The following is a 49,372-nucleotide window of genomic DNA, read 5'->3' on the forward strand; positions in this document are numbered from 1 at the left end:
GAGTTTTAAGATGTAAGAGCAAGAACATTTTATTCTAAAAACTATTAAAAGGGGTGAGAAGTATGAAAAAGTTTTTAGGTATGTTTCTTTTGGTATTATTTGTAGTTTCTTCGTTTGCAGAAGTGGGTGTAACAGATGACAAGATTTTAGTTGGAACATTTCAAGCTATGTCAGGTCCAGTAGCAGGGATTGGTAGACCTATGGCACAAGGTATGCAGGCATATTTTAATTACATCAATGAAAACGGTGGAATCTATGGTAGAGAAATTGAATTAATAGTGGCAGACGATCAATTTAATCCAGCTAAAACCGTAGTTGAAGTTAGAAGAATGGTTGAACAAGATGGTGTTTTCGCAATAGTTGGTGGACTTGGAACACCAGGTATTTTAGCTGTACAGGATTATTTAAATAACAACAAAGTCCCATTTGTTTATCAAGGTGGAGGATCCATTGAGTTTAGCTTGCCTCCGAAAAAATATATTTTCCCAGTACAACCAAACTATATAGTTGAAGGAAATATTGTTATAAATTACTTGGTTGAACAGGGTCACGAGAGAATAGCAATAGTTTATAGAAATGCTGAGGATGGCCAAGAATTTAGTGAATCTGCTGTAGGGACATTAAAATCTTTAGGGATGGAACCAGTTGCAAACATAGCAGTTGATCCTTTTAAAAGCGATTTTACACCTGAAGTTACGAGATTGTTGTCTGCTAAGCCCGATGCTGTAGCTGTTATGCTTTTCTTGCCACAATCCGTAGGTTTTGTAAGACAAGCTAAACAGTATGGCATGACTGATCAAAGATACCTTTTAACTTATTCAAATGCTGATGAAACTTATTTACAATTAGCTGGTGAAGCAGGAGATGGCGTAGAAGTTATGGCATGGGTAGCTGTTGATTTTACAAATCCACAAGAACCAGCTATTCAAATTTATCAAAAATACTATAACCAAATTCCAAATGCATATGCAATTGCAGGTATGATAGCTGCTGAGGTTTTTGTAGAAGGAGTTAAAAGAGCCGGTCCAGATTTAACAAGAGAGAAATTAGTAGAAGCTTTAGAAACCTTGGACAACTGGAAAGGAAATTATATAACTCTTGGTGACGAAAATCACGGTCTAACTTACAAGCCTGTATCTCAAGGGTTCGATTCAAGAATGGGAATGACTTCTATGTACGTTTTAAAATCTGTACTAACAGAATATGGTTTAGTTTGGGATTTTGCAAGTAATTGGATGAATTATTCTGTTGAAACTTTGCTTGATGTTCTATGAAAATTTCAAAGTCGGGGAGGTAAACCTCCCCCATTTTTTAAAAGATGTTGAAACTATTGTGAGGTGAATTTATGCTCGAGATAAATGATGTTACTGTTTCTTTTGGTGGATTAAAGGCCGTTAATAATTTTTCAATGAGTGTGAAACCAGGGGAAATTCATTCCTTAATAGGCCCTAATGGGGCTGGAAAAACTACTTTATTTAATACAGTAACAAGGATTATTGAACCACAGAATGGGAAGATTGAATTCAAAGGAGAAAATCTTTTGAGTTTGAATGCAAACGATGTTATTTATAAAGGAATATCTAGAACTTTTCAGAATTTACAGTTGTTTCAAGCAATGAACGTTTTTGATAATATTTATTCTGGGATAATTTATTTATATAATAAATCTATATTTTCTATACTTTCAAAGTCTCGAAAGAATTATGAAGAGGAAGCAAGAGAGAGGGTCTTAGAAATAGCAGAAATTTTTGAAATTAAAAACAGATTAGCTTCCTTTCCCGCCCAACTTCCTTACGGGATACTTAAAAGAGTTGAATTAGCCCGTGCAATAGCCTCTGATCCAGAGTTACTATTATTAGACGAACCGGCAGCAGGATTGAACAATTATGAAACTGAAGAAATTATAGATATTATAAAAATGGTCAATGAAAAAGGCAAAACAATATTACTGGTCGAACACGATATGAACGTAGTGATGAACGTTTCAAATATTATTACAGTCATGAATTTTGGTCAAAAGATCGCAGAAGGTGTCCCTGAAGAAATCTCAAAAAACGAAGAAGTTATAAAAGTATATTTGGGGGAAGAAGAAAATGCTTGAAGTCGAAAATCTAGAAGTTAATTATGGACATGTAAAAGCAGTTAAAGGAATTTCTTTTAAGGTGAATAAAGGTGAAATAGTTTCGATTTTAGGTTCGAATGGTGCGGGCAAAACATCGACTTTATTTGGGGTATTAAATATTGTTAAATCAAAAGGAAAAGTTTTTTTTAAAGGGGAAGATATCAGTAACAAAAGCACAGTTTATAAAGTTAAAAAAGGTATGATTCTTTGTCCTGAAAACAGGCGTATTTTTTCAGGGCTTACAGTTGAAGAAAATTTGAAGATGGGAAATTATATGAGAGGAAATTATAATAAGAATTCTGAATTTGTGTTTGAACTTTTTCCAATTCTAAATGAAAGAAAGAAGCAAAAAGCAGGTTCTCTTTCGGGTGGCGAACAACAAATGTTAGCTGTAGGAAGAGCCTTGATGGCTGATCCAGAAATACTTATGTTAGACGAACCTTCTTTAGGATTAGCACCAATTATAATAGATCAGATTTATAAAGTATTATTGACACTAAAAGAAAACGGTATTCCGATATTGCTTGTAGAACAAAATGCTGTAAAATCCTTAAAAATAAGTAATAAAGCTTATATACTTGAAAATGGAAGAATTGTACACGAAGGAAACGCTCAAGAGATGTTAAAAGATGAAAAAGTTAAAAAAGCCTACTTAGGCATGTGAAAAGGAGGATCAAGTTGCAAATACTACAAAGTATAATTTCAGGTATTCCTCAGGGAGCTCTCTATGGTCTAACAGCGTTTGGTATAGTATTGATTTTTAGAACCGTGGGTGTTTTAAACTTTGCTCACGGTAATTCTGGTATGTTGGGAACCTATATGGGATTGACTTTTTATTTAATGACTAATAATTTGATTTTATCGTTATTAATTGGTGTAATATTTGGTTTTTTTGTAGGTTTAGTCATAGAAAGATTCTTGATGAGACCTATAAAACAATTATCTCACGGAGCTATGTTAATGGTTACTCTGGGACTTTTAATGGTAATTGAAGGTTTAGTAATGCTCATTTGGGGAACAGATTATTTCACCTTTCCAGAAATTGCATCGGGAACACCGTTTATTTTCTTTTTAGAAAATGGCGTTATTGTTCTTCCAAAAAACGACATATTTATTACTATCATTTCAGTTTCGATAATGCTTTTTTTGGCCATTTTTTTGAAATTTACAAAACTAGGCATAGCTATAAGGGCTCGATCACAAGATGAGGTGGGGGCTTTAACTACAGGTGTTGATATAAACAAAGTAGATGCAATTGTTTGGGGGATAGGAATTGCAACCGTTAGTTTGGTAGGTATGTTAGCAGCTCCTAAAACCTATATTCATCCAAATATGATGATAAATTTACAATTATACGGAGTAACTGCGGGTGTTCTTGGAGGTTTCTCAAGTTTATTTGGAGCTATTGTTGGAGGGCTTTTATTGGGAATAATTGAAAAACTTGTAGGTGTCTACATTTCCCCAGATTATCAATTATCTATCATTCTTATTCTGATAATTATTGTTTTGATAGTAAAACCATCAGGATTATTTGGTAATGAAGACAAGGGGAGAGTGTAAGAATGAAGACTGCTATTTATACATTAATAATAGGTGTAATTTTAGGATTGATTTTTATTCCCCAATCTTTTATGCTATTAGTATTTTCCAATATTATAATTATGGCTATCGCAGCCTTGGGTTTGAATGTAATCTTCGGATATACAGGACAAATATCTATAGGCCACGCTGCTTTTATGGCTATTGGCGCTTATACTTCAGCTTTTTTAACCTCAGCTTTCAATGTACCGATATTATTAAACTTTATCTTAGCCATGGTTTTTTCCGCTTTTTTTGGAATTGTTATTGCTTTACCTGCTTTAAGATTGAAGGGGTTTTATTTAGCTATTGCAACTATGGCATTTGGGATTGCTATTCAAGAAATCATTGCCTCATTATCAATTCTTGGTGGAAGAACTGGTATGAGAAATATTCCTCCAATAGTTGAATCTGAATTTGGAAAATTTATCATTAATTTGGTTATTTATTGTTTGCTTGTATATATTACTAGTGTAATAACAAAATCCCCTGTTGGTAAAAAATACAATATGGTAAGAGATAGCGAAACCGCTGCAACTGCTTTTGGAGTTAATATTCCTAGAGTAAAATTACAAGCTTTCATTATTAGTGCCATATATGGAGGAATAGCTGGCTTTCTTTATGCCCATACGATTGGATATATTGCTCCTGCAGATTTCGGCTTAAATGTTTCTTTAAATTTGTTAGCTATGGTCGTTATTGGAGGTTTTGCGTCACTTAATGGAGGTTTAATCGGTTCGATCTTAATTACTGGCATGCCATTTTTATTTTCTAGAATAAATTTCCCAATGACAATAATTGTAGGAGGATTACTGATTGTTTTTGTTTTATTCTTTCCTAGAGGCTTATCTTATGGTTTAAATATTTTATACTTAAATTATTTCGAAGTACCGTTAGTTTGGTTAATTAAAAAAATTCATAAAAACAAAAGAAAAGGCGGAAGTTATATTGATATTAATGGAAAAAAGATATACTACGAGGTATATGGAGAAGGTAAACCGATTTTAATGATACATGGAAATTATGCCTCACACAATTGGTTTGATAAAATTAAAAAGATAAATGGATATAGAATTTTTACACCAGATCTTCCGAACTTTTGCTATTCTGAAAAGATAGATAATATTAATATTGATGAATACGCAAATTTTATGAAAGAATTTATGGATAAAATAGGTATAGAAAAAACCATAGTAGTTGGACATTCTCTAGGTGGAGCAGTTGCAATGTCATTAGCTTTTAGATACCCAGAAAAAGTTGAAAAATTGATATTGGTGGATGCACCTTCATTGAAAGGATTAAAAACACCGGAAGAAAATTATTATGTTTTGAATCTTTTGAAAAGAAACAGAACACTTTTAAAAAATTCCTTAAGGGCTATGATGCCGTCTTTAAAAGACAAAAAGATATTAAACAAATTAACTAACGATGCTATTTTAATGAACCCAAAATGCTTTACAGAAAACGCTAGAGCTTTGGAAAATTATAACTATGAAGAAATTGCAAAAAACTTTAAAGGCGATACATTATTCATTTTGGGTAAAAAAGATACTCTTATTACAAAAAATATGGCAAATGAAGTAATTAAACATGTTAATGGAGAATTAAAAATAGTTCCTAATGTTGGGCATTCAATAATTTTGGAGGATCCTGAAGCTTTTATAAAAATATTTCAGGAGTATGTTCAAAGAAAATAAAAGCTTTAAAAGGAGAAGCTCATGGAAAAAACAAAAAACAAATCCTACATAAAATTATTAGAGGCAGCGAGAGATTTATTTTCTCAAAAATGGTATGAAACAGTATCAGTTGTTGAAATCTGTAGAAAAGCAAATTTATCAAATGGTGTTTTTTATAGATATTTTAAGAATAAAGAAGAAATATTTCTAAAGATATTAAACGAAATAGTTGTATATTATGAAAATGGTTTTTCAACGATTTACGGGAAAAATATTGATGAAAGGATGGATAAGTTCTTAGAAACAATCGTCAAATCCGGGGTTGGAGATTATAAAAAGGATGTTGTAATATATAGAGAAGGTCAATATAGATACCGCCAATACGAAGAGCACTTGAGGAATTTGTACGCAAAGGGAATATCAAATGTTTTTTTAAGGGAAACCACTCCTGCTGAGGAGTTGTATATTTCAGGTATCTCAAGATTTGTTGTTATAAGGTATATTTTTAATAACCTCAAGTATAATAAAGAAGACCTCAAAAAAATTATTTTTAAAGGTATTTTTGATCAAGAAATCAAGAATTTTTCACAGATATTTGATACCTCTGAATTAAAATATCCAGAATATCCCAATGGTGATTCAACAAAGACAAAATTAATTTATTCTGGTATTAAATTGTTTGGCAATCAAGGTTTTTATAAAACCGATGTTCATGATATTGCAAAAAACGCAGGCTATTCTGCAGGTACCTTTTATTTATATTTTGAGAGCAAGGAATCTTTTTTATCTGAAATAGTAGATATAATAGGTAAAATCACAAGAAGATTTTTAACAATCAATATGAAAAAAGAACTCAATAGAGCAGAAAACGAATTAAGAGGAATCTTTCTATTTTTAAAATATTTTGAAGAAAATTCCGAGTTCTATGAAATAGTTAGAGAATCAGAGTTTGTATTAAAAGATACTTCTGATAAATATTATGAACGTTTTGAAAAAGGATATATTGAAAACTTGGAACATATTAAATTAAAAGATAAAAAATTAATAGCTAACAGTTTAATGGGGATAAGCCATTACACAGGTATTGACAAAATATTTTTAAAAAGAATAGATGACATTGAATCTTTTTTAATCGAATTGTCCAATTACATTACCAACGGAGTAACTTATTAGAAGGAGTGAGAGAAAAGTGTATTTAGAAAACCCGGGTATATACTACGAAATTCATGGGAAAGGAATCCCTGTAATAATATTAAACGGTATCATGATGAGTACAGCAAGTTGGAGTGCGCATATTCAAAGGTGGGAAAAGAAATTTCAAGTTATTACCTACGACACACGAGATCAAGGGAAATCGGCAAGAATTACCGATAAACCTTACACCATAGAAATACATGTAGAGGACCTAAAAAAGCTTATCGATCATCTGAATTTAGAAAAAGTGAATTTGATGGGGGTTTCTTATGGGGCACAGATAGCTGAGCTTTTTGCTTTAAAATATCCAGAATCAGTAGATAAACTCATTCTCTCAAATGCTACAGATTATATAGATAATTACTTAAAATCAATTGGAGAAGCTTGGAAAGTAGCTGCAAAACTCTATGATGGAGAAAGGTTTTTCGATATTTCCCTTCCATATATCTATTCCAGACAATTTTACAACAGTAACTATGAATGGCTTATGAACAGAAGGAAAATGTTCAAAGAAACTTTAACCAAGGATTGGTTCGATGGATTTGTAAGACTAGCTTCTTCTAATGAACATTTTGACATAAGAGATAAGATAAAAAATATCAAGGCAAAAACTCTTTTTATTTCAGGTGAAGAAGATATTATTACTCCGAAAGATCATATAATAGAAATGAGCGAAAAAGTTGAAAATTCATTGCTCGTAAACATTGAAAACACCGGACACGCTTTATTTTTTGAAAAATTTGAAGAGTTTTGTTTATTAATCGAAGGATTTTTTAGCTAGTATTGTTGCTTTCATTATCTCACCATTAAATATACCTCCAATAGTGTACGAAGATCTATTTTTTGATAATACTTGCATTAATCAGAAAATTATGGTATAATTTAATTACGATAAAAATTGTCGGATTAGAATTATACAAAAATGGAGGTGTATTTATGGCTTTTGAATTACCGAAATTACCGTATTCATACGATGCTTTAGAACCTTATATAGATTCACTTACTATGGAAATACATTATAATAAACATCATGGAGGTTACGTTAGTAAATTGAATGCGGCATTAGAAAAACACCCTGAATTGAAAAACAAAGATATAGAAGATCTTTTAAAAGATTTAGATAATTTACCACAAGACATAAGGTTAGCGATAAGAAACAATGGAGGAGGACATTATAATCATTCTATTTTTTGGTCCATAATGGGGCCGAATGGAGGAGGTTCTCCGTCCGGAAAATTATCTGAAAATATTGTTAAAACGTTCGGAGGATTTGATAAATTTAAAGAAGAATTTTCTAGTGAAGCAGCATCAAGATTTGGAAGTGGGTGGGCTTGGCTAGTCATGGATAAAAATGGTCATTTATCAATAATATCCACACCAAACCAAGATAACCCGATAACTTTTGGATTAAAACCAATTTTAGGTATAGATGTATGGGAACACGCTTACTATCTTAAATATCAAAACATGAGGGCTGATTACATTCAAGCATGGTGGAATGTTGTTAATTGGGAAGAAGTTGAAAATCGCTACGAAAAGATGATATGATAATCTCAAAAGGAAAACTTGGTTGCTTAAGCAACCGAGTTTTTTTACTTTTCGTAAGAATTTTCAAAAACTTTTGTGTTTTTTAGTCCAAGTAAAACTAAAAAAGCTACTACAATACCTATTGAAAATTGTAAAATGTTCCAAGGAACTTCAAAAATAGGTATTACCCAATTTCCTAGAATAATTCTTCCAGATAAAAAGTATCCTATAACCATCCACAAGCCTGCTACCAAGCTTCCCATGAGATTCCCAATGTTGAATAATTTGAATTCTTTTTTCCTAAAAAGAATTGATACTAAAATCAAAACTATAGGAATAATTATAAGTGTTATATTAATAAGGTTTCTTGAGTTGATCAAGAAATTTCTGAGTTCTTCAATACTTTCATAACCTAATTCATTCATCAAACTACCAGTTAAAGAAGAGGTAGCTAAGTTTTCAATAAGGTTTCCTAAAAACAAAGATATACCAAGAGTAAAAACTATCCATATCCCGATACTTGATATGAAAGTCACTATTTCTTTTTTTGGTGAATATTTGCCCCTATAACTATCTGAAACTAGTCCAACCATAGCTCCCATAACAGACTTAATAATAAGTGTTGGAATAATCCAATAAGCATAACCTCCTACTAAATCGGCCAATGCTGCACCTAAACCCCCAGCTAAAGCACCAACTTTCCAGCCGAACAAAATAGCTGCTATGAAAATGATACTATCTCCAAGATGCACATATCCTCTTGTGAACGGAACAGGAACTTTTAACGCAAAAGTCAACACAAAAACTAAAGCAACCATTATTCCAGTAACAACAACATCCTTTGTTTTCAAGTTTAAATTCCCCCTTTTAAAAGCTATGCTTACTTTCTGTGGGTTTATAATTGCCAAAATATATTCAAATTATACCAAAATGGATAATTAAATATAAAATTAGTATAATGAAATTATTTTCAATGAAATTTTCTTCAAAGAGTAATTAATCACTTATAATCGGCAATAATCACCTCTAATTAATGATATTTACCTTTGACTTAATTTGTTATTTGAAGTATAATTAATCTACAAAAATAATATATCAAATTTCTTCTAAAACTAGAAAGGGGGAAAGCGATGCTTCTTTCTCAAAGGGTTTTAAATACTCAATTTTCACCGATTAGAAAGCTTACACCTTATGCTGAAAAAGCAAGAAAAGAAGGGAAAAAAATATATTACCTAAACATAGGGCAACCTGACGTTGAAACCCCAAAAGAGTTCTTCGAGGGGATAAAAAAATACTCTTCTAACATTGTATATTACAGTCACTCAGCTGGATTATATGAGTTAAGAGAGGCTTTTTCTGATTATTATAAATCATGGAATATAGACTTTAATCCAGAAGAACTAATCGTCACTACGGGAGGAAGTGAGGCAGTTATTTTTTCTTTAGCAACAGTTGCCGATCCGGGTGATGAAGTAATTGTTATAGAGCCGTTCTACGCAAATTATAAAGGATTTGCTGAAATGCTAGATGTTAAACTGCGCCCTGTAAAAGCTGATCCCGAAACTGGTTATGCAGTACCTTCAAGAGAAGAGTTTGAAAAAGCTTATAACAACAAAGTTAAAGCGATTATTTTTTCAAACCCTTCAAACCCCACAGGCGCTGTGTATGACTTTGAAGAAGTTAAAAGAATAGTGGATTTCGCAAAGGAAAAAGATATATTTGTAATCTCTGATGAGGTATATAAAGAGTTTACCTTTGATGGGAAAGAGCATATTTCACTTATGGATTTTGAAGATAAAGATAGATTTATTTTGGTAGATAGTGTCTCAAAACGATACAGCTTATGTGGAGCAAGAATAGGAGTTCTAGCAAGCAAAAACAAAAAAGTTATGGAACAGGTTATGAAATTTGCTCAATCTAGGTTAAGCCCCCCTTTAATGGCACAGTTTGGGCTTTTAGGATTATTAAAAAATTTAGAAAGCGATTATTTAATCAGAATGCAAAAAGAGTATCAAGACAGAAGGGATGCGGTTTACGAAGAAATATCAATGATAGAAGGAGCTGTTTTCAAAAAGCCACATGGAGCTTTCTATTTTTCAGTAAAACTTCCTGTCGATGATTCAGAAGAGTTCATAAAATGGATGCTCACTGATTTTAATATAAATGGAGAAACGGTAATGGTTTCACCTTTATCTGGATTCTATGCTACCCCTGATGCTGGGAAGCAAGAAATTAGAATCGCCTATGTTTTAAATAGTGATGAATTGAGAAAGGCTTGTAGAATTTTAAGAGAAGCAATAACTACATATAATAAAAGATAATTACAAAAGTAGAATTAGCTTTAATTCCCCTCTTGAGAGGGGTGGATGCGACGTTCTTTGTCGCAGCCGGGGTGTGGTACATATAATTTGCTAAAAGCAAATTAAAGAGTGACTACCCCATCTGCAGCATAAAACGNTGCATCCACCCCTTCGAGGAAGGGGAATAGAAGCGACTACCCCGTCTGCAGCATAAAACGCTGCATCCACCCCTTCACAGAAGGGGAATAGAACCGACTACCCCGTCTGTGACAAAAAGCGTCACAGCCACCCCTTCAAAAAGGGGAATTAAACCTCCAAAGCAGTTTGGTAATTTTTATTAATTACGTGTCTACTTTGGAGGTATCATATCATCAAGAGGGGAATTTCTGTTACATTTACCCTTTCGAGGAAGCGGAATAGAACCGAACACACACCCGAATATTGGATTGGGAGATTTTTATGGTTTGGATAATTTCAGATATTCATGGTATGTACGATTGTTTAATTTCTCTTTTAGAGAATTTTCATATTAAAGATGAAGATAAGTTAATATTTTTAGGAGATTATGTTGATAGAGGTCCAAATTCAAAGAAAGTATTGGACTTTTTAATAACTTTGAGTAAGGGTAATAAGCATATTTTTATTAAAGGTAATCACGACGATATGATGGTAGATTATTTTAGTAAATATGGTGATTACGAGCATGGGCTTTGGTTTTATAACGGAGCAAAGTCAACTATTAATAGTTTTAATGGTAGTGTGGATAGAGAATATCTAAATTTTTTGGAAGATTTACCTCTTTATTACGAGGAAAAAATTGGCAACGAGAATTATCTTTTTGTTCATGCTGGAATAAATCCTCATAAATCAGTTGATGAACAAGATAAATTCGATCTATTATGGATCAGAGAAGAGTTTTTAGAAATAAACGAAAGGTATTCGAACTATATTATAATTCATGGGCATACTCCAACGCTTTATTTAACAGGAAAAGATGATGTGTTTATTAAAAAAGATGATGATAATAGAATTATAAGCATTGATATAGATACAGGTTGTGTTTATGGTGGGAAATTGACTGCCTTAGGTATAACGAATGAAAACAAATATATAATAGTGCAAGTTTCTTGTTAGAGGCTTTCTATTTTTAATTTCAGGGGTGCATGTAGGCTTGATAATTAGGAAAACAAGAGAAAATTGATTAACAAAAAAGGATGCCTTAAGCATCCTTTAAGTTTTTGATTTTTTTCTTCCGTTTATCAATATAATGGTTCTACATCCATGTGTTCCCAATAATCTTTTGAGAGTTTTTGATACAAGGTGTAAATTCTATCTCTGTGCTCTTTTTCCCATTCTGCAAGGTGCTTTAGTATTTTTTTAATATCTTCATCTTCTACACTTTCAGCGGCCTTATTATAATAATTCATGAAGTCTTCTTCAATTAAATAAGCCATTCTTAATACAGGTATATCAGATTTTACAGCTGAAAAGTCACCACCATACACTATTTCTTGAGAAGCTCTTTTGGTAAAAGACTGCCCAACATCACTTGGTTGTGAAAAATGAACATAATCGTGACTTTTTATATCTTTTATGAGTCCGCTTATATAATCCACATGGCTTTTTTCCATTCCGCTTAAACTTTCAAAAGTTTCTTTCACATCTTTTATTTTTACTGTTTTAGCTTTTGATTCGTAAAATTGCATTCCTTCCATTTCTTTAGATAAAGCATATTCTAATATCCCTAAAACCTTTTTCGTATTCAAAATACCACCTCCAAATTTTTTTAATCACTGTTGAGAATATACCACATAAATGTATGGTAAAAGTATGTATTGCAACAATATAGAAATATATATACCTACTACTGGTATTAATCCTAGAAGAAATATAATAGTTAAAACGATCAGTATTTGTACAAAATGATTGCTGTTAAAAACAAAAGAAAAGCTTTTTTTGATTGCCTCTGTGACTGACAGCTTATCAACTACCAAAGCAGATGGAGAAAATATTAGAAAAAGAGCTAATATAATCCCTGGAACAACGAAAGCCATAAAACCAATAGCAATTAAGAAACCAACAACGATGGAAAGAACTAATATTTCAAGGGACATGCTTTTAAGTTCTGAGTAACTTTCTTTTAGATTAACTTCTGATCCTGATAAAACCTGTTTAAAATGCAAAGTAACCCATGGATAAAAAAACATAGAGATAATACCCACTATTATGCTTGAAACAACTAGAGCAACAGGACCGATTAGTCCAATTATTCCAAATAACAAAGATACAATTATACCAATGAAAACAGGTATTAGAATAGCTGGATTTTTACCTATTATTTTGAATGGTTCTGTGAATACCTTAACCAAGTCTATATTCAATTTAATTCTCTCCTTTTTTAAAGTATCTTATGAAGCAGGGTAATTTTCAGATTCATACACATAAATGCCTTTTTCATATTTAGAATGTTTCCATTTAGGGAATGTCCATTGATTAGATATGACCTTTGCGCCTGGTTTTAGTTCTTTGGATATTTTTTTTTCAAGTTTGTTCATAGCAAAATCAACCTGAAAAACGGTGATTATATCATACCTAGATAAGTCTGCTTTCCAAAAACTTTTCCAATGAATGAAAGCTTTTCCTTTTAAGCCTTCCCTTCTTATATTTATTTTTGAAAGCAAAACTAATAACGGGTTGATTTCAAATCCATGTGCTTGGATACCTTTTTTTGCAAAAGCTATGACCACTCTTCCGTCTCCAGAACCTAAATCAGCTGATACTTCATTTCCTTTTATTTCGGCAACTTCTACCATTTTTTCAACATCTTTTTTTCTACTTGGATCATATATTGCTCCATTTAGTGAAAATGGAATTATCCAAAACAAAATTAAATAAGTTAGTAGTAAGAGTAATAATATAATTAGTACCCACATTTTTTCTCCTTGTTAGAAATACGCTAAATATTATTATATACGTCTATAAAAACTGTGTCTATGTTAAATTGTTGTTTGATTAATTCTCCCAAGTTTTTAACTCCAAAAGTTTCGGTGGCATAGTGTCCGGCGTTAATAAAGGTTATTCCCATTTCTTTTGCCATATTTCTTGTTTGTTCTTTAACCTCTCCTGTTACAAAAGTATCTATCTCACCTTCAAGTGTTTCCAATAAAGAAGAGCCTCCACCAGATACAACTCCAACTTTGTGCACAAAATCATTATTTTTATAAATCGTTAAAGGTTGATCGCCGAATAAATCTTTCAGTTTATTTTCAAATTCTTCGAATTTTAGGGGTTTTTCATATTCACCAATAAAAGCGATTCCTTCTCTTTTTGTCATTATTAGACCTAACTCACTTATTAATGAAATATTATTCCCTAATTGCAAGTTTGCATCTAAAGGTAGATGGTACCCCATGAGCGTTAAATCATTTTTGATAACCTTTTCTACTCTTTTTTTTAAAAATCCTCGTAAATTAAAAAAATCCTTTCCAAATATTCCGTGGTGAACTAACAAAAGTTCTGCTCCTTCTTTTAAAGCTTTGTCAACAAAATCAAGGTTAAATGAAACTCCTAAAGCGATTTTATTAACGTTTCTTTTTCCTTCTATTTGGATGCCGTTATGACAATAATCCTCGTAATCATCAGGTTTTAATATTGAATTCAAAAATCTTTCTATCTCGTATATATCTATTTTTTACCACCTCTTGTATTTGGTGATTTCTCTTAAAAATTCTTTTCTTTTATTACGGTCTTCTTCTTTTTCAATACCCAAAGGTGGCTCTCCATCTATTACCCCCAAAATGCCTCTTCCTTGCTTAGTTTCTCCGACTACAATTTGTAAAGGATTAGCAGTTGCTGCAAAAATATTTAAAACTTCTTGAACATTTTGAAGTTGATTTTTAATATTTATTGGGAAACCATTTTTTATAATTAATACAAAACAGTGCCCTGCCCCTATTTTTTGAGCGTTTTCTATCGCTACTTTTATCAATTCTTCGTCATTTCCATCGTAACGTATCAATTTTGGTCCAGATGCTTCGTTAAAAGCTAAACCAAACTTCAAAGAAGGGTTTGAGGTAACTATTATTTCATAGATATCTTCAACTGTTTTTATAAAATGCGATTGCCCTACTATGATATTGCTGTCTTCAGGTATATTCATCTGAACAACATCTATTTTTAGTTCCATTTCTTATTTGCCCTCCTTTTTAAGTTAAAGGGGTTGAAATATTTACTCAACCCCTATAATATTAATTCCTTTTATACAATCCTATTAATTCAGTTTCTTCTATAATATGCCCTTCCATCGATTTTAACAAATCTTCTTTTTTGGTATTTTCTGGTAAGTTAAGGTCAGTATCTAAGGCATATAATTTAAAATGGTAATGATGAACCCCATGTCCAACAGGAGGACAAGGTCCCATGTATCCAGTTTTTTCGGCAGTATTTAGCCCTTGTTTAAGTGAAATAGGATGATTAACAGTTGATTCTTTTGGTATACCTTCGTGAATTTCATCAGCTAATTCAATGTTCCAAGCAACCCAATGTACAAAAGTTCCCATCGGAGCATCGGGATCATCCATTATTAGAGCTAGAGTTTTAGCATTTTCTGGAATTCCTTCTATAATCAATGCTGGGTTTATATTCCTTCCCTCGCAGGTGTATTTGCTAGGTATAAAATCATTATCTTTAAATGCGGGTGAAGAAATCTTCATGCTCATGATCTAATCCCTCCTTTTTAGTAATAAGGTTGGATAACAATTCTTCTAATATTATGTATAACAATTAAATTATACCATAAAAATATTATTCTCCGATTATCTTGACTAAAACTCTTTTTCTTCTTCTACCATCAAACTCACCGTAGAAGATCTGCTCCCATGGACCAAAATCCAACTTTCCGTTAGTGATGGCAACGACTACTTCTCTTCCCATAATCGTTCTTTTTAAATGTGCGTCAGCATTATCTTCAAAGGTATTATGTTCGTACTGATTATAAGGTTTTTCTGGTGCTAATTTTTCTAAAAAAGTCTCGAAATCTTGATGTAATCCACTTTCATCATCATTGATAAAGACACTTGCTGTGATATGCATTGCATTACATAACAATAGTCCTTCCTTTACGCCACTTTCCTCCAAACATTCTTCAACAAGACGAGTTATATTAATAAACTCTCTTCTTTTTGTTGTATGAAACCACAACTCTTTTCGGTAAGATTTCATCGAATATGCCTCCTTCCGAATTGTTTTTTACTTTCCTTTTCTTCTAAACTTGTTGGCAAATATTAAATTATTTTCTTGAGCAGGAAAAATTCCTTTGTTTATTCCACGGACTTCTTCTATGGAATAAAAAGCATTTGGGTTAAATTCTTTTACTATGTTAATCATTTTTTGGAGGTCTTTTCTCCTTACAACACTGTATAAAATCTTAACAGGTCCTTTTGCTCCTTCTGCATCTATGCTTGTAACCCCAAAACCAGATTTTCTAAGATAATCCACCAAAGGTTGAGCATCTTTGTTGGTTATAACCCTTAAAAGATTCACACCAATAGCTATTTTTTCTTCTAAAACAGCTCCCAAGTAATTACCCGTTGCAAAACCTAAAGAATAAGCAAGTGCGTAAAGGGGATTGTCTAGATTGTTCATAACTTGAGATATAGCGATAAGCCAAACGGTTATTTCAAAAAACCCTAAAACAGATGCCCAAAACTTAATCCCTTTTGAAACAAAGATGATTCTGATAGTCATCAAACTGACATCACACAACCTCATTGCAAAGATAATAATAGGGAAGATAAATAAAGAAAAAAAATTTGAATCCATCAAAGCTGAGAAGGACATTTTTATCGCTCCTTTATATGATTTATTCTTTCAACAATATCTTATCACATGGCCCTTATTTTTGCATTAATATTTAAGACAGATTATTTATTTATAAAATCTGAAGCAGAAAATGTGCTTTTGTTTTTAGAAAGAGAAAAGTTTGATATAATACAAATATACCAGAATTAATGAAAACAAATACCACTATTATCAATGTTAATTCCTTAGGGCCAGTTTAGTGTAGTTATTGGAGATGCACATGTAGGAGATTGGCCTTAGGATGGTTAGTATATTAGCAGAACAAAATCATTTACTAATTAACGGAAGGAGAAAAAACTTTGAAAAAGGCACTTCTGTTTATGTATGTTTTTTTTATCTTTTCATCCATTTTTTCTATAAATGTCGATGGGTTTTATAAATCTATAGACCTTGTTAATGAAAGTATGGGAAAGGTTTTTTTTAATTTTACCAACAATAAAAACAATAATATTCTAGTTAGTTTTGAAGATCCAATAAAATCAAATAATATTCAAATAGAGTATATTCAGGAATTTTATCTTTCGCCTCATGAATCAAGAGAGGTTGAGTTTAATATAACAAATATTGATAATATACAAGGAAATGATTATATAATTATTCCTGTTTCTGTAAAAGAGTATTTTTCTGAAAAAATAAAGGTTTTTCAATATACATTTCCAATAGTTATAAAAGCTTCTTTTTTCGAAAGAACAAATATTGTTGCGGATTTAGAAATTCAATTTGGTGAACCTTTTATATCGGGTGAATATAATTCAGGGGTGTTTTTCCCTATAGAATTAGTCAATAAAAGTATTTGGGAAATAGAACTTTGGGGAAGTATTATTTTGTATTCGTTAGAAAATAATCAGTTGGTTTTTCAAAAGGATTTTCCTAAAGAACAATCTATAACTTTGTTTCCTAATACAAAAAAAGGAAAAGACCTGTTTTTTGAAAAATATTTAGAGCCTGGTAAGTATAAAATAAGAATTGAGATTCACTACGGGTATAAAGATTTTTTTGAGAATATACATATTTACGAAAAAGAATTCAACATAACCAGTAATTTATATTCAGATAGGAAAGAACTTAATTTAAAAACCAATGTAGACTATATGTACGTAAATATCCCCAAAACCATGAGTTCAAGAGAGTACATTACAACCCCACAAGAGAGTTCTTTTAAAATAATTAACAACGATATTTTAGATATGCAACTTGATATACTAACTGAGGTATCTTCTTCTACATTTAATCCTGAACGGATGGTAGATAATGAAAAATTCTTAATTGTACCTCAAAAACAATTTATTCTTGAAAGTTCAAAATACAAAGATATTGAGGTTATAGCGGATTTTCGAAGGGCAAATTTAATTGAAATGAATGGTGAATATTTTACAAATATTCTTCTATTTGCGCATTCAAAAGGAGAAGAAAATCTTCAAAAAAGAATTGAACTACCTTTTATTTTTGATTTCGGGGATAATATATACAATATAGATTCATCTACAAAAATAGAGGATGTTAATTCCTTGAATGCCTTTTATGATGAGGTTGATTTAAGTTTTGAAATTCAAAATAAAGGAAATTCCTCTGTTTATGTCAGTACGACCATCAAAAAGTGGAATTCAACTACTAACAGACAAGTAGGAAAAGATATAACTGTTGGAGAATTAAATTATTTAATACCAGGAGATAATATAGAATTTTTTACACAGTTAGATGTTGAGTTGGGAATTGATAAAATATTTGTGAAATTCAGTTATTTCAAAGGTTCTAATCCCAATGAACTTTTAGATATTCAAACGCATATTATAGATTTAAATTAAATTTAAGGAGAAAAAAGTGAAGAAGTATACTTTAACATTATTTTTTATACTATACATAACCTTTTGCTTTTCTAATATATATTTAGAATTTTATGAAACTCCATTAAAAGATGCTTTAAAAGAGATTGAAGAAAAGAGTGATTCAGTTATTTTAACTGTTCCAAGTATCAAAGGGGTAAAAAGTAAAATAATTAATACAGTTGATGTAAAAAACGCTCTTGACATATTATTGTATGGGACTCCTTATGATTATAAGATTGTAGATGACGATGTATATATCATAGGAAATTTTGATTATTTTAGAAAGAGTTTCGCAGCGAATTCAACACAGATAATGTTTGAAAATTTAGATCTATCAAAAGTATCGCATGTTCTTTCTTTGCTAAATCAAAGGGTTTCACAAATTCCTAATACAACTAATATAGTTGTTTTTGGGAATGATTCGCTTAGTTATTCAATAGAGAATTTTTTTAGGTATTTGGATGAAAATGCAGGAGAGAATAAAGATATTCTATATCTTTCTTTGCATGAAATTTCACAAGATGTATTTGATTACTTACTTTTGCTGGAAGGTGTTTCAGAAAATAACCTACTTGATAACAAAGATTCTATAGGTTTTTTGGAAAACTATTTTTCTTATTTAACAGAGTTAAAAAAAGTTGATTACTTTGAAACTTTTCAGCACGCTCAAAAGAAAAGTGAAAACTCTGTAATAAAAGAGAACATACTAGATTTGGTAGGAATAGAAACACAGGTAGAATTCACAAACTTAGTTAGCTCCAACCAGAACAATTATTTTTTGTTAGAAAAAGATGAAGAATACTATATTTTAGTTTTGTCGATAATCAATTTATATAATATTTCGAAGAATTATAAAACAACAGACTCAGAAGATCTATTTTTTATTAAGATGAATATAAATTATAACTTTAACACCGGTAATTATCTTCCAACTTCAATAGTAACTTTTTATGGAAATGAGTTAGGTGTTTCTTCTGATTTTAAAAATTACATAAGTTTTTTATTTAGAACTAACCTTTTCGAAAAATTTAGAATAGGCGTAAGTCTGGAAAATGAAGAAGAAGTATTGAATGTAAAATTACTTTTGGATGATTATGAAAAGTTTGATAGATTTGACTTATATGGTGTTTTGCAGATAAATAATCAAATAAATAACTTAGATAATATTCTCAATAGTATTCGAGGTTTGGATTACGATCTATTTCTTATCAATGATTTCAAAATCGGGGAAAAGGAAAAGTTACAAATACTAACTTTCCCCGGAATAGGGGTAGAGATTCCAAAAGACGGTAAGTCAGCTTTGCACTTTAATTTTGCAGTTATGGGCGGATTACAACTTGAAAGAATGAAGATTTCTCTTTCTTATTCATTTTATCATGAAATTCATTCGATCAATTTATCTTTTAATTTTTAATTTTTAGTTTGGGGAGGATAAAAATGTATAGAATTTTGGTAGTAGAAGATGATAGATCAATTTCAAGATTGTTGGAGTTGGAACTTACTCATGCTGGATATCAAGTAAAAGTAGCCAAAGATGGAGATGAGGCATTAAATTTCTATGAAAATTTTAAGCCTGATGTTATATTATTGGATATAATGTTACCTGTAAGAGATGGATTTGAGGTAGCTCAAGCTATAAGAGAATTCGACAAAGACGTTGGCATAATAATGTTAACTGCTAGGGGTGAATTAGAGAGTAAGGTTAAAGGTCTTAAAAATTCTGATGATTATGTGGTTAAACCTTTTGAAATTGAGGAAATATTAGCAAGAATAGATTCTCTTTTGAGAAGGCTGGGAAAGACTAAAGAATTGATTAAAGTGGGAGATATTGAAATATATCCCAAAACGATGGAAGTTTTTGTAAAAAAGAAGAATGTTCATCTGAGTTTAACCGAGTTTAATATCTTAAAATTATTGGCAATAAACAAAAATTTGGTTGTGTCAAAAGAGAAGATTTTGGAAGAAGTTTGGGGTTATTATGACGAAGAAAACAATAATTTAGTTGAGGTGTATATAAATTATCTCAGAAAAAAATTAAAAGATTCATCTCAAAATATAGAAACGGTGAGAGGTGTTGGTTACATTGTTAGGGAGAAAGAAAATAAAACATAGCGCTATTTTTAGGCAAACAATAGTATTTACGGCAGTTACTATGGCCATAGTTCTTGCTATAGTAGGTGTTGTTAGGGTTGTTTTTATTCAATTTACTCTTCAAAGTTACAACGAATTGTACATTTCACAGTTAAATGTAAGTGGAGGGACTAGAGGAAATCCAAAGAATACAGAAGATCCAATAGAGTTACTTTATCAGATTATGCAGGACTCAAGTGTTTTAAGAAGAAGTTTGTTATCAAACAGGATAGTTATACTTGATGGGACATTGATTTCAGATCCATATGGTTTGATAGACACTAACTTCAAAATACCAAGATTACCGTATTTATACGAATCAGGAGGTATGTATTACATCTTTGCTGGAATTCCTGTATTTGGTTCGTCACTTCTAATAGTAGGTGGTCCTTCGCTTGAGTTAACGGCACTTTTAGAGAGTTTTGAGAAAGCTGTTTTTTGGATAATAACCTTCGGTTTTTTCATATCTTTGCTAGTTTCCTACCTTCTTGCAAAAGACGCACTTAAACCTGTTGTTAAAATGTCAGAACAAATTTCAAAAATAGATGCACAGAATATCGATGAGAGAATTCCCGAACAAAAATCAAAAGAGTTTGACATTTTTGCAAAAAAACTAAATTCTATGCTTGAAAGAATCGAAGACGCTTTTGAGGTGCAAAACCAATTTGTATCTGATGTGTCTCACGAATTAAGAACCCCTCTAACTTCTATAAATGGATATATAAAGATGCTTAAAAGATGGGGAAAAGATGACCCTAAAATTATGGAAGAATCGTTAAACAGTATAGAAGCCTCAAACGAATATTTAAGGGATTTGGTGGAAAAATTATTGCTTCTAACTAAAAATGATTATTCGATAGAAAGAAAAGATGTAGAAGTTTTATCAGTAGTGGAAGAAATATTAGAATTATTTAAATTGGAATTAGTAGATTTTAAAGTTAAGATAGAAGGCGAAAGTTTTACTGTTTCTACTTCAAAAGAATATTTATCGTTGATCTTGAAAATCTTGATTGAAAATGCGATAAATTATTCAAAAGATGAAAAAGAACTTACAATTAAACTTGATCCACAGCAAAAAATCATAGCTATTAGCGATAAAGGTATAGGTATAGAAAAAGAAAAGTTAAAGAACATCTTTGAAAGGTTCTACAAAGTAGATTTTTCAAGAAGCGATAAAAGCCATGGGTTGGGTTTGTCAATTGCAAAAAGGGTTGCAGAAAATTTAGATATAGAATTAAAACCAGACTCAGAGCTAGGCAAAGGAAGCACTTTTACTTTAGTTTTCAAACAGAATGAATAACTAATTTTTTGGCAGGAGGTATTTTTTTTGATCTACTTTGATAACAACGCTACTACAAAAGTTGATGATGAAGTTGCAGATATTATTTTAAAGTATATGAAAGAACTATATGCCAATCCCAATTCCATCCACCAATTTGGTGTTGATATAGAAAACGATATGGAAGAAGCAAGAGAACAAATCTCAGAGTTACTTAAAGTCTTACTCACTGAGATTTTTTTTACATCTTGTGCAACAGAGTCAATAAACTGGGTCTTAAAAGGCGTTGCAAAGGCTAATAAAAATAGAGGAAATCACATAATAACTTCGTCTATAGAACATTCTGCCGTTATAAACACAGTGGAACAATTAGAAAGAGAAGGTTTTGAAATAACTTATCTAAATGTTGACAAAAATGGGGTTATAAACTTAGATGAATTATCCAAAAGTATCAGAGATGATACCATTTTAGTTAGTTTAATGGCAGCAAACAACGAGGTGGGTACTATACAGCCTGTTGAAGAAGCGTATAAAATAATAAAACAAAAAAATAGTGAAACGTACTTTCATATAGATGGTGTACAGGCTATTGGCAAAATTCCGTTTGATTTAGAAAAGTGTCAGTGCGATTTTGCCTCTTTTTCCGCTCATAAATTTCATGGTCCTAAGGGGGTTGGAATTTTATACAAACATAGAGGAAGAAGAATATTTCCATTCATTACTGGTGGTTCTCAAGAAAATGGCATGAGGGCAGGGACACAAAACGTTCCTGGCATCGTTGGAACTTCACTTGCCTTAAAAAAAGCTTTTCAACACGTTGAGATTATGGAAAATAAAATAAGAAAAATAAGGGATGATTTAGCTCAAGAATTATCCAAACTAGGGGCGAAAATAGTAACTCCTTTAGACAATTCTGTTCCAAATACTTTAGCTTTTTTCTTTCCAAAATTACGAGGCGATATTATCGTCAATGCTCTTTCAGAAGATGAAATCTACGTATCGACTACTTCTGCATGTTCTAGCAAAATCAAATCCTTTAGTAGAGTTATGGAAAGTATGGGTTACAGTGATGAAGCCTCAAGAGGTATGGTGCGAATTAGCCTGTCACACCTGAATAACTCCGATGAGGCCGAATTATTCGTAAATAAGTTAAAATATGTGCTAAAATTTTTGAATTATTAGCTTTTTAATGTATAATATCAGTTAAAGGGGGCGAAAATATGAGAAGTATGACCGGTTATGGGAGATTAACAAAAATTATTGGGGATTATAGTTATAATATTGAAATTAAATCTCTTAATTCAAAGTCTTTAAACGTAAATACAAATATTTCATATATATTCTCTCCTTTAGAAATTAAAATTCAGAGTTTTTTAAAAGATTACTTTCAAAGAGGCACTTTAAAAGTGTTTGTAGATATTAAACTTTTAAAGACTGAAGACATCGTTGATATCGATATGGGTTTAGCCAAATCTTATTACAATGCCCTCGATAATATCATAAATGAATTACATTTAACTGATGATGTTGATCTCGACACTCTTCTTAAATTTAGAGATATTATAAAAGTTTCTATCGATGAAGAAAAAATAAATGTTATCTGGGAAGGAATGAAACAAGTTTTAAAAGAAGTCATAGAAATGGTATTAAATTACCAAAAAGAGGAAGGCCAAGACCTTAAACGTTACCTTGAAGGTTATATAAATGAATTGAAGCAAGTAATAGAAAAAATATCAGAAAATTCTGATAAAATGAAAGAAAAATATAGGGACCAGTTAAAAAATAATATTAATTCGATAATAAATGGTTTTCAAAATGTTGATGAAAATAGGCTTGAAATGGAGATTGCTCTTTTAGCGGAAAGATCAGATATAAACGAAGAGATAGATCGTTTAAAAAGTCATATTAATAGGTTTAACGGTCTTCTAGAAGAAGATAAAGACAGTATAGGGCAAGAGCTGGATTTTATTTGTCAAGAAATGCATAGAGAATTCAATACAATCGCCTCCAAATCAAAAATATTAGAAATAACCAACCTTTCCTTGGAAGGAAGAACTCTAGTTAATAAAATTCGGGAACAAGTACAAAATGTACATTAGAAAATTTTATATACTAAGTTAATAGAAAAATAGTCATTTATTTTTATTTTGTTTGTGGAGGTGCTCTTTATGTACGGATTAATAAACATTGGCTTTGGGAACGTTGTTGTTGGCGATAGGGTAATAGCAATAGTTACACCCACTTCTCAACCGTTAAAAAGGTTAAAAGAGGTAGCCGAACAACAAGGGAAACTTTTAGAAGTTAACCATGGAAGAAAAACTCGTGCATTTATAATAACAGACTCTGGACACGTTATAGCCAGTGCAATTCAGCCCGAAACAATTACCAACCGTTTTCTGCAGAATTTTTATGATATAGAAAAGGCTTTAGACAAAATACGTAAGGAAGTTCCATAATAATGAAAGGATTGCTATACATAATTAGTGGACCATCAGGTGCTGGTAAATCTACTATAATAAAAGCCTGCTTGAAAAAAATTTTTGGTTTCACTTTCTCTGTTTCTTATACTACTAGATCTAAAAGGCCTGGAGAAGTCGATGGAGAAGATTATTTTTTTATAGATTTAGATACTTTTATGAAAATGAAAGAAAACGGTGAATTTTTAGAATGGGCAAACGTTCATGGCAACTATTATGCAACCTCCAAAAAGTTTGTGGAAGAAAAATTACAAGAATCTTATGGACTAGTTTTAGATGTTGATGTACAGGGTGCTTTAAATATAAAAAAAAGTTATCAAGACGCCGTTTATATATTTATCTTACCTCCTTCGAGTGAGGACTTAAAAAAGAGATTAACAAAAAGAGGAACCGAATCAGAAGAAGCTTTAGAAAGAAGATTAAAAAATTCCCAATGGGAAATGTCTATGATGAATGAATTTAATTATGTTTTAGTAAATTGTGATATCGAAGAATCTACAAACCAACTTTTATCTATACTTGTATCAGAACAATTAAAATATGTTAGGTACAAAGAAGAAAAAAAGCCACTTTATTTCTTTAAAAAAAGAAAAGTATAATCTTAACGGATGAGGTGAAACTTTATGGACTTAGGGATTAACTATGACAAACTTTTAAAAAACGTTAAATACAAGTATGCTGTTCCTATCATCGCAGCAAAAAGAGCCGAAACTTTAAAAAATTTAGATGAGTTAAAAGGAGTAACAAATAAAGGAGATTATGTAAAAATAGCCTTAAAAGAATTAGAAGAAGGCAAAATTCAAATAAAAAATGTTTCGGTTTTAGATGGCTTAAGAAAACAGTAAAGGGTTGTCTTTTTACAGGAGGGGGAGAATGTTAGATTTAAAGTTTATAAGAGAAAATCAAGAGCTGGTAAAGAAAGCCTTATTAAACAGAAACAACGAAACCGACATAATAGATGAAATACTTTCTTTAGACGAAGAAAGAAGGAAACTATTACAAGAAACTGAAACACTAAGAGCAGAAAGAAACCAAAACTCAAAAATTGTTGCTAAATTGAAAGCCGAAAAGAAAAATGAAGAAGCTCAAGATATAATTAAAAAAGGGAAAGAAATTTCGGAACAGATAAAATCAATAGAATCTGATTTAAAAGAGGTAGAAGAAAAACTAACCTTAAAACTTCTATACGTACCAAATATTCCTGATGAAAATGCTCCTATAGGTAAAGATGAAAGCGAAAACGTTGAAATACGAAGATGGGGAACTCCAAGGCAATTCGATTTTGAACCCAAACCTCATTGGGATTTAGGTACAGATTTGGACCTTTTAGATTTTGATAGAGCTGCTAAACTCAGTGGGTCTAGGTTTACTGTTCTAAAAGGAGACCTTGCAAGGTTAGAACTTGCCTTAATTAATTTTATGGTTGATCTACATACAAAAGAACATGGATACACTTTCATTCTACCTCCACATTTAGTTACAAAAGAAACCATCACATCAACGGGACAGCTTCCAAAATTCGAAGACGATTTATACAAAACTTCTCTAGATCAAATGTATCTTATATCAACTGCCGAAGTTCCTCTTGCTAGTTTACACAGGAACGAAACGTTGGATTTAAAAGTTCTACCTTTTAAATATGTGGCGTACACACCATGTTATAGAAGAGAAGCAGGTAGTTACGGAAAAGACGTTAGAGGAATGATAAGGCAGCACCAGTTTGACAAAGTTGAGTTGGTATGGTACACAACCCCTGAAACTTCTATGGATTCTTTAGAAAAGCTCACAAAAGATGCAGAAGAAGTTTTACAACTACTGGACCTACCTTACAGAGTTATTAGCTTATGTACAGGTGATTTGGGTTTTGCTTCAGCAAAAACTTACGATATAGAAGTATGGCTGCCCAGTTACAACGACTATAAAGAGATTTCTTCTTGTTCTAACACTAAGGATTTTCAAGCAAGAAGAGGAAATATTAGATATAGAGATAAAGAAAACAAATTAAATTTCGTTCATACTTTAAATGGTTCGGGACTTGCTGTTGGAAGAACTTTAGTTGCAATAATGGAAAACTATCAAACACCTGATGGGAAGATAGAAGTACCTGAAAAACTTATTCCTTATATGGGGAAAGATTATATAGGTTGATTATACATGCCGAACGCTTTTTATGGTAAAAAAACTAACGAAATTATAATTCTAGATGAGGAAGAGACCTCTCACTTAAAAGTTACGCGCAAAAAAACAAACGAGCTGATACAAGTTATAACAGGTGATGGATTTTTATACAAGGCAAAGATAAATAAAATAGGTAAAAAACAAACAACTCTTGAAATTTTAGATAAAGAAGACAAAAGCGAAAGCTATGAGCCATATATATCAATTTACTTTGGAATGAGTAAATGGAACAGAACGCAATTTCTTCTTGAAAAGCTAGTGGAGTTAAGAGTAAATCAATTTTATGTTTTTCGTGGAGAAAAATCAGATATAAAGTATAAAAACTTAATTAAATTCCAAAAGGCTATAATAGAAGCTTGTAAACAAACAATTTATCCTGTTATCCCCCAGATAGATTTTACTAACTTAGAAAGTATTCCTAAAGAAAATACAATAATTTTAGACTTAATTGAAAACAGAAAAAATATTAAAAGCTTTCTTAAAGAAAATAAAAAGCTTAAAAACATTAACATTGTTATAGGACCAGATTCAGGTTTTTCTGAAAATGAAAAAAATTACTTTTGTTCTAATGGGTTTGAAATTATGAACTTAGGAAACAGTATTTTTCGTTTTGAAACTTCTGCAATTTACACAGCAAGCATTATCAATTATGAATTTGATAGGCTAAACATTTAGGGGGTGAATTTTATGCCAGATTGGTTGGTAACTACGATTAACTTTTTAATAAGAATCGGAATTAGTGTTGCTATAATATTCGTTGCGAGATATCTAGCAAAATTACTTTACAAAATTATCATAAGCACTGCTGAAAAGAGCGGAAAAGTAACCGTCCAATATAGAAAGTCTTTGATGACCATTCTAAACATCTCTATGTACACTTTGGGTGGATTTATAATCATATCAGTAATATTTACTAATCTGAGCGCCTTTTTGGCAGGTTTAGGTATCAGCGGTATAATAGTAGCTTTCGCCGTTCAAGAACCACTAGGAAATTTGATATGTGGTTTTTTAATTATGTTAAACCATTTGGTGGTAGATGGTGAAGCTGTAGAAATAAATGGGATATCAGGTTCAGTCGAAGAAATAAATGTGAACCACGTTGTTATGAAAACATGGGATGGACGAAGAGTTCACCTCCCTAGTAGAGAAGTTTGGTCTAGCAAAATAATTCACTATTGGCCTACTAACATTAGAAGAAATGAGGTAAAAGTGGGTGTATCCTATTCGTCAGATTTAAACAAAGTCATTAAGGTAATAGACGAAGCCGTTAGAGAAACAGAAATTGTTCATATAGATGATGATCACCAACCTATGATACTATTTGATGGGTATGGAGATTCTTCAATAAATTTTATAGTTAGATTTTGGGCAGAAACACCTAACTTTCTTATTTCACCAACTCATGTAGCAAAATCAATTAAGAAAAAATTTGATGAAAACGGCGTAGAAATACCGTTTAACCAAGTAGATCTTCACGTTAAAGATGTTAACACTGAAATAAACAAAAATAAAAACAACGTATGAGTTTTATTTCTAATCAAACTAAAAGGCGGTGAAAACCGCCTTTTTATATATTATATGAAGTATAATTTAGGAATATTTGTTTTCATAACAGAACAATAATAATGTAAGGAGGAAACACCGTATGAGAAAAAAAGATGAAAAAAAACCACACAAAAACAAGCGCAAAAAATTTGTTCAACTTATTCTAATAGCGTTAGTTGTAATTATTTTACTACTAGGTTTTGGCTATATATACTTTGAGTACAACAGGATTTCTTATTATAATTTAAACTTTCAAGAAAGTTGGAGAGGATATTTGGCATATTTAATTGATTTCGTGCCTGGATTGAGAAATCTATCAAAATATGAGTATTTAGAAGTTACTGACCCTCTTTTTTTGGAAAAAGAAGTATTAGAAATAAGGTTTAAATCTATTACGGATGAAAGGCAAGAACTTGAAAAACAAAAAGAAGATTTGGAAAAGCTCTTAGCTCAAATATCTGTAGAAAGTGAGCAACTTATGAAACAAAAGGCCGAATTAGAAAAACTAAATCAAGAATACCAACAAAAGATAGCTGAATACAACGACTATCAAAATAGAATAAACACACTATCTAATTGGCTTGCTAGATCTACCCCACAACAAATAGCTAATGCTTTAAGTAGAGAAGAAGTAAGTATAGAATTATTAGTAGATACTTTGGCAACTCTTGAAGCTAAATCTGCAGCAGAGATTTTACAAGCACTCGCGATAGTTAACCCCCAAAAAGCCGCTGAAGTTATAGCAAAAATGGGAGAAAAAAGGAGCGAATAAAGTTGAACATAGTTCAAGGAAATTTTGAGAAATTTTTGCCTGTAAAGTTAAATAATAATTACTCATCAACAACATCGTTAAACAATGATTTTGACAGCTTTGCAGAAAAACTTCGATCTTTTTCACGCATTTCCGATAATTCAAATGGTAAAAAGATTTCTAATTCTACTCAAAAAACTGTGCAAAACGTTGAAACATTCAGTATATCGATAACGTTGGATTCAGATACTTCAAAATTAATTAAAGTCGACTCCAAAAAGCTTTTATCATTAATAAATTCACTTTTAGAAAATTCAGAAAAGACGTGGGATACTGATGAGTTAAATCTATTAAAAAGCGCCCAGAAAATACTAAATTCCTCTAAAACTGAAATAACTGACAAAGAAATAGCCACTCTGCAAAAAGCATTAGGTTTAATCATAGAAGATGGTGTGAAAAGTAAGGAAGCTCCTTTTTTGCAAGAAACAGAAAGGATACTTTCTGGGGAAAATTTACCTAAAGAATTAGAAGACGTATTAAAAAATCAACCAACTACTCCTTCAATGAATATAGAAAAGAATACTGAAAAAACTGAGCAAAATAAATTAAACGCTGTAAAAAAAGCAAACACTATAATTATTCTAGATAAAGAAAATAATAAAAATGTTAAGATAGATACCAAAAAATTATCCGCGCTTTTTAATGATCTTTCTAAAAATTCAAATAATTTAAATAATAATCAAATAGCTGTTCTAGAAACCGCTAAAGATATTTTAACGTCATCCGAAACCAATTTGTCACAAGAAGAACAAGAAGTTATAAAAAATGCGTTTGCTATATTATTAAAAGAGTCAAAAGCTTTTGAAAACAATCAGAATCTATCAAACAAATCAAACTCCAAACAAACTTTAAATTTAGATTTAAATATTGAAGAAGTTATTCTAGAAAGTTCTATCTTTGAAAATCCATCTGCTTCTAAAAATATTAGCTCAATAAGTAGTATCAACAATCTTAATTTTAAGGAAAACACTCACAACTTATCGAACAATAAAAATGATAGTGTAAATTTCGTAAAGATTAATAACGAACTTTTTAACCAATTTACCCAAGTAAAAGACAAAAATATTAAAGATAATAATTTAAGACAAAGTAAAGATAATTCAACTGATTTTACAAACATTAAAAATAATCAAAAAACTTCATATATAGACCCTTATGAAACAAGAAAAAATAGTTCAAACAAATCAGAATCTGTTGAAGAAAAAATAGGGAATCTCAAAAATATAACAGAAAACAGCCATGATGGTAGCAACAAAAATTTCAATATTGACAATTTAAAAGTTTCAACTTCTAATAATGAAGTTACTAACAAAACACCCATTATAAATAAAAATACAATAAATCAAGAAATACCGAAAACAAACCTAAACGATTTAAATACACAAATAAAAGATGTAGTAGTTTCAAAAAACACACAAACATTTTTTAATGAAAGTTTTTCTGTAAAGATTTCTCCTCCTGATTTAGGGAAAGTCGATGTCCAAATTGTTAAAAATGGACAAGCGGTTACTATAACAATAAGCGCCGAAAGCGAGAACACAAAAAATATTATTTCTAAATCATTACAAACATTAGTTGGCAGCCTAAGAGACGAGGGTTATCAACCGGTTAATATAAAAATAAATCTTTCACAAAATGAAAATTACTTAGCTCATCAAAACCCTCAAGAGCAATCTCAACAAGAAAAAAATGAATCAGACGCTCAAAAACACCAGAATAATGAAACTCAAGAGGAACCTACCCAAAATTTCGAGGAATATTTAAGGAGTGATCTAAATGCTTAATTCAGTATCGATGGACTCCATATACCAAAGTACGTATGAAGCAAAAAAAGATAGAGAAATAAAGAAAGAGTTAGACAGAGACGCCTTTTTAGAACTACTAGTAACGCAGCTAAAAAATCAAGATCCCACTGAACCACTAAGTAACAAAGATCTTGTTGCTCAGCTTTCTCAACTATCCACCACAGAACAAATAATGAACATGAGCCAAGCGGTACAAGAGATGGTAAATTCACAAATGTCACTTAGTAAATTACAAGCTGCTAGTTTGATAGGGAAAAATGTCGTTATAAATGACAATACTTTAGAGCTTAATAGTGGTGTTGCCGAAGGGATAAATTTTAGTTTAGATAATTCTTCGCAAGTCATTCTAGAAATATACAATTCAAATGGAAGGCTAGTTTATGCAGAAGATTTGGGAGTGAAAGAAGTAGGCTTACATTCTTATTTATGGACTGGAAGAAACAACGACGGCACTATGATGCCAGATGGGGAATATATCTATGGAATATACTCTATCAAAAACGGTCAAATAATTGGAAATCCTGGTCTGAAAAATGGTACTGTAGAAGCAGTTAAATTTATAAACAACGAACTTTATTTAATAGTTGACGGACAAATGTATCCATACTCTGCTATAAACGAAATAAGTGCTTGAATGATTTAATAATACATAAATAATATAAAAACTACAGGAGGAATATAAAATGCTTAGATCAATGTATTCCGGCATAACGGGGATGAGAAACTTTCAAAATCAACTGGATATAGTTGCAAATAATATTGCAAATGTAAACACCGTTGGTTTTAAAGGTTCAAGGGCAACATTTCAAACAACGTTATTTCAAACGCTAAATGCGGGAAATGCTCCTCAAAACCAGCTTGGAGGAACTAACCCAATGCAAATTGGGCTAGGTTCTCAGATGGCTTCCATCGATCAAATCATGACGCAAGGTTCTCCAATGGCTACTGGTAAAGCAACTGACATGATGATTCAAGGCGAAGGATTCTTTATTTTATCTGATGGGACAGGCCAATATTACACTAGGGCTGGAAATTTCACAAGGGATCATAACGGTTATTTTGTAGATCCTGCTTCTGGAATGAAACTTCAAGGTTGGACAGCTAAAATAAACGTGGATGGAGAAAGGGTTATAGACACTAACGATCCTATAGGAGATATTCAAATATCAAGCGGACAGATTATGCCTGCCAAACAAACAACATTTGTAAGGTTAGCACATAATTTAAATGCCGGAGCTGGCATACAGGATACAACGATCGTTGTGAAAAGTAGTTCTGGTGAAAATATACCCGTTAAATTCTCGTTCAAAAGAGACTTAACTAATTTAAATCAAAATGCCTACATATGGGAAGCTGAAATTTTAGGATCTGATTATAATTTTTCTGTTTTTGATCCAACTCCGGCTCCCGGTTCTCTTACTTCTTCAAATACAATGAATGGAAGAGTTGTGTTAGATGATAATGGGAATGTAGTCAATTGGGTAAATTATGATGCAGATGAAGGTCCACTAAGTGATTCAAAAATCTCTATATTCGATACCAAAGGAAATATTGTAGGGTCAAATGGGGATCCGGTTAAAATTAGTACTAGTGATCCTAATGATGCAACACTCGCAGGAACGATAAAAGTAGTCGAGGGTACAGAAGAAATTTATTATGATCCTGAAGATATAAAGATAGATTTTTCTACTCCTAATCAAGTACAAATCACTTTAAAAAAATCAGATGGAACCACCCCTATGACTTTTACTAAAACTTTTACTGGCCCAGTGACAGTGGGTGATTTTAATGATACGCTTTCTTTAGGCATTGATAATGGAAGCCAAACCCTGTCAGGTTTAAGATTAACAGGTGGAAGTGCTGGTGATACAATAGATACCATCACATATTCGGATTTAAAATCCGTTCGAGAAATTATTCAACCACCTTCTGGAGGTTCTATTAGGTTAGCAGACCTAAACAACCCAACAAATTTTGCTGAAGCTACTTATATTAATCCAAACGTTACAACGTCTACTGTGGTTTATGATTCATTGGGTAATCCATACAACGTTTATTTAAAATTCACAAAAATCAATGCGAATACCTGGTATTGGAAGGCAGAGTTAGAAGATGGGACGCCTTTGTACAAAAATACAGCCGATGGGGTGCAAAGCGATGAACCAGCTGAAGGTGTTATTGCTTTTGATTCAAACGGGAATATTGCTGCCACTCAATGGAGAATAGATCCCACAACTGGAAGTATAGATCAAACAATTGACGATGGCAACAATGGTTCAGCGGGTTTTTGGTTCGATCCCAATAAACTTGGAGCTGCTCTAAATCCAAATGTTGATCCACAATCAGCTGCAGGGGCTGGAGCTGTGAACGTTACTATTAATTTTCAAGGTCTTTCTCAATTTTATGCTCCTAATTCTGTAGCGGTAACCGAACAAGATGGTAACGCCCAAGGAACTTTAGATTCTTTTTCAATAAACACAAACGGCCAAATAATAGGAACTTTCACCAATGGTTTAACAGCAGCTTTAGGCCAAGTTGCTTTGGCTTCGTTTAATAACCCTGAAGGTTTATATGCAGTTGGTAATTCTATGTATTCAATGAGCTCTAATAGTGGGCTACCGCAGATTGGTGTTTCAGGTGTTGGAGGGAGAGGAACAATAAATCCTGGGGCATTAGAGATGTCAAATGTTGATCTTGCTGAAGAATTTACCAATATGATAATAGCTCAAAGAGGTTTTCAAGCTAATTCAAGAAGTATAACTACTGCCGATCAGATACTTAATGAGTTGGTTAATATTAAGCGATAGGTTTAATATTTAATAGTGGAGGATAACTATGATTAAATTAACTAAACTTAATGATGACGAGTTTTATATCAATCCATACCAAATAGAAAAAATAGAGTGTCACCCTGATACGACAATTACAATGATGAACGGCCATGTGTATGTTGTTAAAGAAAAGATTGAAGATTTAATCCAAAAAGTGATAGAATTTAATAGGAAGATCTTTAGTACATCAAATTGATTATATATAATTTTAGGATATATTGAATGAAATTTAAGAGGTGGGATAGTTGTGGAAATATCAACTTTAATAGGTTTAGCGTTGGCAATAGTTGCCATAGTGGTTGGGGCAGGAAGTGAGTTTACCACGCTTATAGACATCCCTTCCTTTTTTATAACTATCTTGGGTTCTCTTGGTGCCACTTTTATCGCCCATCCAAGTTCAAGGTCCTTTAAAATTTTCAACGTTATATTAGAAGCCATAAAAAATCCCAAAATAAATAATCTCGAAACTTTGAGAACGTTGTACTCTTTTTCAGAAAAGGCGAGAAGGGACGGAATGATATCTTTAGAGGAAGATATTCCATCAGTTGAAAGTGATTTTTTAAAAGATGGTCTAAGAGCGGCTGTTGATGGGACAGATCCAGAAGAGATTAAAAAAATACTAGAAGTTAAAATGGAAATGTACGAAGAGCAAGAGGAAGATAAAATTTCTGTCTTGGATACATGGGGGGCTATGGCACCAGCTTTTGGTATGATTGGAACACTTATAGGATTAGTACTACTACTTGATACCTTAAGTGATCCTACAACAATAGGGCCAAGAATGTCGTTGGCATTAATTACTACTTTGTATGGTGCATTAATTGCAAATATTATAGCGCTTCCGCCAGCGGAAAAATTAAAAAGACGTATGAGTAAAAATATAAATCAGATGAGGATGATGTTGGAAGGCGTTTTATCTATAGTTCAAGGGGAAAACCCTCATTTAATGGAAGAAAAACTAAAGGCTTTTTTGAGTGATGAGGAAAGAAAAGAGTACGAAAAAGAAAAAGGTGAAGCTGTTCTTTAATTAAAAAGCGGTGATGACAAATGGCCAGAAAAAAGAAAGAACAAAAAGGTGGAGCCAGTTGGCTGCAAACATTCAGCGATATGACTACTTTACTTCTAACAATGTTTATTGCTTTATTTTCTATGGCGACAATAGCACCAGGAAAATTTCAACAAGCGGTAATGAGCTTACAAAGTGTTTTTGAAGGGCAGCCAATGGGCGTATTAGTGGGTGGGAGAAGTATATCCGAAGAACCATTAATAACATCTAATCCAGGAGTTAGACAAGAACTGTTAAAAATAGTAGAGGATGAAAAATATAAAGGTAAAATTACTATTGAGGAAATTGATAAAGGGACGATAATATCTATGAGGGATATTTCGTTTTTTAGGTCTGGAAGTGCTGAGTTAACAGCTGAAGCTAAACAACTTTTATACCAGATAGGGACAATTATATTAGAATACACTCAAAATCCAATAGAAATTTACGGTTACACTGATGATGTTCCAATCTTGCCAACCAGCGTTTATCCATCTAACTGGCATTTAAGCGCTGCTAGAGCTTCCAGCGTAGTTAACTTTTTCACTAGTGAACTCAAAAATAGAAGAATGGTTGAGAGAATGGCAGAGATTAGTGCAGGACAGTTTGATATTGAGTATTTCTATCGATTAGATAGATTTTTCCCCATTGGGCTTGGAGAAAGTGAAATAAGAAGGGAAATTAATCTTTTAAGATCAGAAATAGATTCTAGAAAAACTGCAGCATTAACTCAATTTAAAGAAGGAGAAATAACTCCTGCAGAGTTACAACAAATTGAAAGAGAGCTCGAAAACGAGTACAGCAATAGGTTAGAAAAACTAAGAAATCAGTACAGAAGAATAGATATACTTATTTTAAGGCAACGGGTTCGTTAGAAATACTTTTGGAGGCGGAAATTGTGCAAAATGAAAATTTAGAAACAGGAGAAGAAAGAGCCAAGAAATCAAGCCCTTCTTTTTTAATGATATTGATAATAGTTATTGTAGTGGCTTTATTAATATCTGGAGTTACTTCTTACTTTATAGTTAGACTGTTATCTCCTAATGTTTCACAAACTTCTAGCCAAGCAAGCTCTGGAGATATGGCCACAACACCTGCTAGAGTTATATTAATCAGTGAGGGTTCAAGGTATCCCATGATGTTAAAAGGTGGATATGATGTAGCGGTTGTTGATTCTTTGCAATTGGATGTTGGGAGTAATCAAGCCCGAGATTTAATTACTTCAAATAGATTACAAGTTTTGGAAACAATAAGAATGATATTTATGAATAAAACTAGGGGTGAACTTTCGACACCTCAAGGTATAGAATTAACAAAGAGACAGATAAGAGATAATATTAATGAAATGTTGGGATTTGTAGGTGAAAGAGAATCTTTAGGAGTTATAAAAGTAACTATGATAATAATGACTATAACAACCGCACAATAACTTGTGATTTAAAAGTGAAAGAGGTGTTTTTATGCCTGAAGATGAGGCCCTTACCCAGGAAGAGATAGATAGTATATTAAAATCGATGAGTTCAGGCGAACCTGCTGAAAAAGTCTTAGAAGAATTTGAAGAAGAGAACAAAAGAGTAAAAGAGTATGATTTTAGAAGACCAATGAAATTTTCAAGAGAACAATTAAGAACCCTTCAACTAATTCATGAAAGTTTTGCAAGGGAAATTTCAACGTACCTTTCAGGGCGTTGTCGAACGTTTGTTGATGTGAAATATGCAAGTATCGATCAAATAACTTTTTCTGAATTTCAAAAATCCTTGAATTCTCCCACCTATATAGCAATATTTTCTTCAGAAGCATTTGCTGGGAGTGGTATTTTACAAATGGGTTTGGATTTGGGATATACCATAATTGACAGGCTCCTAGGGGGTTCTGGGACACCTTTAGAAGAAAGTAGAGTTCCAACAGAGATTGAAATGAATATTTTAAAAAAAGAATCTGCCGTTATGCTTAGAATGCTGGCAAGATCGTGGTCTAATATAGAAGAATTTGATATAAATTTAGAAAATCTTGAAACAAATCCACAATTTGTACAGGTAGCACCTTCCAATGAGATGACGATTCTAATAACATTGTCGATTACGATAAGAAACGTTCAAGGATTTATCAATTTATGTTTCCCTTCATCCACATTGGAACCTTTAAACGATAAATTAACCACCAGGATGTGGACAACAACATATAGGCACACAGAAGAATTTAGAGAAAATTTGAAACAGACCTTAATGCTTTCAAAACTTAATTTGTCCGCCATTTTGGGAAAAGCAGTGATTTCTTTAAGCGATTTTTTCAATCTTGAAATTGGAGATGTTATACGTTTAGATTCTTTTTACGATGAACCTATCGATTTAGAAATAGAAAATCATCCAATATTTAAAGTTAAAATAGGTAAAAGTAAAGGATTTTATGCAGGAGAAATTATTCAAAAGAATAAAGAATTGTTAGAAAAATTGTTAGTTGAAGAGAGCATGAGAGAATATTCTAAAAGAAACAAAGATCATCTTAATAAGGAAAAAGAAACCACCGTAGGAGATGAAAAAAATGCCTGACGATAATGAAAAGTTTTTAAGCCAAAACGAATTAGATTCTTTATTAAGTAACTTAAAAAATGAGGATAATGAAGATGATGATGATAATGTTATCGATGAAAATATAGATTCTTTATTAGATGTCATCGGGGAAATCGCTAACATTACTCTTGGTTCAGGAGTTACTACCCTGTCTACGTTACTCAGAAGAAAAATTGAAATAGAATATCCCCAAACAGATATTATAAAATTCAAAAATATTACAACAAATTTTGAAGGAGAACATGTTATAGTTACAGTAGAGTATAAAAAAGGATTATTCGGTATGAACAGTTTAGTCCTTTCTTCAAAGTTAACTAACATTATCGCTGATTTAATGCTTGGAAAAGAAATAGAAGAAATAGAAGAAAGAGAACTTGATGAAATCAGTTTGAGTGCTGTTTCCGAAGCAATGAATCAAATGATGGGAAGTGCAGCAACATCTTTAGCCGAATTTTTAAAGACACATATCGATATTTCTCCTCCCACCACCCAAGTGTTAGACTTTTCAGATCCAAATATAGAGTTCCCTCCTATAGAAACAAATAATGAAGCATACGTTATTTCTATAAAATTTAAAGTGAAGATTACAGGTATCGCAGAAACTTATTTCTGGCAATTTGTACCGGTAAAATTCGCCAATAGGATAAAAGAACTAATGGAAGCATCTTTTGGAAAGTCATCAGAGAATAAAGAAAAAAAGGAGTCTTCTAAAATTAAGGAAAATATTAAAGAATCGAATTCTAAAGTAATAAAAGAAGAAAAGGTAAAAGTAAAACCTGTTGATTTTGGTGAGTTTGAAAAAAGTGAAGAACCAATATCTTCTCAAGTCGATCTTTCAAAATTGGATTTACTAATGGATGTTCCTCTGGAAATAAAAGTTGAATTAGGTTCAACAAAATTGAATTTGAGAGAAATATTAGAACTCCACGAAGGTTCTATGATTCAATTAAACAAACTTGCTGGAGAACCTTTAGATATATACGCTAACGATAGATTAATTGCTAGAGGTGAAGTTGTTGTAATAGATGAGAATTTTGGGATTAGAGTAACTGAAATTGTTTCTCTAAGAGAAAGGACGAAGTCAATTAAATGATTAAAAGAAGAAAAATACTGATTATTTTTTTAGCTATTTCTTCTTTGTTTTTTTCTCAAGAGACTATAGATGGGCTTTTAAAAACTTATCTTGGAAACAAAAACTTAGAGGTTGAGGTTGAAGTATTATTTGAAATTACTGAAACAAAGAAAGTCTCAGCTGAAATTGATTATCTAGGAAATAGGTATTTAATCATAACCTTTGAAAGCCCTTCATTACTAAAGAGTATACATTATTGTTATGACCTTTTTGACAATACACTTTATACCAATGTAAAGCAAGAAGTTGCTCAATACGACTTAATTTCAGTATACACTGCTAATATTCCAACATTGTTGGAGAACTTTTTAATTTTTCTTGACCCCTCTAATTTTGATATTGAAATATTAAAAGAAGAAAATTACGAAGTGCATAAATATCTTCCCAAAACGAGGAATTTTTTGAAGTTAATAAATGTTGATTTTACAAAATTTAATGTATACTATTTTCACCCCTGGGAAGATATAAGGTTATTAGAAATGATTCAAATAATGAATTCAACTGAAAACAAGAAGGTTTCATTAAAAATCGAAAAGATTAAACCTGTCGATGAAAAAACGGCTATATGCAAACTTGAAAATTTTTTTAACTGAATCTTCTTATTATTCATCAATTAATTCAGACAAGGAATAATCTGAATATTCTTTTTTCAAAGTAACTCCTTCTTTCCTCTTTTTCAAATATTTTATTTGTTCATCTAATATTTTTTTATCTTCAGGTTGTCCATGGCCTGGAAAGATTCTGCTAATTTGTAGTTTTTTCATATTTTCTAAGTTAGAAATCCATTCATCAATGTTTGAATTTAGAATTTCTGCATGAACTTTTGAAAAGACAAGATCTCCTGTTATAAGAAAACCATTAGGTTTTATTTCGTATATAGTAGAATCCATCGTATGACCACCGATATTATTAGCAAATAAAATTTGATTTTGAAAGATTACGAACAAATTGCTTTCAAAAATAATAGTATTCTTATTTTTAAAAGCTTCTTTAAAATTATTGAAGTTAAAGTCCGCCATTTTAGAACTTTCTTTCAAAAACTCTTTATCCATTGAGTTTAGCAAATCAAAAGTTTTTTTTGTCATATATAAATCAAATTTTCTTCTACTAAAAATAGCCCCAAAGGTATGATCAGGATGAAAATGAGTAAAGAAAACTTTCTTCAATCTTTTGGAAGTTTTTTCTTCCATTATTTTCGCCATTTCTTCAAACTTTTTTGGATAAAGAGAACTATCAAATGCCAATAATCCATCGTTATATTCTAAAAAAGTTACGGTGCTTGCTCCATTTTCAAACCAAAAATTATTAATATTTTCATAACTTTCAAACATAGTAATCACCTTTCTGATGTAATATTTGTAATTGAGTTCTTTTAATTTTTCTACAAAAATGATTGATATTCCCTTCATGAGGTGATATAATTTTGTTAGGAATACTAATTATTTTAGGTGGGTGAATCTTTTGATCAAGGAATATATAAAAAAATATTGGTGGAGATATTTAATAGGCGTATTGTTTTTGATTGCTGTCGATATTATACAACTTTTTATTCCTAGACAGATAGGGAGTATTGTGGATACGTTAAATACTCCCACTCCCGATCTTAACCAAGTTAAAACTTTAATTTTTGGAATAATAATGGCCGCTCTCGGTTTAGGTATAGGCCGTGTGTTTTGGAGAATTTCTATAATTGGGGCCGCCAGACTTTTCGAATATAAAACTTGGAAAAAAATGTTCAATCATATAATAGGTTTAGATCAAGATTTTTTTGATAGCTGGAGAACCGGGGATCTTATGACAAGATTTACTTCAGATGTTCTGATGTTAAGACGTTTGATGGGAATGTCAGTAATAATGCTTGTAGACACTGTTGTAATGACTACATTGACTTTATTTGCGATGGGAACTTTTGTAAATTGGCGTTTGACCTTTATCTCTGTTTTACCTTTACCCTTAATAGCTTTTATTTCTCTATTTTTTGGAAAATTTATCCATAGAAGATTCAGAGAACTTCAAGAAAAAACGTCTGAATTATCTAATATAACCGAAGAAAATGTTTCAGGTTCTGATGTTGTCAAATTATATTCAAATTATGAGACTATGGAAAATATTTTTAATAGTAAATCTCAAGAGTTTTATAACTCATACATTAGATTGGTAAAAGTGTGGGGATTGATGTTTCCATTGGCAATGTTTGTTGGTCAGCTAGCCACTATTTTTGTTTTTAATTTTGGTGGTCCTATGGTAATAAACAATCAAATCACCCTTGGTGATTTTATAATGACCAATCAATATATAGGGATGCTAATTTGGCCAATGATGGCTTTAGGGAATCTTGTAAACCTAATTCAAAGGGGAAGAGCTTCACTAAGAAGGGTTAACGAAGTTTTAGAACAAAAACATTCCATACAGGAACCTGAAAGAGTAGACTATGAATTTAAAGGTCATTATCAAATGAAAAACTTAACTTTCAAATATCCTAATACACAAAGGGAAGTATTAAAAAATATAAATATGAGTATAGAACCTGGCCAAATGGTGGCATTTGTTGGTAAAATCGGTTCTGGAAAATCTACGTTAGCAAAACTTCTTGTCAAACTTTATCCAGTTGAAAGAGAACAATTATTTTTGGATGGAAAAGATATTAATGATGTAAATGGAAGATTTATTAGGGACCATGTTTCATATGTTCCTCAAGATAGTTTTTTGTTCTCTATGACAATACGAGAAAACATCGCCTTTTCCGATGAAGAAAAAGAGGAGTTGGTTGAGGAGTACGCAAAACTTTCTCATGTTCATGATGACATAATGGGCTTTGAAAGGAAATATGAAACTATAGTGGGGGAAAGAGGAGCCACTTTATCAGGAGGTCAAAGGCAAAGAGTGACGATAGCAAGAGCATTAGCCAAAAGGTCTGAAATGATTATTCTGGATGATTGTCTATCTGCCGTTGATACTGAAACAGAAGAAGAAATAATAGGAACGCTTAGGCAAGAAACAAAAGGGAAAACGATCGTTGTTATATCTCATAGATTAAAGGCGGTTAAAGATGCGGATCAAATATTTGTTTTTGATAACGGTGAAATAGTAGAAAGAGGCAACCATAGTCAGCTAATATCAAGAGAAGGAATATATTATTCTATGTATATGAAACAATTAATAGAAAAAAATCTGGAGGAATAAAACTATGGCATCTGTTCATGAAGATATCTTTCTAGAAGAACAAGAAAAAAGTGAAGGCGATATAAAAACATTAAGAAAATTGTGGGTTTATATAAGAAAATATAAATTCCTTTTATTTTTAACCTTTTTAACCCTTGCTTTTGCCACAATAATAGAGCTTGCTTTACCTTTTCTTATACGATACGGAATTGACGAAGTTATAAACGTAAGTCACACTTTTAATGTTAGCCAAGGAGCACAAAATCAATTTGTTGAAGATGAAAATGGGCCTTATACTTTAGAAAAAAGAAGTAACAATTATTATATGATAAACAATGAAACCGGTGAAAGTATCCAAGTTCCACCTGAAGAATATGCAGAATATTTTGATTCTGCCATTAGAAGAATTAGATTATTTAGTATGGCTTTTATTATAATTTTGGCAGGGCAATTTTTCTTAAATTATGCTCAAGTATTATCTGCCAATCTGGTAGGTCAAAAGGTAATCTATAATTTAAGAAAAGATCTCTTTTCTCATATTCTTAGACTAAAATACACTTTTTTTGAAAAGAATCCTCCTGGTAAGGTAACTACCCGTGTAGTAAACGATACCCAAAATCTATCGGATTTTTTTAGTGAAGTAGTTACTAGTTTGTTAAAAGATATAGCAATAATTATTGGTGTTGTTGTCTTAATGATGGTTCTAGACTTTAAATTAAGTTTATACACACTGACAATGTTTCCTGTCATTATAGTATCAGTGATTATATTCAGATATTTTGATAGAAGAGCATACGACAAAGTAAGAACAAGAGTTTCTGCCTTAAATTCTTATTTAGCAGAAAACTTATCAGGAAGTACCGTTACTAAACTATTTAATCAAGAAGAAAGAAAAAGAAAAGAATTCGATTATATGAGTACCAAAGTATACAAAGCTAACGTTGAACAAATGTATGTCTTTGCAATATTCAGGCCTTTAATGAGTCTTTTACAATACTTTACCATTAGTTTGCTTCTTTGGTTTGGTTCAATATTACTAACAGATGGTCAAACTACTTTTGGAACAATATATGCTTTTACATCATATGTTGATATGTTTTTCAGACCTCTATTTGATCTAGCTGAAAAATATGATATTATGCAAAGTGCTTTTGCTTCTGCTGGAAAAATCTTTAAAATAATGGATCATCCAAAAGAAGATTTTGGTAAAGGAAAGTATAACACTATTGAAAGAGGAAAAGTAGAATTTAAAGATGTGAAATTTTCTTATGACGGACATAATGAAGTTTTGAAAGGGGTTAACTTCAAAATAGAACCTAACGAAAGAGTTGCGATAGTTGGTGAAACTGGTTCTGGGAAAACAACTATAATAAAATTAATTAGTGGACTTTACAGGTACAATGAAGGTAAAATACTTATTAACGATAAAGAACTGTACGATTACGATTTGAATGAAGTAAGAAAAAAAATCGCCGTTGTACCTCAAGATGTTTTTCTTTTTTCGGGTACTATATTAGATAACATGAGACTTTTTAACAAAAATATACCAGAAGAAGAAGTTATAAAAGTTTCGAAATCTGTTTTCGCAGATGAGATTATATCTAGATTGCCTCAAAACTATAATACGGTAATAACTGAAAGAGGAAGTACCCTTTCTTCTGGTGAAAGACAATTAATAGCTTTAACAAGAGCTGTTTTGTTTGATTCTAAAATAATAATACTTGATGAAGCAACATCGAATGTTGATGTAGAAACAGAATTTCTCATACAACAAGCCTTAACTAAAATATCAAACAGAGTTACTATAATTTCTATAGCTCACAGACTATCAACGGTCAAAAGCTCCAACAGAATAATAGTAGTTCACAAAGGTTTAGTTGTAGAAGAAGGTACACACAATCAACTAATCAATAATAAAGGAATATACTACGATCTATATAGATTACAGTTTGAGAAAAGCTAAAGATTAATATTAATTAAAATAATTATAAAAGGGGGATTATGAGTGAATTTCTATGACAGAATTCCCGCAAATACAAAAGTATCTCCAATTTCTAAAGAACTTTATCTTGAGAATGAATCTAAAACAGCTGTGTTAATCATTCATGGCTACACAGGTTCGCCCCATGACATGTATTATATTGGAAGGCAAATACATAAATCAGGATTTGCAATATATATTCCTAGATTACCAGGCCATGGTACGAATTCTATAGACTTTTTAAACTCCAATTGGAAAGACTGGCTTAGGAAATCCTTAGATTCATACCTAAACCTAAAATCTCTTTATGAAAAAGTTTATATTTTAGGTTTATCAATGGGTGGAGTATTAGCTACACTTGTTGCAAGTAAGTTTAATCCTGAAAAAATAGTTTTAGCAGCACCTGCTTTAAAAGCAAATGATTGGAGAATAAAAATTACTCCTTTTGTAAAATATTTTACTAAAAAAAGTAAAAAGAAAAATCCCATAACATTTGAAGATGAGAAAGTTAATTATTTAGCAAGAGAATATTGGAATTATGACTGGCCATCCAAAGCAGCAGATCTGTACAAGTTGCAACGTCTTGCAGTCAAGAAACTTCCCGAAATAAATTCTAAAACTTATGTTGTCCTATCAAAAAAGGATGATGCAGTTCCACTTTCTGTAAAAGAATTAATTGAAGAAAATATCAAATCTCAAAAAAAGTTTATGATTCTAGAAGAAAGTGGGCACGTTGTCGTTAACGACAACGAAAAAGAAAAAGTAGCTCAACAGGTAATAAAATGGTTAAAAGAAGAATAAAGAGTAAAATTTAACAATAACTTTTTTAACTATTTATAGATTTTAATTATAATAAATATGACTATATTAGTCATATTTATTTTTAAATTATGGAGGTATTTAGATTGGGTATCCAGCTGTGATAAACAAAGACGGGGTAGAAAGAACTATAAATATAACGTTAAACGAAGAAGAAACAAAAAAATTTGAAAACTCAAAAAAATAATTCAAGAATATCTAGTAGAAATTTAAAAAATTTTTCAACAGATTTCATGCAAAAAAACTAATATGATCACTATGTTGAGAAGAAGTATGTTATAATAAAAAAGTAATTAGATAAATATATTAAAAAACGATAGGGGGGAAAAAATGAAAAAGTTCACTATTTTTATTTTTTTTAATTTTTTTGTCTTTAACTGTTTATCCTATAGAATATTTAATACTCAAATCTGATATTACAGGAGATCTGGAGGGAAGGGTTGAAGTTCCTTATTTTTTTGGTTCAAAAAGTGAACCTACCACATTACTTTTAAACGCTTACATTTCAAAGGATGTTGAAAATTTTCTTAGTGAATGGTATGATAATTCTTTAAATTTACCCCTTCTTGAGGAAGATATAAAGCCTATTATAGAGGCTGTTATTGAATCTCAAGTTGGATATCTTTCTTCAAGCTTTGTTAGTTTTTATATGGACTATTTTTCTTTTCAAACTTATCAAGCTCATCCAATGACTGTTCGTAAAACATATAATTATGATTTATGTAGGAACAAATTCGTAAGTATCTATGATATATTAGGGGATAATACAAAGGAAAGCAGAAAAATTATCATAGATACTATAAACTCAGAAATAAAAAGTAATAGTGAATTTTATTTTAATACCAAAATCGATACTCTTGATTATTATCAAGATTATTACATTTTTGAAGATAATTTAGTAATAGTTTTTCAGCTTTATGAGATTGCTCCTTATGTTTCAGGTATAAGAGAATTCAGTTTTCCTTTAGATAAATTGGGGATACAATTGTCTAACGAGGGGGTAAAACATTGATTAAGGCGGTTAATTTAACAAAAAAGTTCAAGGATTTCACAGCGGTTCATGAGGTTAATCTTGATGTTAAACCAGGTGAAATTTACGGTTTTTTAGGTCCCAATGGGGCAGGTAAAACAACAACTATTAGAATGCTTACCGGCACATTAAAGCCAACATCCGGCCAAATTCTTATTTTGGATAAAGATTACAATAACTATGAATTGGAAATAAAAAGAGAGATAGGAGTTGTACCTGATGAACCAAAGATGTACGAAAATCTCAAAGGTTCGGAATATATAGAATTTATTATGAATATTTATAGACTTGATTCAAAAGAAATATATTCTAGGTTTAATGAGATATGTGAAGCTTTTGGAATAGATTACCTTAACGATTATATAGGGGATTACTCTCATGGTATGAAACAGAAATTAATGGTTGCTTCTGTTTTAATGAGAAAACCAAAGGTAATTTTTCTTGATGAACCAACTGTAGGTCTTGATGCAAGAGCAGCACGTATACTTAAAGAATTACTTCAGAAATACAAAGAAGAAGGATCTTCTATTTTTTTTACAACACATATTCTTGAAATAGCAGAAAAAATGTGTGACCGAATAGCGATTATAGATCACGGGGAGATACTAGCAGAAGGAAATATGCAAGAGTTACAAACTCTTTCCAAGCAAGGTAGTAAAAGTTTAGAAGATATATTTTTAGAATTGACTGGTGGAAATGAAGTAAAAGATATTATTAAGGAATTATGAGGCGATAAAATGAATGAATTAAAATTACTCTTACAATATTCATTTAAAAACAAAACTCGCCCAAAAAAGAATAGAAAAGGAAAAGAGGTCAGGCCAGGGGCTTTTTCTACTATTATAGGTTTTCTAATCGTTCCTATAATTTTTTTGGCAGTTATAATTCCTACCATGTTGGCTTTATCAGGAAGCTTTGATTTAAACATCCCTTTAACTCAGTTGGGACTTGATGCAAATTATACATTGCTTGAATTAATTTTTGCACCATCTTTTTTACTTATGGGAGCGATATTTATAATCCAATTTTCACCAATGATAGTAACAACATTATACGATAACGATATGAATGAAATATTATTGACCATGCCGATTAAACGTTCTACTCTTTTTTTTGCCTCAACCATCGATAGTTTAATTATGTCAGGAATAGGCAGTGGAGCATTTCTTGCGATGGCTATCTCTTATTTTATTATGAAAGATGGAAATATTTTCTTTTCTATTGTATCAACTATCGGATATTTTCTTTTTTTGATCACGTTTGGTATAGTTTTGGGATTGATAATGTCTTTGTTCGTTGGTAAAACCTCAGCTAAAAGAATGGCTCAACTTTCATATTTTATTGGAATCATTATATTTGTATTGATTCCACAATTTATTCCAAGAATGATGACCAGCGATCCTGAAAACCTTGTTGAAAATTTAGGGAATACTTTGAAGGTTTTTATGAATCCTTTCTGGCCACACGTGCAGTTTATTAACGCTTCAAATGGGAATATTCTATCTTTAATTTTTATATTTGCAAATTCCATTATTCTTCTATATTTTGTTTATAGATATTCTAAAAACCTTGATTTATCAACATCAAGAAAAAAATCTAAAGTTAAAAAAGTAGAAAAATTCAAAACCAAGAGATTACCTCTTTTTGAAAAAGATAGAAAATTGCTATTTAGAAATTCTCAACTATTGTTCATGATGATATATCCAATAATATTACCTGCTATATTATCTATTTCAGGAATGCAAGATCTAACTTACATGGCTTTATTTTTTATGTTCATCGCAGCATCTTATTCTGCCATGATCTCAGCCTACATGTTGACTGAAGAGATAAAAATATGGCCAGTACCTAAATTATTCCCTTTTAAAACTCAAACGATGGTTAATTCCAAGGTAATGATCGCAACAGGGCTTTACTCAATCGAATTTATATTGCTAACGTTAGTTTTTTCATTAATTCTACCATTTGAAATCTTTAATCTTATACTAATTGTTCCTACAATTGTTTTGTTATACTACTCTTCACTTTTGGGAGCAAGGATATTTTTAAGTGATTCAAAAAGAGATGTTTCCCAGATGAATAAAGTTTTTAATGGGAAAGAAACGATAATAATTGAATTGGTTACTATGGGGTATGCTGTTGCAATTTTCGGTTTGCTATTTTTCTATAAACTTATGTTATCTCAAGGACCCATGTGGATATTTAAGAACCTAGGAATGCAACTCACTTCAATAATAATACTAGGAATTGTTATCACTTTGGTGATTATAATAATCTTTTCAATTAGAAAAGAACAAAAAAAGATCGAAAGATATATAGATGCTATGGAATAAAGAAAGGAGACACTCAATGGACATTCCAGTTATTTCCGGGGGAAAGTCAGTAGAAAGAGAAATATCGTTTAAAAGCGCTCAAAACGTATGTAAGAGTTTAAAAAATTTAGGATATAATCCAATATTGATAGATTTAAGTGACGATGATTTTTTGCAAAAGATAAAAAGTTACACAATTGCTTTTAATATAGTTCACGGCGATTTTGGTGAAGATGGAAGGTTATCTTCAATTTTAGAACTATTAGATATTGATTACACATCGTCGGGCCCTGAAACCTGCCTTGCAACATACGATAAATTCATTTTTTATAACCTTTTTAAACATTATATACCTTTTCCAAAGACCATATTAACTAATAAGCTGATTTCCGCTCCTTTTAATTATCCATTCATCATTAAACCACGAAAAAGTGGTTCGAGTAAAGGGGTATATATTATTCATGATGAAAATGAATATCATTTTTATCTAGAAAAAGACCTAAGAGAATATGGTGACATTCTCATTCAAGAATATATCAAAGGAAGAGAAATAACCATATCTTATATTCAAAAAAAGGACAAATTTGAACTTCTACCAATACTTGAAATAATTCCTAAAAAAGAGTTTTATGATTATGAAGCAAAGTACAGTGAAGGTGTGACAGAACTTAAAATATTGGAGAATCCATCGCAGCAAATAATTGATAAAATTGAAAATATAGGAAATCAAATTATGAGTCTTCTCAACTTCAAAGATATGTTCAGAATAGATGCCATATTAAAAGGCGATGATGTATTTATACTTGAAATCAATACCGTTCCAGGACTCACAAATTTAAGTGATCTTCCTACATCAGCGAAAGCAGCGGGGATAACTTTTGATGGTTTAATTGATATAATTTTAAAAAACCATCTTATCGAGGAAAACCAAGATAAAATAGCACAAGGAGGACTAAAAAATGGAATTTCACGGAACAACAATATTAGGCGTTAGAAAAAATGGTAAAACGGTTATATGTGGAGATGGGCAGGTAACGATGGGAGAAACAATATTCAAAGGAAACGCAAAAAAAGTTAGAAGATTGGGCGAAGGTAAAGTAATTTCAGGTTTCGCAGGTTCAGTAGCCGATGCATTAGCCCTATACGAACGTTTTGAAGGAAAATACAAAGCCTCTCATGGGAATCTAATGAAAGCCGCTGTTGAATTGACAAAAGAATGGAGAATGGACAAAGCGTTAAGAAGACTCGAAGCTCTTTTATTAGTTGCAGACAAAGAGAACATGTTTTTGATATCTGGAAATGGTGAAGTGATGGAGCCTCAAGAAGATGCAATTTCCATAGGTTCGGGTGGCCCTTATGCTTATGCTGCCGCAACAGCTCTTTTAAGAAATACTGATTTAGACGCAGAAGAAGTAGCTAAACAAGCTATAAAAATTGCTGGAGAGATATGTATCTATACTAACGACAATATCACCATGGAGATAATAGAATGAACGAAAAAATCATGGCTGTTCCAACAAATATTTTGTTAGAAAATTTAGGTATTAAAAATAAAAACTTCACCAAAGTTGAGTTTTCAAAGTTCACTAAAGTTTTGGAATATGCCGAATTTTTTTCCAGAAATGAGATTGAAAATAACAAAAATTACAAACAAATCATACCATACGTCGTATTTAAAAATAAAGAAAACAAAATTCTTGTATTAAAAAGAACAGAGAAACAAGGAGAAAAACGCCTTCACAATAAAGTATCAATAGGAATAGGCGGGCACATAAACGAAAACGATAAAGGTTTCTCTTTTGAGCAAACCTTTTTCAAAGGGATGGAACGTGAAGTCAACGAAGAGTTATGGATTACCCCTCCTACGAAATACGTATATTTAGGGATAATTAATGATGATTCTGAAGATGTTTCAACCGTACATTTAGGGGTTTTATTTGTTGGACATGTTGAATCAGCAGAAATAAAAGAAGTGGAAAATTTCGAAAGTATTTGGCTCACAAAAGAAGAATTAAACAATTTAAAAGGTGTAGACTACGAAGGTTGGACAAAAATAGCCTTAGAAAATATTTAAATCCAAATTCCCCTTCCTCGAAGGGGTGGATGCAGCGTTTTATGCTGCAGACGGGGGTAGTCGGTTCTATTCCCCTTCCTCGAAGGGGTGGATGCAGCATTTTATGCTG

The 49,372-nt window shown here is 31.4% G+C and carries 53 protein-coding genes; 43 read left to right on the forward strand and 10 right to left on the reverse strand.

Annotation, left to right across the window (positions count from 1 at the left end; translation table 11 throughout):
• Positions 1 to 62: 62 nt before the first annotated feature.
• The 8 genes from PW5551_RS00185 to PW5551_RS00220 all read left to right on the forward strand — a co-directional run bounded on the left by PW5551_RS00185 (position 63) and on the right by PW5551_RS00220 (position 8,118).
• Positions 63 to 1,274 (forward strand): ABC transporter substrate-binding protein, encoded by a 1,212-nt coding sequence (locus PW5551_RS00185; RefSeq protein WP_113073388.1) that lies wholly within the window; start codon positions 63 to 65, stop codon positions 1,272 to 1,274.
• Between the two features lie 71 nt (positions 1,275 to 1,345).
• Positions 1,346 to 2,101, forward strand: coding sequence for an ABC transporter ATP-binding protein (locus tag PW5551_RS00190; protein WP_113073389.1), 756 nt, complete (start codon positions 1,346 to 1,348; stop codon positions 2,099 to 2,101).
• Positions 2,094 to 2,786, forward strand: a complete 693-nt coding sequence (locus PW5551_RS00195; protein WP_113073390.1) for an ABC transporter ATP-binding protein — start codon at positions 2,094 to 2,096, stop codon at positions 2,784 to 2,786. Before PW5551_RS00190 ends, PW5551_RS00195 begins: the two co-directional genes overlap by 8 nt.
• 14 nt (positions 2,787 to 2,800) lie before the next feature.
• Positions 2,801 to 3,682: a branched-chain amino acid ABC transporter permease gene (locus PW5551_RS00200; RefSeq protein ID WP_158526086.1), complete on the forward strand. Its 882-nt coding sequence runs from the start codon at positions 2,801 to 2,803 to the stop codon at positions 3,680 to 3,682.
• A 2-nt stretch (positions 3,683 to 3,684) separates the two neighbouring features.
• A complete protein-coding gene (locus PW5551_RS00205; protein WP_113073392.1) occupies positions 3,685 to 5,397 on the forward strand; it encodes an alpha/beta fold hydrolase in 1,713 nt (570 codons plus the stop codon).
• A gap of 21 nt (positions 5,398 to 5,418) precedes the next feature.
• Complete coding sequence (locus tag PW5551_RS00210) at positions 5,419 to 6,549, forward strand: TetR/AcrR family transcriptional regulator (protein WP_113073393.1); 1,131 nt, start codon at positions 5,419 to 5,421, stop codon at positions 6,547 to 6,549.
• A gap of 16 nt (positions 6,550 to 6,565) precedes the next feature.
• Entirely contained in the window at positions 6,566 to 7,351 is a 786-nt protein-coding gene (locus tag PW5551_RS00215) for an alpha/beta fold hydrolase (protein ID WP_113073394.1), read from the forward strand.
• A gap of 155 nt (positions 7,352 to 7,506) precedes the next feature.
• A complete protein-coding gene (locus PW5551_RS00220; protein ID WP_113073395.1) occupies positions 7,507 to 8,118 on the forward strand; it encodes a superoxide dismutase in 612 nt (203 codons plus the stop codon).
• A 44-nt stretch (positions 8,119 to 8,162) separates the two neighbouring features.
• On the opposite strand, the gene PW5551_RS00225 is transcribed toward PW5551_RS00220, so the two are convergent.
• On the reverse strand, positions 8,163 to 8,948 hold the full coding sequence (locus PW5551_RS00225) for an ECF transporter S component (protein ID WP_113073396.1): 786 nt from the start codon (positions 8,946 to 8,948) through the stop codon (positions 8,163 to 8,165).
• 279 nt (positions 8,949 to 9,227) lie between these two features.
• On the opposite strand from PW5551_RS00225, the gene PW5551_RS00230 reads away from it, so the two are divergent.
• Positions 9,228 to 10,418, forward strand: coding sequence for a pyridoxal phosphate-dependent aminotransferase (locus PW5551_RS00230; protein ID WP_113073397.1), 1,191 nt, complete (start codon positions 9,228 to 9,230; stop codon positions 10,416 to 10,418).
• A 438-nt stretch (positions 10,419 to 10,856) separates the two neighbouring features.
• Positions 10,857 to 11,531: a metallophosphoesterase family protein gene (locus tag PW5551_RS00235; protein ID WP_113073398.1), complete on the forward strand. Its 675-nt coding sequence runs from the start codon at positions 10,857 to 10,859 to the stop codon at positions 11,529 to 11,531.
• A 125-nt stretch (positions 11,532 to 11,656) separates the two neighbouring features.
• On the opposite strand, the gene PW5551_RS00240 is transcribed toward PW5551_RS00235, so the two are convergent.
• The 8 genes from PW5551_RS00240 to PW5551_RS00275 all read right to left on the reverse strand — a co-directional run bounded on the left by PW5551_RS00240 (position 11,657) and on the right by PW5551_RS00275 (position 16,235).
• Positions 11,657 to 12,163 carry a ferritin family protein gene (locus tag PW5551_RS00240; protein WP_113073399.1) on the reverse strand — a complete coding sequence of 169 codons (507 nt, stop codon included), beginning with the start codon at positions 12,161 to 12,163 and terminating at the stop codon, positions 11,657 to 11,659.
• A gap of 24 nt (positions 12,164 to 12,187) precedes the next feature.
• Entirely contained in the window at positions 12,188 to 12,778 is a 591-nt protein-coding gene (locus PW5551_RS00245; RefSeq protein WP_113073400.1) for a hypothetical protein, read from the reverse strand.
• A gap of 27 nt (positions 12,779 to 12,805) precedes the next feature.
• Positions 12,806 to 13,330 (reverse strand): class I SAM-dependent methyltransferase, encoded by a 525-nt coding sequence (locus PW5551_RS00250; protein WP_113073401.1) that lies wholly within the window; start codon positions 13,328 to 13,330, stop codon positions 12,806 to 12,808.
• Between the two features lie 23 nt (positions 13,331 to 13,353).
• Positions 13,354 to 14,085, reverse strand: coding sequence for a Nif3-like dinuclear metal center hexameric protein (locus PW5551_RS00255; protein ID WP_113073402.1), 732 nt, complete (start codon positions 14,083 to 14,085; stop codon positions 13,354 to 13,356).
• Between the two features lie 3 nt (positions 14,086 to 14,088).
• Entirely contained in the window at positions 14,089 to 14,583 is a 495-nt protein-coding gene (locus tag PW5551_RS00260) for an adenosine-specific kinase (RefSeq protein WP_113073403.1), read from the reverse strand.
• A gap of 61 nt (positions 14,584 to 14,644) precedes the next feature.
• Entirely contained in the window at positions 14,645 to 15,115 is a 471-nt protein-coding gene (locus PW5551_RS00265) for a YbhB/YbcL family Raf kinase inhibitor-like protein (RefSeq protein ID WP_113073404.1), read from the reverse strand.
• Positions 15,116 to 15,200: 85 nt separating this feature from the next.
• Entirely contained in the window at positions 15,201 to 15,617 is a 417-nt protein-coding gene (locus PW5551_RS00270) for a secondary thiamine-phosphate synthase enzyme YjbQ (RefSeq protein ID WP_113073405.1), read from the reverse strand.
• 27 nt (positions 15,618 to 15,644) lie between these two features.
• Positions 15,645 to 16,235, reverse strand: a complete 591-nt coding sequence (locus PW5551_RS00275; RefSeq protein ID WP_113073406.1) for a DUF2179 domain-containing protein — start codon at positions 16,233 to 16,235, stop codon at positions 15,645 to 15,647.
• 320 nt (positions 16,236 to 16,555) lie between these two features.
• On the opposite strand from PW5551_RS00275, the gene PW5551_RS00280 reads away from it, so the two are divergent.
• The 23 genes from PW5551_RS00280 to PW5551_RS00390 all read left to right on the forward strand — a co-directional run bounded on the left by PW5551_RS00280 (position 16,556) and on the right by PW5551_RS00390 (position 38,478).
• Positions 16,556 to 18,061, forward strand: a complete 1,506-nt coding sequence (locus tag PW5551_RS00280) for a hypothetical protein (RefSeq protein ID WP_113073407.1) — start codon at positions 16,556 to 16,558, stop codon at positions 18,059 to 18,061.
• Between the two features lie 16 nt (positions 18,062 to 18,077).
• On the forward strand, positions 18,078 to 19,496 hold the full coding sequence (locus PW5551_RS00285; RefSeq protein ID WP_113073408.1) for a hypothetical protein: 1,419 nt from the start codon (positions 18,078 to 18,080) through the stop codon (positions 19,494 to 19,496).
• Positions 19,497 to 19,519: 23 nt separating this feature from the next.
• On the forward strand, positions 19,520 to 20,194 hold the full coding sequence (locus tag PW5551_RS00290) for a response regulator transcription factor (RefSeq protein WP_113073409.1): 675 nt from the start codon (positions 19,520 to 19,522) through the stop codon (positions 20,192 to 20,194).
• Complete coding sequence (locus tag PW5551_RS00295) at positions 20,166 to 21,512, forward strand: cell wall metabolism sensor histidine kinase WalK (protein ID WP_113073410.1); 1,347 nt, start codon at positions 20,166 to 20,168, stop codon at positions 21,510 to 21,512. The genes PW5551_RS00290 and PW5551_RS00295 overlap by 29 nt, the downstream gene beginning before the upstream one ends.
• Before the next feature lie 27 nt (positions 21,513 to 21,539).
• Entirely contained in the window at positions 21,540 to 22,673 is a 1,134-nt protein-coding gene (locus PW5551_RS00300; protein ID WP_113073411.1) for a cysteine desulfurase family protein, read from the forward strand.
• 38 nt (positions 22,674 to 22,711) lie between these two features.
• Positions 22,712 to 23,590 carry a YicC/YloC family endoribonuclease gene (locus tag PW5551_RS00305; protein WP_113073412.1) on the forward strand — a complete coding sequence of 293 codons (879 nt, stop codon included), beginning with the start codon at positions 22,712 to 22,714 and terminating at the stop codon, positions 23,588 to 23,590.
• 69 nt (positions 23,591 to 23,659) lie between these two features.
• The gene (locus tag PW5551_RS00310; RefSeq protein WP_113073413.1) at positions 23,660 to 23,947 is read left to right on the forward strand and encodes a DUF370 domain-containing protein; all 288 of its coding nucleotides are present in this window, start codon (positions 23,660 to 23,662) and stop codon (positions 23,945 to 23,947) included.
• A gap of 2 nt (positions 23,948 to 23,949) precedes the next feature.
• On the forward strand, positions 23,950 to 24,567 hold the full coding sequence (gene gmk, locus PW5551_RS00315) for a guanylate kinase (protein ID WP_113073414.1): 618 nt from the start codon (positions 23,950 to 23,952) through the stop codon (positions 24,565 to 24,567).
• A 24-nt stretch (positions 24,568 to 24,591) separates the two neighbouring features.
• Positions 24,592 to 24,813: a DNA-directed RNA polymerase subunit omega gene (locus PW5551_RS00320; RefSeq protein WP_113073415.1), complete on the forward strand. Its 222-nt coding sequence runs from the start codon at positions 24,592 to 24,594 to the stop codon at positions 24,811 to 24,813.
• Between the two features lie 28 nt (positions 24,814 to 24,841).
• Positions 24,842 to 26,116 carry a serine--tRNA ligase gene (gene serS / locus PW5551_RS00325; protein ID WP_113073416.1) on the forward strand — a complete coding sequence of 425 codons (1,275 nt, stop codon included), beginning with the start codon at positions 24,842 to 24,844 and terminating at the stop codon, positions 26,114 to 26,116.
• A 6-nt stretch (positions 26,117 to 26,122) separates the two neighbouring features.
• Positions 26,123 to 26,821: a 16S rRNA (uracil(1498)-N(3))-methyltransferase gene (locus PW5551_RS00330; protein ID WP_113073417.1), complete on the forward strand. Its 699-nt coding sequence runs from the start codon at positions 26,123 to 26,125 to the stop codon at positions 26,819 to 26,821.
• A gap of 12 nt (positions 26,822 to 26,833) precedes the next feature.
• A complete protein-coding gene (locus PW5551_RS00335; RefSeq protein ID WP_113073418.1) occupies positions 26,834 to 27,670 on the forward strand; it encodes a mechanosensitive ion channel family protein in 837 nt (278 codons plus the stop codon).
• A 121-nt stretch (positions 27,671 to 27,791) separates the two neighbouring features.
• Positions 27,792 to 28,463, forward strand: coding sequence for a hypothetical protein (locus tag PW5551_RS00340; RefSeq protein ID WP_113073419.1), 672 nt, complete (start codon positions 27,792 to 27,794; stop codon positions 28,461 to 28,463).
• 2 nt (positions 28,464 to 28,465) lie between these two features.
• Positions 28,466 to 30,286 (forward strand): flagellar hook-length control protein FliK, encoded by a 1,821-nt coding sequence (locus PW5551_RS00345; protein ID WP_113073420.1) that lies wholly within the window; start codon positions 28,466 to 28,468, stop codon positions 30,284 to 30,286.
• Positions 30,279 to 30,941 carry a flagellar hook assembly protein FlgD gene (locus PW5551_RS00350; protein ID WP_113073421.1) on the forward strand — a complete coding sequence of 221 codons (663 nt, stop codon included), beginning with the start codon at positions 30,279 to 30,281 and terminating at the stop codon, positions 30,939 to 30,941. Before PW5551_RS00345 ends, PW5551_RS00350 begins: the two co-directional genes overlap by 8 nt.
• Positions 30,942 to 30,990: 49 nt before the next feature.
• Positions 30,991 to 33,114 carry a flagellar hook protein FlgE gene (locus tag PW5551_RS00355; RefSeq protein ID WP_113073422.1) on the forward strand — a complete coding sequence of 708 codons (2,124 nt, stop codon included), beginning with the start codon at positions 30,991 to 30,993 and terminating at the stop codon, positions 33,112 to 33,114.
• A gap of 28 nt (positions 33,115 to 33,142) precedes the next feature.
• Complete coding sequence (locus tag PW5551_RS00360) at positions 33,143 to 33,334, forward strand: flagellar FlbD family protein (RefSeq protein WP_113073423.1); 192 nt, start codon at positions 33,143 to 33,145, stop codon at positions 33,332 to 33,334.
• 51 nt (positions 33,335 to 33,385) lie between these two features.
• Positions 33,386 to 34,165, forward strand: coding sequence for a motility protein A (locus PW5551_RS00365; RefSeq protein WP_113073424.1), 780 nt, complete (start codon positions 33,386 to 33,388; stop codon positions 34,163 to 34,165).
• Between the two features lie 20 nt (positions 34,166 to 34,185).
• Entirely contained in the window at positions 34,186 to 35,058 is an 873-nt protein-coding gene (locus PW5551_RS00370; protein WP_113073425.1) for a flagellar motor protein MotB, read from the forward strand.
• A 23-nt stretch (positions 35,059 to 35,081) separates the two neighbouring features.
• Entirely contained in the window at positions 35,082 to 35,612 is a 531-nt protein-coding gene (fliL, locus tag PW5551_RS00375; protein ID WP_113073426.1) for a flagellar basal body-associated protein FliL, read from the forward strand.
• A 31-nt stretch (positions 35,613 to 35,643) separates the two neighbouring features.
• On the forward strand, positions 35,644 to 36,732 hold the full coding sequence (gene fliM, locus PW5551_RS00380; RefSeq protein WP_113073427.1) for a flagellar motor switch protein FliM: 1,089 nt from the start codon (positions 35,644 to 35,646) through the stop codon (positions 36,730 to 36,732).
• A complete protein-coding gene (fliY, locus tag PW5551_RS00385) occupies positions 36,725 to 37,846 on the forward strand; it encodes a flagellar motor switch phosphatase FliY (protein ID WP_113073428.1) in 1,122 nt (373 codons plus the stop codon). Before fliM ends, fliY begins: the two co-directional genes overlap by 8 nt.
• Entirely contained in the window at positions 37,843 to 38,478 is a 636-nt protein-coding gene (locus tag PW5551_RS00390) for a hypothetical protein (protein WP_113073429.1), read from the forward strand. Before fliY ends, PW5551_RS00390 begins: the two co-directional genes overlap by 4 nt.
• Before the next feature lie 9 nt (positions 38,479 to 38,487).
• On the opposite strand, the gene PW5551_RS00395 is transcribed toward PW5551_RS00390, so the two are convergent.
• Positions 38,488 to 39,294 carry an MBL fold metallo-hydrolase gene (locus tag PW5551_RS00395; protein ID WP_113073430.1) on the reverse strand — a complete coding sequence of 269 codons (807 nt, stop codon included), beginning with the start codon at positions 39,292 to 39,294 and terminating at the stop codon, positions 38,488 to 38,490.
• A 43-nt stretch (positions 39,295 to 39,337) separates the two neighbouring features.
• Here PW5551_RS00395 and PW5551_RS00400 point away from each other — a divergent pair, with 43 nt between their 5' ends.
• From PW5551_RS00400 to PW5551_RS00445, 10 genes are all read left to right on the forward strand, one after another.
• The gene (locus PW5551_RS00400; protein ID WP_233488371.1) at positions 39,338 to 41,068 is read left to right on the forward strand and encodes an ABC transporter ATP-binding protein; all 1,731 of its coding nucleotides are present in this window, start codon (positions 39,338 to 39,340) and stop codon (positions 41,066 to 41,068) included.
• Between the two features lie 4 nt (positions 41,069 to 41,072).
• Positions 41,073 to 43,010 carry an ABC transporter ATP-binding protein gene (locus tag PW5551_RS00405; protein WP_113073432.1) on the forward strand — a complete coding sequence of 646 codons (1,938 nt, stop codon included), beginning with the start codon at positions 41,073 to 41,075 and terminating at the stop codon, positions 43,008 to 43,010.
• Between the two features lie 42 nt (positions 43,011 to 43,052).
• Complete coding sequence (locus PW5551_RS00410) at positions 43,053 to 43,829, forward strand: carboxylesterase (RefSeq protein ID WP_113073433.1); 777 nt, start codon at positions 43,053 to 43,055, stop codon at positions 43,827 to 43,829.
• A 118-nt stretch (positions 43,830 to 43,947) separates the two neighbouring features.
• Positions 43,948 to 44,034: a hypothetical protein gene (locus PW5551_RS10760; RefSeq protein WP_370445883.1), complete on the forward strand. Its 87-nt coding sequence runs from the start codon at positions 43,948 to 43,950 to the stop codon at positions 44,032 to 44,034.
• A gap of 180 nt (positions 44,035 to 44,214) precedes the next feature.
• Positions 44,215 to 44,859 (forward strand): RsiV family protein, encoded by a 645-nt coding sequence (locus tag PW5551_RS00420; RefSeq protein ID WP_113073434.1) that lies wholly within the window; start codon positions 44,215 to 44,217, stop codon positions 44,857 to 44,859.
• A complete protein-coding gene (locus tag PW5551_RS00425; RefSeq protein WP_113073435.1) occupies positions 44,856 to 45,605 on the forward strand; it encodes an ABC transporter ATP-binding protein in 750 nt (249 codons plus the stop codon). The genes PW5551_RS00420 and PW5551_RS00425 overlap by 4 nt, the downstream gene beginning before the upstream one ends.
• A gap of 9 nt (positions 45,606 to 45,614) precedes the next feature.
• Positions 45,615 to 47,210: a hypothetical protein gene (locus tag PW5551_RS00430; protein WP_113073436.1), complete on the forward strand. Its 1,596-nt coding sequence runs from the start codon at positions 45,615 to 45,617 to the stop codon at positions 47,208 to 47,210.
• 16 nt (positions 47,211 to 47,226) lie between these two features.
• Positions 47,227 to 48,183 carry an ATP-grasp domain-containing protein gene (locus PW5551_RS00435; protein ID WP_158526088.1) on the forward strand — a complete coding sequence of 319 codons (957 nt, stop codon included), beginning with the start codon at positions 47,227 to 47,229 and terminating at the stop codon, positions 48,181 to 48,183.
• Complete coding sequence (hslV, locus tag PW5551_RS00440) at positions 48,149 to 48,682, forward strand: ATP-dependent protease subunit HslV (protein WP_113073438.1); 534 nt, start codon at positions 48,149 to 48,151, stop codon at positions 48,680 to 48,682. The genes PW5551_RS00435 and hslV overlap by 35 nt, the downstream gene beginning before the upstream one ends.
• The gene (locus PW5551_RS00445; protein WP_113073439.1) at positions 48,679 to 49,263 is read left to right on the forward strand and encodes an NUDIX domain-containing protein; all 585 of its coding nucleotides are present in this window, start codon (positions 48,679 to 48,681) and stop codon (positions 49,261 to 49,263) included. The genes hslV and PW5551_RS00445 overlap by 4 nt, the downstream gene beginning before the upstream one ends.
• Positions 49,264 to 49,372 lie beyond the last annotated feature (109 nt).

The sequence above is a fragment of the Petrotoga sp. 9PW.55.5.1 genome (genome assembly GCF_003265365.1).
Classification (GTDB): domain Bacteria; phylum Thermotogota; class Thermotogae; order Petrotogales; family Petrotogaceae; genus Petrotoga.

Excerpts from the sequence above, each read along its gene's own strand:
- fliY (WP_113073428.1), top strand. The coding sequence starts at position 36,725 with ATGCCTGACGATAATGAAAAGTTTTTAAGCCAAAACGAATTAGATTCT.
- hslV (WP_113073438.1), top strand. The coding sequence starts at position 48,149 with ATGGAATTTCACGGAACAACAATATTAGGCGTTAGAAAAAATGGTAAA.
- PW5551_RS00405 (WP_113073432.1), top strand. The coding sequence starts at position 41,073 with ATGGCATCTGTTCATGAAGATATCTTTCTAGAAGAACAAGAAAAAAGT.
- PW5551_RS00185 (WP_113073388.1), top strand. The coding sequence starts at position 63 with ATGAAAAAGTTTTTAGGTATGTTTCTTTTGGTATTATTTGTAGTTTCT.
- PW5551_RS00330 (WP_113073417.1), top strand. The coding sequence starts at position 26,123 with ATGCCGAACGCTTTTTATGGTAAAAAAACTAACGAAATTATAATTCTA.
- PW5551_RS00250 (WP_113073401.1), bottom strand. The coding sequence starts at position 13,330 with ATGTGGGTACTAATTATATTATTACTCTTACTACTAACTTATTTAATT.
- serS (WP_113073416.1), top strand. The coding sequence starts at position 24,842 with ATGTTAGATTTAAAGTTTATAAGAGAAAATCAAGAGCTGGTAAAGAAA.
- PW5551_RS00340 (WP_113073419.1), top strand. The coding sequence starts at position 27,792 with ATGAGAAAAAAAGATGAAAAAAAACCACACAAAAACAAGCGCAAAAAA.
- PW5551_RS00305 (WP_113073412.1), top strand. The coding sequence starts at position 22,712 with ATGAGAAGTATGACCGGTTATGGGAGATTAACAAAAATTATTGGGGAT.
- PW5551_RS00190 (WP_113073389.1), top strand. The coding sequence starts at position 1,346 with ATGCTCGAGATAAATGATGTTACTGTTTCTTTTGGTGGATTAAAGGCC.
- fliM (WP_113073427.1), top strand. The coding sequence starts at position 35,644 with ATGCCTGAAGATGAGGCCCTTACCCAGGAAGAGATAGATAGTATATTA.
- PW5551_RS00210 (WP_113073393.1), top strand. The coding sequence starts at position 5,419 with ATGGAAAAAACAAAAAACAAATCCTACATAAAATTATTAGAGGCAGCG.
- PW5551_RS00320 (WP_113073415.1), top strand. The coding sequence starts at position 24,592 with ATGGACTTAGGGATTAACTATGACAAACTTTTAAAAAACGTTAAATAC.
- PW5551_RS00195 (WP_113073390.1), top strand. The coding sequence starts at position 2,094 with ATGCTTGAAGTCGAAAATCTAGAAGTTAATTATGGACATGTAAAAGCA.
- PW5551_RS00430 (WP_113073436.1), top strand. The coding sequence starts at position 45,615 with ATGAATGAATTAAAATTACTCTTACAATATTCATTTAAAAACAAAACT.
- PW5551_RS00220 (WP_113073395.1), top strand. The coding sequence starts at position 7,507 with ATGGCTTTTGAATTACCGAAATTACCGTATTCATACGATGCTTTAGAA.
- PW5551_RS00360 (WP_113073423.1), top strand. The coding sequence starts at position 33,143 with ATGATTAAATTAACTAAACTTAATGATGACGAGTTTTATATCAATCCA.
- PW5551_RS00445 (WP_113073439.1), top strand. The coding sequence starts at position 48,679 with ATGAACGAAAAAATCATGGCTGTTCCAACAAATATTTTGTTAGAAAAT.
- PW5551_RS00235 (WP_113073398.1), top strand. The coding sequence starts at position 10,857 with ATGGTTTGGATAATTTCAGATATTCATGGTATGTACGATTGTTTAATT.
- PW5551_RS00370 (WP_113073425.1), top strand. The coding sequence starts at position 34,186 with ATGGCCAGAAAAAAGAAAGAACAAAAAGGTGGAGCCAGTTGGCTGCAA.
- PW5551_RS00350 (WP_113073421.1), top strand. The coding sequence starts at position 30,279 with ATGCTTAATTCAGTATCGATGGACTCCATATACCAAAGTACGTATGAA.
- PW5551_RS00290 (WP_113073409.1), top strand. The coding sequence starts at position 19,520 with ATGTATAGAATTTTGGTAGTAGAAGATGATAGATCAATTTCAAGATTG.
- PW5551_RS00230 (WP_113073397.1), top strand. The coding sequence starts at position 9,228 with ATGCTTCTTTCTCAAAGGGTTTTAAATACTCAATTTTCACCGATTAGA.
- PW5551_RS00205 (WP_113073392.1), top strand. The coding sequence starts at position 3,685 with ATGAAGACTGCTATTTATACATTAATAATAGGTGTAATTTTAGGATTG.
- PW5551_RS00435 (WP_158526088.1), top strand. The coding sequence starts at position 47,227 with ATGGACATTCCAGTTATTTCCGGGGGAAAGTCAGTAGAAAGAGAAATA.
- PW5551_RS00355 (WP_113073422.1), top strand. The coding sequence starts at position 30,991 with ATGCTTAGATCAATGTATTCCGGCATAACGGGGATGAGAAACTTTCAA.
- PW5551_RS00265 (WP_113073404.1), bottom strand. The coding sequence starts at position 15,115 with ATGAGCATGAAGATTTCTTCACCCGCATTTAAAGATAATGATTTTATA.
- PW5551_RS00395 (WP_113073430.1), bottom strand. The coding sequence starts at position 39,294 with ATGAAGGGAATATCAATCATTTTTGTAGAAAAATTAAAAGAACTCAAT.
- PW5551_RS00335 (WP_113073418.1), top strand. The coding sequence starts at position 26,834 with ATGCCAGATTGGTTGGTAACTACGATTAACTTTTTAATAAGAATCGGA.
- gmk (WP_113073414.1), top strand. The coding sequence starts at position 23,950 with ATGAAAGGATTGCTATACATAATTAGTGGACCATCAGGTGCTGGTAAA.
- PW5551_RS00275 (WP_113073406.1), bottom strand. The coding sequence starts at position 16,235 with ATGTCCTTCTCAGCTTTGATGGATTCAAATTTTTTTTCTTTATTTATC.
- PW5551_RS00260 (WP_113073403.1), bottom strand. The coding sequence starts at position 14,583 with ATGGAACTAAAAATAGATGTTGTTCAGATGAATATACCTGAAGACAGC.
- PW5551_RS00270 (WP_113073405.1), bottom strand. The coding sequence starts at position 15,617 with ATGAAATCTTACCGAAAAGAGTTGTGGTTTCATACAACAAAAAGAAGA.
- PW5551_RS00310 (WP_113073413.1), top strand. The coding sequence starts at position 23,660 with ATGTACGGATTAATAAACATTGGCTTTGGGAACGTTGTTGTTGGCGAT.
- PW5551_RS00390 (WP_113073429.1), top strand. The coding sequence starts at position 37,843 with ATGATTAAAAGAAGAAAAATACTGATTATTTTTTTAGCTATTTCTTCT.